60 protein-coding genes, 1 tRNA gene and 1 pseudogene (2 of these 62 cut by a window edge) are annotated in these 55,033 nt (G+C 61.5%); 36 read left to right on the top strand and 26 right to left on the bottom strand.

Annotation, left to right across the window (positions count from 1 at the left end):
- Positions 1-336, top strand: the 3' portion of a protein-coding gene (aat, locus tag ACWUKX_RS09010; protein WP_127211723.1) for a leucyl/phenylalanyl-tRNA--protein transferase. 282 nt of this gene lie to the left of the window's left edge; only the last 336 of its 618 coding nucleotides appear in the window; the start codon falls outside the window, past its left edge; it ends in the stop codon at positions 334-336.
- Positions 337-348: 12 nt separating this feature from the next.
- Here aat and ACWUKX_RS09005 read toward each other — a convergent pair whose 3' ends face one another.
- The 3 genes from ACWUKX_RS09005 to ACWUKX_RS08995 form a co-directional block, all read right to left on the bottom strand.
- Positions 349-717: a hypothetical protein gene (locus ACWUKX_RS09005; RefSeq protein ID WP_095521583.1), complete on the bottom strand. Its 369-nt coding sequence runs from the start codon at positions 715-717 to the stop codon at positions 349-351.
- A gap of 104 nt (positions 718-821) precedes the next feature.
- Positions 822-1,337 (bottom strand): DUF2155 domain-containing protein, encoded by a 516-nt coding sequence (locus tag ACWUKX_RS09000; RefSeq protein ID WP_029353810.1) that lies wholly within the window; start codon positions 1,335-1,337, stop codon positions 822-824.
- 125 nt (positions 1,338-1,462) lie between these two features.
- A complete protein-coding gene (locus tag ACWUKX_RS08995; RefSeq protein WP_456005876.1) occupies positions 1,463-1,861 on the bottom strand; it encodes an NADH:ubiquinone oxidoreductase subunit NDUFA12 in 399 nt (132 codons plus the stop codon).
- Between the two features lie 247 nt (positions 1,862-2,108).
- Between ACWUKX_RS08995 and panB the strand changes: the two genes are divergently transcribed.
- Positions 2,109-2,969, top strand: a complete 861-nt coding sequence (gene panB / locus ACWUKX_RS08990) for a 3-methyl-2-oxobutanoate hydroxymethyltransferase (RefSeq protein ID WP_456005873.1) — start codon at positions 2,109-2,111, stop codon at positions 2,967-2,969.
- A 13-nt stretch (positions 2,970-2,982) separates the two neighbouring features.
- Positions 2,983-3,834, top strand: a complete 852-nt coding sequence (gene panC, locus ACWUKX_RS08985) for a pantoate--beta-alanine ligase (RefSeq protein ID WP_456005870.1) — start codon at positions 2,983-2,985, stop codon at positions 3,832-3,834.
- Between the two features lie 108 nt (positions 3,835-3,942).
- Here panC and ACWUKX_RS08980 read toward each other — a convergent pair whose 3' ends face one another.
- The gene (locus ACWUKX_RS08980) at positions 3,943-4,395 is read right to left on the bottom strand and encodes a phasin (protein WP_456005940.1); all 453 of its coding nucleotides are present in this window, start codon (positions 4,393-4,395) and stop codon (positions 3,943-3,945) included.
- A gap of 590 nt (positions 4,396-4,985) precedes the next feature.
- Between ACWUKX_RS08980 and ACWUKX_RS08975 the strand changes: the two genes are divergently transcribed.
- Positions 4,986-6,383, top strand: a complete 1,398-nt coding sequence (locus ACWUKX_RS08975) for an ArnT family glycosyltransferase (RefSeq protein WP_456005868.1) — start codon at positions 4,986-4,988, stop codon at positions 6,381-6,383.
- Here the strand turns inward: ACWUKX_RS08975 and ACWUKX_RS08970 are convergent.
- The 6 genes and pseudogenes from ACWUKX_RS08970 to ACWUKX_RS08945 all read right to left on the bottom strand — a co-directional run bounded on the left by ACWUKX_RS08970 (position 6,367) and on the right by ACWUKX_RS08945 (position 10,807).
- Positions 6,367-6,828, bottom strand: a complete 462-nt coding sequence (locus tag ACWUKX_RS08970; protein ID WP_456005865.1) for a GNAT family N-acetyltransferase — start codon at positions 6,826-6,828, stop codon at positions 6,367-6,369. The genes ACWUKX_RS08975 and ACWUKX_RS08970 overlap by 17 nt on opposite strands.
- A gap of 78 nt (positions 6,829-6,906) precedes the next feature.
- Positions 6,907-7,029 (bottom strand): annotated as a pseudogene (locus ACWUKX_RS08965) (GNAT family N-acetyltransferase); the annotation flags it as partial.
- 23 nt (positions 7,030-7,052) lie between these two features.
- Positions 7,053-7,748, bottom strand: coding sequence for a hypothetical protein (locus ACWUKX_RS08960; protein WP_065008199.1), 696 nt, complete (start codon positions 7,746-7,748; stop codon positions 7,053-7,055).
- A 4-nt stretch (positions 7,749-7,752) separates the two neighbouring features.
- On the bottom strand, positions 7,753-9,252 hold the full coding sequence (gatB, locus tag ACWUKX_RS08955) for an Asp-tRNA(Asn)/Glu-tRNA(Gln) amidotransferase subunit GatB (RefSeq protein ID WP_456005863.1): 1,500 nt from the start codon (positions 9,250-9,252) through the stop codon (positions 7,753-7,755).
- A 163-nt stretch (positions 9,253-9,415) separates the two neighbouring features.
- Complete coding sequence (locus tag ACWUKX_RS08950; RefSeq protein WP_456005861.1) at positions 9,416-9,847, bottom strand: CBS domain-containing protein; 432 nt, start codon at positions 9,845-9,847, stop codon at positions 9,416-9,418.
- Positions 9,848-10,048: 201 nt separating this feature from the next.
- Positions 10,049-10,807 (bottom strand): rhomboid family intramembrane serine protease, encoded by a 759-nt coding sequence (locus ACWUKX_RS08945; protein WP_287339456.1) that lies wholly within the window; start codon positions 10,805-10,807, stop codon positions 10,049-10,051.
- A 422-nt stretch (positions 10,808-11,229) separates the two neighbouring features.
- Here ACWUKX_RS08945 and ACWUKX_RS08940 point away from each other — a divergent pair, with 422 nt between their 5' ends.
- From ACWUKX_RS08940 to ACWUKX_RS08895, 10 genes are all read left to right on the top strand, one after another.
- On the top strand, positions 11,230-11,865 hold the full coding sequence (locus ACWUKX_RS08940) for a PAS domain-containing protein (protein WP_456005858.1): 636 nt from the start codon (positions 11,230-11,232) through the stop codon (positions 11,863-11,865).
- A 120-nt stretch (positions 11,866-11,985) separates the two neighbouring features.
- Complete coding sequence (locus ACWUKX_RS08935) at positions 11,986-12,603, top strand: PilZ domain-containing protein (protein WP_029353792.1); 618 nt, start codon at positions 11,986-11,988, stop codon at positions 12,601-12,603.
- A gap of 240 nt (positions 12,604-12,843) precedes the next feature.
- Positions 12,844-13,452 (top strand): transglutaminase-like cysteine peptidase, encoded by a 609-nt coding sequence (locus tag ACWUKX_RS08930; protein ID WP_456005855.1) that lies wholly within the window; start codon positions 12,844-12,846, stop codon positions 13,450-13,452.
- Between the two features lie 562 nt (positions 13,453-14,014).
- Positions 14,015-14,440 (top strand): globin family protein, encoded by a 426-nt coding sequence (locus ACWUKX_RS08925; RefSeq protein WP_456005853.1) that lies wholly within the window; start codon positions 14,015-14,017, stop codon positions 14,438-14,440.
- 256 nt (positions 14,441-14,696) lie between these two features.
- Positions 14,697-14,945 carry a hypothetical protein gene (locus tag ACWUKX_RS08920; RefSeq protein ID WP_456005850.1) on the top strand — a complete coding sequence of 83 codons (249 nt, stop codon included), beginning with the start codon at positions 14,697-14,699 and terminating at the stop codon, positions 14,943-14,945.
- 306 nt (positions 14,946-15,251) lie between these two features.
- Positions 15,252-15,830: an OsmC family protein gene (locus ACWUKX_RS08915; RefSeq protein ID WP_258117479.1), complete on the top strand. Its 579-nt coding sequence runs from the start codon at positions 15,252-15,254 to the stop codon at positions 15,828-15,830.
- Between the two features lie 65 nt (positions 15,831-15,895).
- A complete protein-coding gene (locus ACWUKX_RS08910; protein WP_456005847.1) occupies positions 15,896-17,128 on the top strand; it encodes a flavin-containing monooxygenase in 1,233 nt (410 codons plus the stop codon).
- Between the two features lie 10 nt (positions 17,129-17,138).
- Positions 17,139-18,350, top strand: coding sequence for an NAD(P)/FAD-dependent oxidoreductase (locus tag ACWUKX_RS08905; protein ID WP_456005844.1), 1,212 nt, complete (start codon positions 17,139-17,141; stop codon positions 18,348-18,350).
- Between the two features lie 23 nt (positions 18,351-18,373).
- On the top strand, positions 18,374-18,820 hold the full coding sequence (locus ACWUKX_RS08900) for a MaoC family dehydratase (RefSeq protein ID WP_456005841.1): 447 nt from the start codon (positions 18,374-18,376) through the stop codon (positions 18,818-18,820).
- 397 nt (positions 18,821-19,217) lie between these two features.
- Positions 19,218-23,909: an alpha/beta fold hydrolase gene (locus ACWUKX_RS08895; protein ID WP_456005838.1), complete on the top strand. Its 4,692-nt coding sequence runs from the start codon at positions 19,218-19,220 to the stop codon at positions 23,907-23,909.
- A 137-nt stretch (positions 23,910-24,046) separates the two neighbouring features.
- Here ACWUKX_RS08895 and ACWUKX_RS08890 read toward each other — a convergent pair whose 3' ends face one another.
- Positions 24,047-26,059: a BTAD domain-containing putative transcriptional regulator gene (locus ACWUKX_RS08890; RefSeq protein ID WP_456005835.1), complete on the bottom strand. Its 2,013-nt coding sequence runs from the start codon at positions 26,057-26,059 to the stop codon at positions 24,047-24,049.
- A gap of 174 nt (positions 26,060-26,233) precedes the next feature.
- On the opposite strand from ACWUKX_RS08890, the gene ACWUKX_RS08885 reads away from it, so the two are divergent.
- Positions 26,234-26,476, top strand: a complete 243-nt coding sequence (locus tag ACWUKX_RS08885; protein WP_456005833.1) for a DUF1127 domain-containing protein — start codon at positions 26,234-26,236, stop codon at positions 26,474-26,476.
- Between the two features lie 56 nt (positions 26,477-26,532).
- Entirely contained in the window at positions 26,533-27,159 is a 627-nt protein-coding gene (locus ACWUKX_RS08880) for an ankyrin repeat domain-containing protein (protein ID WP_456005830.1), read from the top strand.
- 54 nt (positions 27,160-27,213) lie between these two features.
- On the opposite strand, the gene ACWUKX_RS08875 is transcribed toward ACWUKX_RS08880, so the two are convergent.
- Positions 27,214-27,741, bottom strand: coding sequence for a gamma carbonic anhydrase family protein (locus ACWUKX_RS08875; RefSeq protein WP_456005827.1), 528 nt, complete (start codon positions 27,739-27,741; stop codon positions 27,214-27,216).
- Positions 27,742-27,772: 31 nt separating this feature from the next.
- Positions 27,773-28,105 carry a DUF6949 family protein gene (locus tag ACWUKX_RS08870; protein ID WP_456005824.1) on the bottom strand — a complete coding sequence of 111 codons (333 nt, stop codon included), beginning with the start codon at positions 28,103-28,105 and terminating at the stop codon, positions 27,773-27,775.
- A gap of 126 nt (positions 28,106-28,231) precedes the next feature.
- Between ACWUKX_RS08870 and ACWUKX_RS08865 the strand changes: the two genes are divergently transcribed.
- Complete coding sequence (locus tag ACWUKX_RS08865; RefSeq protein ID WP_456005822.1) at positions 28,232-28,963, top strand: hypothetical protein; 732 nt, start codon at positions 28,232-28,234, stop codon at positions 28,961-28,963.
- A 119-nt stretch (positions 28,964-29,082) separates the two neighbouring features.
- Here ACWUKX_RS08865 and ACWUKX_RS08860 read toward each other — a convergent pair whose 3' ends face one another.
- Both ACWUKX_RS08860 and cysE read right to left on the bottom strand, forming a co-directional pair.
- Positions 29,083-29,286: a DUF3126 family protein gene (locus ACWUKX_RS08860; protein WP_013531334.1), complete on the bottom strand. Its 204-nt coding sequence runs from the start codon at positions 29,284-29,286 to the stop codon at positions 29,083-29,085.
- A 150-nt stretch (positions 29,287-29,436) separates the two neighbouring features.
- Positions 29,437-30,285: a serine O-acetyltransferase gene (gene cysE, locus ACWUKX_RS08855; protein ID WP_455848054.1), complete on the bottom strand. Its 849-nt coding sequence runs from the start codon at positions 30,283-30,285 to the stop codon at positions 29,437-29,439.
- Positions 30,286-30,531: 246 nt separating this feature from the next.
- Between cysE and ACWUKX_RS08850 the strand changes: the two genes are divergently transcribed.
- Complete coding sequence (locus ACWUKX_RS08850; RefSeq protein ID WP_456005818.1) at positions 30,532-31,131, top strand: HD domain-containing protein; 600 nt, start codon at positions 30,532-30,534, stop codon at positions 31,129-31,131.
- A gap of 67 nt (positions 31,132-31,198) precedes the next feature.
- On the opposite strand, the gene ACWUKX_RS08845 is transcribed toward ACWUKX_RS08850, so the two are convergent.
- The 4 genes from ACWUKX_RS08845 to ACWUKX_RS08830 form a co-directional block, all read right to left on the bottom strand.
- Entirely contained in the window at positions 31,199-31,486 is a 288-nt protein-coding gene (locus ACWUKX_RS08845) for a hypothetical protein (protein ID WP_456005816.1), read from the bottom strand.
- Positions 31,487-31,628: 142 nt separating this feature from the next.
- Entirely contained in the window at positions 31,629-32,396 is a 768-nt protein-coding gene (locus tag ACWUKX_RS08840) for an alpha/beta fold hydrolase (RefSeq protein ID WP_456005813.1), read from the bottom strand.
- Between the two features lie 20 nt (positions 32,397-32,416).
- The gene (locus tag ACWUKX_RS08835; RefSeq protein WP_456005811.1) at positions 32,417-32,929 is read right to left on the bottom strand and encodes a DUF192 domain-containing protein; all 513 of its coding nucleotides are present in this window, start codon (positions 32,927-32,929) and stop codon (positions 32,417-32,419) included.
- Between the two features lie 111 nt (positions 32,930-33,040).
- Positions 33,041-33,637 carry a cold-shock protein gene (locus ACWUKX_RS08830; RefSeq protein WP_456005809.1) on the bottom strand — a complete coding sequence of 199 codons (597 nt, stop codon included), beginning with the start codon at positions 33,635-33,637 and terminating at the stop codon, positions 33,041-33,043.
- A gap of 217 nt (positions 33,638-33,854) precedes the next feature.
- Here ACWUKX_RS08830 and gloA point away from each other — a divergent pair, with 217 nt between their 5' ends.
- Together gloA and ACWUKX_RS08820 are read left to right on the top strand one after the other, a co-directional pair.
- Complete coding sequence (gene gloA / locus ACWUKX_RS08825) at positions 33,855-34,295, top strand: lactoylglutathione lyase (protein ID WP_127317011.1); 441 nt, start codon at positions 33,855-33,857, stop codon at positions 34,293-34,295.
- A gap of 29 nt (positions 34,296-34,324) precedes the next feature.
- Positions 34,325-34,618, top strand: coding sequence for a DUF2218 domain-containing protein (locus ACWUKX_RS08820; RefSeq protein ID WP_065008185.1), 294 nt, complete (start codon positions 34,325-34,327; stop codon positions 34,616-34,618).
- A 9-nt stretch (positions 34,619-34,627) separates the two neighbouring features.
- Here ACWUKX_RS08820 and ACWUKX_RS08815 read toward each other — a convergent pair whose 3' ends face one another.
- Together ACWUKX_RS08815 and ilvA are read right to left on the bottom strand one after the other, a co-directional pair.
- Positions 34,628-35,182 carry a DUF1697 domain-containing protein gene (locus tag ACWUKX_RS08815; protein ID WP_456005807.1) on the bottom strand — a complete coding sequence of 185 codons (555 nt, stop codon included), beginning with the start codon at positions 35,180-35,182 and terminating at the stop codon, positions 34,628-34,630.
- A 10-nt stretch (positions 35,183-35,192) separates the two neighbouring features.
- Complete coding sequence (gene ilvA / locus ACWUKX_RS08810) at positions 35,193-36,449, bottom strand: threonine ammonia-lyase IlvA (RefSeq protein ID WP_456005805.1); 1,257 nt, start codon at positions 36,447-36,449, stop codon at positions 35,193-35,195.
- Between the two features lie 238 nt (positions 36,450-36,687).
- On the opposite strand from ilvA, the gene ACWUKX_RS08805 reads away from it, so the two are divergent.
- Positions 36,688-37,755: an alpha/beta hydrolase gene (locus ACWUKX_RS08805; RefSeq protein WP_095521603.1), complete on the top strand. Its 1,068-nt coding sequence runs from the start codon at positions 36,688-36,690 to the stop codon at positions 37,753-37,755.
- A 148-nt stretch (positions 37,756-37,903) separates the two neighbouring features.
- Positions 37,904-39,070: an alpha/beta hydrolase gene (locus ACWUKX_RS08800; RefSeq protein ID WP_456005802.1), complete on the top strand. Its 1,167-nt coding sequence runs from the start codon at positions 37,904-37,906 to the stop codon at positions 39,068-39,070.
- A gap of 27 nt (positions 39,071-39,097) precedes the next feature.
- Here the strand turns inward: ACWUKX_RS08800 and ade are convergent, their stop codons facing one another.
- The 4 genes from ade to ACWUKX_RS08780 all read right to left on the bottom strand — a co-directional run bounded on the left by ade (position 39,098) and on the right by ACWUKX_RS08780 (position 42,386).
- On the bottom strand, positions 39,098-40,903 hold the full coding sequence (gene ade / locus ACWUKX_RS08795) for an adenine deaminase (RefSeq protein WP_456005799.1): 1,806 nt from the start codon (positions 40,901-40,903) through the stop codon (positions 39,098-39,100).
- A 437-nt stretch (positions 40,904-41,340) separates the two neighbouring features.
- Complete coding sequence (locus tag ACWUKX_RS08790; protein WP_135937630.1) at positions 41,341-41,793, bottom strand: cupin domain-containing protein; 453 nt, start codon at positions 41,791-41,793, stop codon at positions 41,341-41,343.
- Between the two features lie 149 nt (positions 41,794-41,942).
- Entirely contained in the window at positions 41,943-42,122 is a 180-nt protein-coding gene (locus tag ACWUKX_RS08785; RefSeq protein ID WP_455838251.1) for a hypothetical protein, read from the bottom strand.
- A gap of 54 nt (positions 42,123-42,176) precedes the next feature.
- The gene (locus tag ACWUKX_RS08780) at positions 42,177-42,386 is read right to left on the bottom strand and encodes a hypothetical protein (protein ID WP_456005797.1); all 210 of its coding nucleotides are present in this window, start codon (positions 42,384-42,386) and stop codon (positions 42,177-42,179) included.
- A 1,034-nt stretch (positions 42,387-43,420) separates the two neighbouring features.
- Here ACWUKX_RS08780 and ACWUKX_RS08775 point away from each other — a divergent pair.
- The 3 genes from ACWUKX_RS08775 (at position 43,421) to ACWUKX_RS08765 (ending at position 44,524) form a co-directional block, all read left to right on the top strand.
- A complete protein-coding gene (locus ACWUKX_RS08775; protein WP_456005794.1) occupies positions 43,421-43,588 on the top strand; it encodes a hypothetical protein in 168 nt (55 codons plus the stop codon).
- A 40-nt stretch (positions 43,589-43,628) separates the two neighbouring features.
- Positions 43,629-44,060, top strand: a complete 432-nt coding sequence (locus ACWUKX_RS08770) for an ion channel (RefSeq protein ID WP_456005791.1) — start codon at positions 43,629-43,631, stop codon at positions 44,058-44,060.
- 378 nt (positions 44,061-44,438) lie between these two features.
- A tRNA-Leu gene (locus ACWUKX_RS08765) sits at positions 44,439-44,524 on the top strand.
- A gap of 44 nt (positions 44,525-44,568) precedes the next feature.
- On the opposite strand, the gene ACWUKX_RS08760 is transcribed toward ACWUKX_RS08765, so the two are convergent.
- A complete protein-coding gene (locus ACWUKX_RS08760) occupies positions 44,569-45,147 on the bottom strand; it encodes an NUDIX domain-containing protein (RefSeq protein WP_065008177.1) in 579 nt (192 codons plus the stop codon).
- Between the two features lie 376 nt (positions 45,148-45,523).
- On the opposite strand from ACWUKX_RS08760, the gene ACWUKX_RS08755 reads away from it, so the two are divergent.
- From ACWUKX_RS08755 to ACWUKX_RS08705, 11 genes are all read left to right on the top strand, one after another.
- Positions 45,524-46,627 carry an NADH:flavin oxidoreductase/NADH oxidase gene (locus tag ACWUKX_RS08755; protein ID WP_456005789.1) on the top strand — a complete coding sequence of 368 codons (1,104 nt, stop codon included), beginning with the start codon at positions 45,524-45,526 and terminating at the stop codon, positions 46,625-46,627.
- A gap of 127 nt (positions 46,628-46,754) precedes the next feature.
- The gene (locus ACWUKX_RS08750) at positions 46,755-47,078 is read left to right on the top strand and encodes a DUF982 domain-containing protein (protein ID WP_287339487.1); all 324 of its coding nucleotides are present in this window, start codon (positions 46,755-46,757) and stop codon (positions 47,076-47,078) included.
- Positions 47,079-47,109: 31 nt separating this feature from the next.
- Entirely contained in the window at positions 47,110-47,349 is a 240-nt protein-coding gene (locus ACWUKX_RS08745) for a DUF2188 domain-containing protein (RefSeq protein WP_065008174.1), read from the top strand.
- A 292-nt stretch (positions 47,350-47,641) separates the two neighbouring features.
- Positions 47,642-48,730 (top strand): ABC transporter ATP-binding protein, encoded by a 1,089-nt coding sequence (locus ACWUKX_RS08740; protein ID WP_287094065.1) that lies wholly within the window; start codon positions 47,642-47,644, stop codon positions 48,728-48,730.
- 36 nt (positions 48,731-48,766) lie between these two features.
- Positions 48,767-50,092 (top strand): ABC transporter substrate-binding protein, encoded by a 1,326-nt coding sequence (locus ACWUKX_RS08735; RefSeq protein ID WP_456005786.1) that lies wholly within the window; start codon positions 48,767-48,769, stop codon positions 50,090-50,092.
- A 206-nt stretch (positions 50,093-50,298) separates the two neighbouring features.
- A complete protein-coding gene (locus ACWUKX_RS08730) occupies positions 50,299-51,150 on the top strand; it encodes a carbohydrate ABC transporter permease (protein ID WP_370463494.1) in 852 nt (283 codons plus the stop codon).
- Between the two features lies 1 nt (position 51,151).
- Complete coding sequence (locus ACWUKX_RS08725; RefSeq protein WP_029353730.1) at positions 51,152-52,045, top strand: carbohydrate ABC transporter permease; 894 nt, start codon at positions 51,152-51,154, stop codon at positions 52,043-52,045.
- Between the two features lie 209 nt (positions 52,046-52,254).
- The gene (locus ACWUKX_RS08720) at positions 52,255-52,998 is read left to right on the top strand and encodes a competence/damage-inducible protein A (RefSeq protein ID WP_456005783.1); all 744 of its coding nucleotides are present in this window, start codon (positions 52,255-52,257) and stop codon (positions 52,996-52,998) included.
- 77 nt (positions 52,999-53,075) lie between these two features.
- Positions 53,076-53,909, top strand: coding sequence for a universal stress protein (locus tag ACWUKX_RS08715; protein ID WP_287350210.1), 834 nt, complete (start codon positions 53,076-53,078; stop codon positions 53,907-53,909).
- A gap of 146 nt (positions 53,910-54,055) precedes the next feature.
- A complete protein-coding gene (gene gpt, locus ACWUKX_RS08710) occupies positions 54,056-54,556 on the top strand; it encodes a xanthine phosphoribosyltransferase (RefSeq protein WP_029353723.1) in 501 nt (166 codons plus the stop codon).
- A gap of 217 nt (positions 54,557-54,773) precedes the next feature.
- Positions 54,774-55,033, top strand: partial view of an NUDIX hydrolase gene (locus tag ACWUKX_RS08705; RefSeq protein WP_456005780.1) — the 5' portion only. Its footprint extends 229 nt past the window's final position; 260 of the gene's 489 nt are visible here — the first part of the coding sequence; its start codon is at positions 54,774-54,776; its stop codon lies beyond the right edge, outside the window.

Genomic DNA, 55,033 nt, shown 5'->3' with positions numbered 1-55,033 from the left:
AACGCGCCGATCCGCGAGGCTTATGTCGAACTTCACCGGATGGGCCATTGCCATTCGGTCGAAGCCTGGCGCGAGGGTCGGCTGGTCGGCGGCCTCTACGGCGTGTCGCTCGGCCGGGTATTCTTCGGCGAGAGCATGTTCGCCCGGGAAACGGACGCGTCGAAGATCTGCCTGGTGCATCTGGTTGAACGCCTGAAGGAAAGGCGCTTTGCGCTGCTCGACACGCAGTTCACCACCGAGCACCTAAAACGTTTCGGCGCGATCGACGTGCCGAGGGGCAAGTATGAAAAGATGCTGGCTGACGCGCTGAAGGGCGAAGCGGTCTTCTTTCCCTGACGATCCGTCCAATCAGTCTTTCGTCGCAACTTCCAGCGGCGTCTGCGCGTGGAACATCATCTTCCAGCCATTGACGCGATGGACATAGCCGGTGCTGACCAGCGCCGCATAAGGCTCGCCATTCTCGCGAGTGGCATGGGCCTCATAGGTCAGCACAACGATGTCGCTGCCCGGCTCGATGATGCCCTTGAGATCGATATCGAGATCGCGCCAGCGGTTCGGATCCGTCGCGGTTTCGGCCAGATCGGCGTTACTCATCGTTTGCGCCATCTGTGGGAAAGCCACCAGGCATTCGGTGTCGGCATTGGCTTTGAAATAGGCAGCGTCGCCGGTCCAGAACCCTCTTTCGAGATCGAGGAGTTCGTCCTTGTTGGCCATCATGGGAACATCTCCGTACCGCCAGCCATGACCAACGCACGGAGAATAAGGCGGTTCCGGAAGCTCAGTATGTGATCCCGAACAGGAGATCCCGCGTGCTTGGCGCTCTAATTGGATTTAGCAGCGTCGGGTGCCGGCACCTCCGACTTCTGCTTGCAGCCCTTCAGCCAGACATCGTAGACAGCGTGCTCGACGGCGTTGAGGCCGGGGCTTTCGGCAAACATCCAGCCGGTGAAGATGCGGCGGATCTTGCGATCCAGCGTGATCTCGTCGACCTCGACAAAGGAATCGGTCTTCGGCTCTTCGGTTTGCGGCCGCGAATAGCAGATGCGCGGCGTCACCTGCAAGGCACCGAACTGCACCGTCTCGTCGATATAAACATCGAAGGTGATGATGCGGCCGGTGATTTTGTCGATGCCGGCGAATTCGGCGACGGGATTGGTGATGCGTTCTGGTGCCGCAGGTGCCGCCGGCGCCACTGTCGCCTCCGGTTCCACCGGCGCCTCCGGCGCCGCCGGGTCCACTGGCGCCTCAAGCGTCTGTGCGGCGACCATGCTAAAAGCCGCAAAAGCGGCGGCGGCCACCGTCAGTCCGCCCATCGAGATTCGGCTGAAAATGCTCATGCAAGGGTCCGGTGGTTTGCGCCCGGGGTGATTCTGTCGCGCCCAAGGCTAGTCGCTGCTGTCAGATCGGCAAGCAGCTAAACGCCAATTGTGGCGATAAAGGACCGATCCGCCGCGACGAGCGGTTACGAACCCGGCGTCCAGGCGTCGTAATCGCCCGTCACCTGCGGGCGGTGCTGGTTGGTGAGCACAGAGCCCTTGGGGCGATAGGCGGCGGCACTTCCGGTGAGGTTCGGCTGATGCGGCCTCTGCCAGTCGCGTGGCTTGTAATTGTCGCTCGGCGGCGCGATATCGACGCGGTGATGCATCCAGCCATGCCAGCCGGGCGGAATCATCGAGGCTTCCGCATAGTCTCGATAGATGACCCAGCGGCGGGTGCGGCCTTCCGAATCGACACCACCCTCGTAGTAGACGTTGCCAGCCTCGTCCTGCCCGACTTTCTTGCCATGCCGCCAGGTGTGGAAGCGCGTGCCCAGCGTCTGGCTGTTCCACCAGGTGAAAAACTGCAGAAGGAAAGTCTTCATCCAAATCCTCGCGGCAAGCCCTCGCGGCGGCAGCGGCGGCGCCTGTTTCCTGCTTATGGCGTCAGGCCATCGCTAAGGCAAGGGTTTTGCCGCAAGCGCCGCGCAAATGGCTGTCAGAAAACCGATGCAAACCCGGCGGGCCTTTCGCGGCGGTCGAAGCATGCCTTGCCAAGGCTGCCCCGTCTTTCTAAAGCTCTGCACGTCCCATGCAGGTATCCAGTCTGATTGACGGTTGAGGGAGGTAAAGATGGCCCCGGATTCATCCGACCCTGAGCTGCGAATCAGTGCCAGCTCCATTCGCCTGCGCAAGGGCGGCGTGCCGGTCGTCTGCCTCACCGCCTACACCTATCCCGTCGCTCGCCTGCTCGACGATCATGTCGACCTGCTTCTGGTCGGCGACAGCGTCGCCATGGTTCTCCATGGCCATAAGACCACGCTGGGCGCTTCGCTGGAGATGATGATCGCCCATGGACAAGCGGTGATGCGGGGTTCGGCCAGGGCCTGCGTGGTGGTCGACATGCCGGCCGGAAGCTATGAGGCAACGCCGCGCCAAGCCGTCGCCTCGGCTCGGCGGATCGTCAACGAAACCGGTTGTCAGGCCGTCAAGCTGGAGGGCGGCGTTACCGTTGCCCGGCAGATCGCGGCGATCGTCGCTGCCGGCATTCCGGTCATGGGACATATCGGCTTGCAGCCGCAATCGGTGGAAAGCGACGGCGGCTACAGGATCAAGGGCCGTACCGAGGAGAATGTGGCGGCGCTTTATCGCGACGCCCGCGCGGTCGAGAAGGCCGGCGCGTTTTCGGTAGTCATCGAAGGCACAGTCGAGACCGTCGCCGCCGACCTCACCCGGCACATTTCCATTCCAACCATCGGCATCGGCGCCAGTGGAGACTGCGACGGCCAGATCCTGGTCATCGACGATATGGTCGGCCTGACCGTCGACCGCGTGCCGAAATTCGTCAAGCAATATGCCGACCTGCGCAGCGTCATATCGCAGGCGGCAGCCAGCTATGCAGCGGAGGTGCAAAGCCGGACATTCCCCGGCCCGAACCACGTCTTTTCGGCCGCAGCCGAACAAGGGCAAAGAATGAGTTGGGACAAAGAATGAGCCGAGACAAAGCATGAGCCGGCCTCTCATCGTCGACAGCGTCGCCGCCCTTCGCGCGCAAATCCGCGACTGGCGTCGCGATGGCCTCAGCCTTGCCATGGTGCCGACCATGGGTGCACTGCATGACGGCCATGTCTCGCTGATCGGGATCGCACTCGAAAAGGCCGATCGCTGCGTTGTCTCGATCTTCGTCAACCCGACGCAGTTCGCGCCGAGCGAAGACCTCGACAAATATCCGCGCCAACTCGCCCGCGACCTCGACCGGCTGGCCGAGACCGGCGCCCAACTCACTTTCACCCCTGGTGTGGCGGAGATGTATCCGGCTGGCTTCGCCACAAGGATCTCGGTCGGCGGGTCAGCCGCCGGGCTGGAATCGGATTTCCGTCCGACCTTCTTCGACGGCGTCGCGACGGTCGTGGCAAAGCTCTTCCTGCAGGCGTCGCCCGACTGTGCGGTCTTCGGTGAAAAGGACTACCAGCAGCTTTGCGTCGTCAGGCAGCTCTGCCGCGACCTCGATCTTCCGGTGGAAATCATCGGCGCGCCAACGGTACGCGACGCACATGGCCTCGCCATGTCCTCACGCAATGCATATCTGAGCGAAGCCGAGCTGGAGGTGGCGCGCCAGCTCAACGCCATATTGCGCCGGACGGCGGCGGCACTAGCGGCAGGGGCGGATGAAGGCAGCGCGACCGCCGAGGCCAGCCGCGCGCTCGTCAAGGCTGGCTTCGACAAAATCGATTATGTCGCGGCGCGCGAGAGCCTGACGCTCGCCCCATGGCGGAGAAACCGTGACGGACGCCTGCTCGCAGCCGCCTGGCTGGGCAAGACCCGGCTGATCGACAATGTGGAAGTTCCCTCCGCCTAAAGCGCGTCGCGTTGGATGGATTCATGCGACGCGCTTTAAGTTCTTGTTTTTATGCATGTCGTTATCGCAAGACCGCTTCGCACTTTTGCGCGACGTGCATTAGGCCAATCAGGCGACCTTGAGATCCTTCATCGCCTTCTCGTAGACATCTTTGATCGGCTTGGATACGTCTTCGGCGGCTTTCGTCGCGGCCGCCTGAAACTCCTTGCCCTGCTCGACGGTCTTTTCCACCTGCTTGCGCAGGAAGGCAGTCTGCAGTTCGATGAACTCGGAGGGCGATTTCACGGCAACCAGGGCTTCGAGGTGAGAAAAGCTGGCCTCAACATTTGCGCGCAGCGCGGCGATCGTCTTCAGCGACAGCTCATTGCCAGCGGTCTTGGCTGTTTCGAAGGATGACTCAAGAGCCTTTTGGGTCGCCTCGGCGCCGGTCGCCAATTTCGATAAGGCTTCTTTCGACTGCTCGACGCCCTTTTCGGCGACAGCGCGGAACTGATCGGTTGCCGCGGTCGGGACTTCTGCATTCTCGATGATTTCAGCAGTTTTATTAGCGGTCTTGGTCATAGTTTCCATCCTTTGCGGTGGGCGACCTTGTAGAAAAGCCGTCTCGTTCATCTAGCAGCCTGACGTTACGGCATCTGCAGTGCATTGCAATATTTTTGTGCGTCGCACCATGGCTTTTTTGCCTCAGCGTTAGCCACTGCTGAATTCTTACCGGGCGTGTTTTGCGGACGACAGCTGAGAAAGTATTCAGGCAAGAATTGCAAAACAGTGGCCCGCTCCAATCGCGCCTGTCCGATACACGGTTCGCCCCGCGAATTGCGGTGACAGTGCACCTTTTATTTACCCGACTGCCGCGTTTTCCGGATTTCACGGTTTTTTCGGTTTGCTCGGCAATCCGATCCAGAAGTGCTTCGCTGCCCACCGGCCAGCACAGCCGAGCAAACAGGGCAAAAACTGCACTGTCACCCTAATTCACCCTAATTCCAATCTGCATATTTTTTAGACCTTTGTGGACGACATCTTCAGAATCCAAGCTACCAGGCCGGCTCGGCTACAATTCGGCCAAAATCATGGTGCGGTCCTGCGCGCTCCAGGAGCGCAGCATCGATGCTCGGCTGGAATGAGAACGTTTCCTGGCGCGGATCCCAATCTTGATACCGGCACATGTCGAGCGGCTGCTCCCGTATCTGTTCCTGCTTGCATTGACCTGCATCGCGGTCGCCTTCCGGCCGCTCCTGCCTGTCGATGAAACCCGATATCTCAGCGTCACCTGGGAGATGTATCTGAGCGGACAGATCTTCGTTCCGACGATGAATTTCGCGCCCTATCTGCAAAAGCCGCCGCTGCTGTTCTGGCTTATCGACCTGGCCTGGGACATTTTCGGCGCAAGTCGGGTTGCCGCGATGCTCGTCATCTTCGTCGCGTCGTCGCTCGTCATCTGGCTGACGACGCGTCTGACAAAAACCCTCTTTCCCAGGCGCGACGACATCGCAAGCCGTATCCCTTGGCTCGTCGCCGGAAGCACCATCTTCGTGATTTATTCGACGCTGATCCTGTTCGACATGCTGCTGACTGTCTTCGTGCTCGCCGCGCTTTTGTCGTTGCTTGCCTTTGCCAAAAACGGCAACCATTGGCACGCCGTGCTGGCGGGATTGTTCATCGGACTGGGTGTTTTGACGAAAGGTCCGGTGGTGCTCATCCATATCGGCGCCCCTATCCTGCTCTATCCGTTCTGGCGCGATCGGCAGGCCGGGCTGGCGACGCCGAAATTTTTTGCCGGGGCGGGTCTGGCAATTCTGGCCGCATTGATTCCGGTGGCGATCTGGCTGGTGCCGGCGACCATCCAGACGAAAGGCAACTTCGTCTACGACCTTGTCTGGAACCAGTCGGCAGGGCGTGTCACCGGCAACCTGCACAACTCCCATGGCCGGCCGTTCTATTTCTATGTCGTGCTGCTGCCGATCATGCTTGTACCGTGGATCTTCATACCCGAAGTGCGGCGGCTGAAGCTGAGCGCCCGGATACGTGGCCTGATCGACTTGAGATCGCCGGACCTGCGCGCACTGCGCCTGCTGTCGTTCTCGTTCGTCGCGGTTTTACTGGTTTTCAGCGCGATATCCGGCAAGCAACCTCACTATCTGGTGCCGATGCTGCCATTTGCGACCATCCTGTTCGGGTATTTCATGGCGGAGATTCCCCTCGCGAGGCTCAGAAACTCGGCCTTCGTCCTGCTCGCAATTTTCGGCATCGGCCATGCCGCAGCATCAGCGACCGCTTTCAGACGCGAAGATCTCATGCCGCTGGCCAACTTCATCGACGAGCGAAAGAACGCCGACTGGGCCGTCGCCTTCGACTACCAGGACGAGGTCGGCTTCCTGGCCCGGCTGCAGAAGCCGTTCGAAAGCACCGACAATCCCGAGGAATGGCTTCGCTCGCATCCTGGCGGCTATGTCATCGACAAATCCAAGGACATTGGGACGTCGGAGCAAATCGCTTTCCGCCTTCACGTCGAACGAGGCTATCTTGTCGTCCTCAAGGGACAACATTGAGGGCGCCGCAACCGACCGCGCAGCCCGTAAAACGCAACTGACTGCGACATATCCGGGCAGACAAATCTATCCGATCGCCTTCTCGCCGGCAGCCCTGAACCGCCGCCACAGTCGGAGGTGTTCCCGGCGGGCAAAAACCCTTTCGAGCGATAGAAGGCGACGGCCGGAGCCCTTTGCCTCTTCCACTTCGAACACGCAGTGTCCGCGCCTCCGGAAAGCTGGCGTGGACCTCTTCCAGCGCCTGGCCGATGCCTTGCCTCTGGCAGGTCGGATGCACGTAAAGCTGGTTCAGCATGACGATCTTCGCATCCGTGGTGGCTGCGGCGAAAGCCATGCCGCCGATGCGCCTGCCGTCGTCTGCGACCAGGAATTCGGAGTTCGGCCGTGTCAGCCGCGCTCTACAGCGCCGCGCGTCCTTTCGGACGCGCAAAGGACGCTGTAGCACTTTTGATTTTGCGCATGATCCTTTCCGAAATCGATTCCGATTTCGGGGTCATGCGCTGAGCGAGGCGATCGAATGCTATTCGTCAGTGATCTCGGTGACTTTGGCAGCACCATTGATGGCGTCATAGGTGGCATGCCACGTTTCGACCAGCAGCGCCCGGATGGCAACCAGGTCGCGTTCGCTAGCAGTGCGGACGAACATCGGTTTTCTCGCTGACGGCTCGGCTATGCTTCGACAGGTCTGCGTTTGAGATCGATCACGGCAAGCAGCACGACCCAGATGAGGAGCACCAGGCTGCCCGCCATGTTGGCCGCCATGGCGATATCGGAGAAACCTGTTGCCGCCGTGGCGACGCCGCCAATCAGGACGCCAACAGCCCCTGCGCTGCCGAGCAACGACATCCAGACTGGACAGTGCTTCGCCTGTTGCAACGCGATGCTGGCGAGCAGGACGGTCAAGCCGAGCAGCACCGCGCTAACCGCGGCAAAGCCGATTTCGATCTGCCGCACCGCAAAGGCAGCGTTGAACAGCGATGCCTTTGCCGCATCGTCAGCCATGGCCCATGCGTTGACCATGGCCTTCAGGGCGATGCCGTCGACTGCCTGCAAAGCCGCCGCAGCCGCAAGCGACGCCGCGCCAAATACGATGGTGAGCAGAGCAAAGCCCCGCGCCGGACCGTCGAACAGACGGCCAATGATCAAAAGCATGCCGGCGATCATCGCCACGACACCGGCAAGTTGGGCCATGTGACTAAAAAGCCAATTGTGATCGGCGGAATACTCACCGAAGGCGCGAAGCGCATCACTCGGGTCCTCATGCATCGGATGCAACAGCGTGCCGACGAAAAGCAGCACGGCACCTGCGATCAGCAGCGCCGACGAGAGACCTGCCTGATTGCGCGGCCGTGGTCTTGCGTTCATTGCGCTATTCGATCCCGAGCTTGGCCTTGACGAGGTCGTTGACCGCTTGCGGGTTGGCCTTGCCACCCGTCGCCTTCATCACCTGGCCGACGAACCAGCCGGCCATGGTCGGCTTGGCGCGCGCCTGCTCGACCTTGTCCGGATTGGCTGATATCACCTCGTCGACCGCCTTTTCAATGGCGCCGCTGTCGGTGACCTGCTTCATGCCGCGGCTTTCGACCAACTGGCGCGGATCGCCGCCTTCGTTCCAAACGATCTCGAACAGATCCTTGGCGATCTTGCCGGAGATGGTGCCCTCCTTGATCAGGTCGATGACCGCGCCGAGCTGATCGGGCGAAACCGGAGCATTTTCAATACTCTTGCCGGCTCTGTTCAACGCTCCCAGCAGATCGTTGATGACCCAGTTGGCGGCAAGCTTGCCGTCGCGACCAGCGGCCATCTTCTCGAAATAGTCGGCGACGGCCTTTTCCGACACCAGGATCGAGGCGTCGTAGGTCGACAGGCCAAGCGAGGAGATCAGCCGCGCCTTCTTGGCGTCGGGCAGTTCAGGCAGATCCTTTGCCAACGCATCGACATAGGCCCGGTCGAATTCCAGCGGCAGAAGATCGGGATCCGGGAAATAGCGGTAGTCGTGCGCTTCTTCCTTGGAACGCATCGAGCGCGTCTCGCCCTTGTTGGGGTCGAACAGCCGCGTTTCCTGGTCGATTTTGCCGCCATCCTCGAGGATGGCGATCTGGCGGCGCGCCTCGTAGTCGATGGCCTGGCCGATGAAGCGGATGGAGTTGACGTTCTTGATCTCGCAGCGCGTGCCGAATTCGCCGCCGGGCCGGCGCACCGAGACGTTGACGTCGGCGCGCAACGAGCCTTCGTCCATATTGCCGTCGCAAGTGCCGAGATAGCGCACGATGGTGCGCAGCTTGGTGACATAGGCCTTGGCCTCGTCGGCGGAGCGCATATCGGGCTTGGAGACGATCTCCATCAACGCCACGCCGGAGCGGTTGAGGTCGACATAGGACATCGTCGCATGCTGGTCGTGCATCGACTTGCCGGCATCCTGCTCCAGGTGCAGGCGCTCGATGCCGACCTCGATGTCCTCGAATTCGCCCTGCCGGTCCGGGCCGACGGAGACCATCACCTTGCCCTCGCCGACGATCGGCTGCTTGAACTGCGAGATCTGATAGCCCTGCGGCAAATCGGGATAAAAATAGTTCTTCCGGTCGAAGACCGATTTGTGGTTGATCTCGGCCTTCAGCCCGAGGCCGGTGCGGATCGCCTGCTTGACGCATTCCTCGTTGATGACCGGAAGCATGCCCGGCATGGCCGCATCGACGAGGCTGACATTGGCGTTTGGCGGCGCACCGAAAGCCGTCGAGGCGCCGGAGAACAGCTTTGCTTGCGAGGTCACCTGCGCGTGCACCTCGAGGCCGATGATGATTTCCCAGTCGCCGGTGGCACCTGATATCAGGCGCTTGGCGTCGGGTGTGCGAGTATCGATGAGGGTCATAGTGGCCTGCGAGTTATCGGTGACGGAATTCACTTCTCAACGTGAATTCCGTCACGTCCGACGTGAAAGTCACTCGCTAGTGCAAACCACAAAAAGAGACAAGCGCAAAGCCAAAGCTGGCGCTTCACATCGAATCCAGCCGGCCGGCTGAAGAAATAAGGCGTCACGCCGTCGCGATGTAGGCCCTGATCTCCGCGGCCTCGCGCTCGACATCCTCGATGCGCCGCTTGACCACATCACCTATCGACACGATGCCGTCGAGCAGGCCGTCCTTTTCCACAGGCAGATGGCGGAAACGGCCACTGGTCATGATCTCCATGACCTCGTTGACGGTGTGGTTCTCATTACAGATCTTCACCTTGGGCGTCATTGCCGAACGCACCGCGATATCCAGTGCGGCGGCTCCTTCCCTGGCGAGGACCCGCACGACGTCGCGCTCGGAAAGAATACCGACGATCTTATGATCGCCATTGGTGATGACCAGCGCACCGACCCTGTGTTCGGCCAGGATGCGAATGGCCTCGCTCAGCTTTTCGTTCGGCCCGAGCGTCAACACGTCATGGCCTTTCTGCTCGAGAATTGCCTTAACAGTCATGGCGTCCTCCTCAGTTTTACTTGCCGGTTCCTGCCCTGACCGGCTTTCCTTTTGCGCATGACCCCGAAAATCGGCCCCGATTTTCGGAAGGATCATGCGCAAATCAAAGTTCTACAGCGTCCTTTGCGCGTCCAAGAGGACGCGCGGCGCTGTAGTGAACATCGTGCGCCGCGATCGATTGCATTTCAAGTGCGGCGATGCTTAAGCCGTGAACTCATCCGGCTGCTGCCGTCGATCGAAAGCGCGCAGGCCGAAGAAGCCGGCGACGAAGCCGCCAATATGCGCCTCCCAGGCGATCTGGCTGTCGATGCCGGGCGCGAAGGCAACGAGGCCGGTGGCGAGATTGATCACCATCCAGATGGCAAGAAAAGTCACAACGCCGCGCGAGCGGAACACTGCCGCCATCGGCAGCGGCGCGCCGGCGAAGGCGGCTTTGCCGGACGAGCGGTCCGTGCGGAAGCCAAAGCGGGCGGCGGCTCCCATCATGCCGGAAATCGCCCCCGATGCGCCGACCAGCGGCGCCTGGCCGAGCGGATGCACGGCCCAGAACAGCACCACCGCCGCCAGCCCCGTCGCCGCGAAGAACAGGCTGAAACGAAGCGCGCCGAAGCGGTTCGCCAGCGGTGAGCCGAAAGCCGCCAGCCACACCATGTTGACGGCAAGATGAGCAAAGCCGCCATGCAGGAAGGCATAAGTGAAGGGGCTCGAAAACGCGTAGAAATCGAGGTCGAAGCGACCGGAATAGCGGATCGGAATGAAGGCGGTCCGGATCAGCAGGGAGAAATCCTGGTCCTCGGTGAGCCAGTAGAGCCGGATCAGATGAACGACGACGCAGATGCCGATCACCGCCAGCACAACCGGCGGCATGTTGAATACCGGCTCGCGAAGACGCTCCGGCTCGCGGCCGACAGGTCCGCCCTCGCCCTGTTCGATTTCCGATGGGCTTGCTGGTTCGCTCATATGGCTCGCACTCAGTCGCTGGATTCGACTTCGCGAGCATGTAGATCACGGCCACCCGATTCACAAAGGGGCGAATCGCCCCACGCAAATCAAAACCGGGGCGAATCAAAATTGGCGCGAATCAAAAAGAAGCCGTCCAAGGTTTCCCTTGAACGGCTGGTCGAGCCCCCATGCTCCCCCAAACTCTTGACTGAACTGCTGCCGATCGCTGCGAAACGACCGCTTCTGGAGTGGTTTTAGCGTGCCACGGGCGTGGGCGGGGCGCAACGTAAACCACTTGTTAACCTTAACGACCCCGACCCGTGAACAAGTGTTAACGATGCTGGCACGCATCCTGCTCCGCAACGCATGTAGGTCCTCGGAGGGCGCCCTTCTGTTCACCGATGGGACATCAGACGACAGATTGCGCGGAGCAGCATAACATGAACCAGAACGGATCGATCACGCTGTTCCATTATTGGAACCGGCTGCGTGACGGGCGCCCTGCCCCGAAGCGTTCGGAAGTCGAGCCAGCCGACATCAAGTCGTTGCTGGCCGACACATTCATCCTGGAAAAGGATACGCGCGGCGAAGCGGTATTCCGGCTCGCCGGCACCAGGCTTTGCGCGGTCTATGGCCGTGAACTCAAGGGGTTTTCCTTCCCCTCTCTATGGCGCGAGAAGGACCAGCGGCTTATCTCGAAACTGATCCACGGCGTCTTCGATCAGAAATCCGTATTGCTCATCACCTATGAAGGTTTCAGCCGCACCGACCGTTCCAGCAAGTTCGAGCTGCTCGCCCTGCCGCTCGACGGCGGCGTCGAAAATCCGCGCTGCCTCGGCGTGATAAGCGCTGCTGAAAAGCCCTTCTGGCTGGGCGCGGACCCGATCGCCGACGCCCTGATCGATTCGATCCGCGTCGTCGATCCGGAGAAGGAACCGATACTCGCCAAGAACCGGCCGGCCATCGACGTTCCCTCGCTTGTCCCGTCGGAACTCGATCCGCCCCAGACGATTTCGGCGCTCGGCCAGGCGCGCCGCATCCGCCATCTGGTCGTGTTCGACGGCGGGCGCGGGTAATAATCTAAAACCCTAAAGTAGCGGTGTCAGGCTTTCCCCTTTGTTAACCCGCTTCGCTGTAGCTTTCTGACGAAGTTCCTCGCATCAACGCGCGGAATGCCAGACGGGGTGTAGGCAGTCATGAGGTCAGCGGCGGTCGACACCGCGCCGTCCCGAGCTGAAAGGCGTAACTTTCAGCGCGTTCGCGTGAAAATCTACGGACGCTTCATGCTGGAGGATCGTACCGAACATCCGTGCCAGGTGGTCGATATGTCGCCGGGCAATGTAGCGCTTCGCACCGAGCGCATCGGCATGCCGGGCGAGAAAGTCATCGCCTACATCGATCACATCGGCCGCATCGAAGGCGTCGTCACCCGCATCCTGCAGGATGGTTTCGCGATGACGGTCATCGCCTCGGAACGCAAGAAGGACAAGCTTGCCGCACAGTTGACCTGGCTCGCCAACAAGCACGAGCTTGATCTGCCGGAAGATCGTCGTCACGAACGCGTGGCGCCGCGCAATCCGACCACCGTGCTTCAGCTCAGTGATGGGCGCCAGTACCAGTGCCGCATCATCGACCTGTCGCTTTCGGGCGCCGCGGTCGAGATCGACGTCAAACCGGCAATCGGCATCCAGGTCATGCTCGGCACGATGCGCGGCCAGGTGGTGCGCCATTTCGAGGACGGCGTCGCCATCGAGTTCGCGGTCATCCAGCGGCCCGAAACACTCGATTCCGAATTCAACGCACCCGGCACCTGACAAACAACACGGTTTCCGCAATCGAACCGGCCCATTTCGGCCGGTTTTTTGTTGCCCCGATGCCGCGCCAAGGCGCCGCGCCGGCCGATACGGCTCCGCGAGAACGCCTCAACAATTTTGTACTGGAATGATTCAAATTTTATGTGTATTCTATAGGCGTTTTACTTAATGTCTACTTCGAGCCTTTGCGTCGAATAAATCCAATCGTGTCATTGTCTCCTCAAACGGGGAGACTGGACGATGAAGAAGACGAGGGGCAAGCTGTTGCTCTTGGCAATGGCGATGCAGCTTACCGCCTGGGGAACGGCGTATGCAGCGGGACCTGCCTTCATGCACACCGGCAGCCGTACCACACAGCCGGTCGGCCATTACGAGTTCTGTCAGAAGATTCCGCAGGAATGTAATCAGCGGACGCCGAAGCAGGCGCCGATCGAGCTGACCCGCAAGCTGTGGGCGAAGATCGTCAGCATCAACAATTCGGTCAACAGCAAGATCGCGCCACGCACCGATATGGAACTGTGGGGCAAAGAAGAAGTCTGGTCCTATCCCAACAGCGGCTTCGGCGACTGCGAGGACTATGCGCTGGAAAAGCGCCGCGCGTTGATGAACATCGGCGTTCCGGCCGGCGACCTGCTGATGACGGTTGCGCGCCAGCCGAACGGAGACGGCCACGCGGTGCTGACCGTGCGCACCAGCCTCGGAGAGTTCATCCTCGACAATCTGGAAACCAGGGTGCTGTCCTGGACTGCTACCGACTACACCTACCTGAAGCGCCAATCGAGCCAGAATTCGGGCGCTTGGGTAACGATCAACGACGGCCGCTCCGACGCGGTCGCCAGCGTCCGCTAAGGACGCCAATGCATGTCGCCCAAAAGTGCGCAGCGGTTTTGGGATAGCGACATGCATAAAACAGAGATTAGGCGCGTCGCATCATTTGAACGCGCCGCGCCTTAGGAGAAAACCCGGTCGAGCCCCACCCCCCGTCCCCAACGACCGGGTTTTAGGAGCCGGCCCCGTCCCCGGGCCGGCTCCACCATTTCAAGCGGCACCGGGCTTCTGGTGATGACAAATCCTACTTGCGCGTTGGGAATGGCGGGAGACGACCGGTGCGGACATTGGTCCGATTGCGACAAATTCAGCGGCGCAATAAGCTTCGGCCGTGAGCTACCAGGCGATGAAAATTCGAGTGATCTGTGATCAGACTGTTCGGGAATGTTTCCTAGACGCTTGGTCACATTGAGAGGTTTCCGGGCACCGTCAGGACACAGAAGGAATCTGAATACAACTGAGCGCAAAGAACCCCAATTGAGACACAACTGAAACACATCGACGCGCTTGGGCGACATGCATGCGAAACGTTTTGGGCGGATGGTCGAGCCGCACGCAGGCCAGGAGCGCAGGAGCGTCGCCAATGACACCCGACCAGATTCGACTTGTCCAGGATAGTTTCCACGAGGTCCTCCCGATACGCGTGGCAGCCGCGGCTCTGTTCTATGAACGCCTGTTCGCGATCGACTCGGATCTTCGCGCACTGTTTCTGGCGAGCGACATGCCCAAGCAAGGCGCAGAGCTGATGGCGAGCCTGGGCTCCGTCGTGCGCGGACTGGATCGTGCCAACACCGTCCTTCCGACCGTACGCGAGCTCGCCAAGCGTCATGTGGCCTGCGGTTTCAAGGAGCATCATTACCCGATTGTCGGGCAAGCGCTCATCGACACGATGGCGGCCGGCCTCGGCACGGCCTTCACGCCGGCGGTCCGCGAGGCTTGGGAGACAGCCTATGCGTTGCTTGCAAGTGTGATGATCGCGGCTGCCCGCGAGGATCAGCTCGCAGCGTGAGGCATCCGATGCCGGAACAATCGGCACTTAAGTTAGCGATGTTCGCGCTTTGAAACCAAACGCGCCCGTGGCCCAGACCGGCGGCCGGGATTGACAGTGGCTGTCGATTCCCGTGGTTGCATACGCAGTTTAACGGATCCGTTCCCTCGAATTCGACCATAATTCGACGGAGGCTCAAACGCTCACTCCCCTGGTCTTATCGCAACCTCCTCTAATCGACGGCGCGAATGGTCGCGTCGCGAGGATGGAGACAAAAATGACCACTATCGATCACGCAAACTATTCCGCCTCGAGAGACAGGCTCGACGCTATCGGCTTCGCCAAATCCGCGATCCGCCTGGCCTTCCGTGCATTGAAGATGCGCAGCGAGCGAGTCACGCTACATTCAATGCCCGACTATCTGCTCAACGACATGGGCATCGGCCGCTCGGAGATCGATCACGTCACGTCCATGCGGTTTACAATTGCCAACAGCGCTCAACGCGGTCGATTGATCGCGAAATGATGCTGATCCACATTGACCTGGCCTGCTGAACAGGCTCGGCCCGACGGGCGCGAGAGGTTGCCCCGAAGTCGGGCCAGGCCTTTAACACAAGAATTACTCAACCGCGCAATCCCTGGCGATCACCTCGCCGGGGTTTTGGCGCTTTGAACAAGGCCTACGTCTCGCAGATCGTTTCGTAGCGTGGAAGCATGTGGATCAAGCAATTCCATGGCAAATTCCACGAACGCAACCACCCTCGTTCAAACGCAGCGCCGTCACAAGGAAGCGGTCCGGCAAATTCGCCGCACTATTCACTTGGAGAAGACGATGCAACACACCACCAAGGCCTCAAGGCCACCGTTGAACGGCGTCGACACGCCAAACCTTCTGGCAACGATCAACTTTGTCGCCGGCCAGCCTGAATTGGCCAAGTTCCAGTTCCGCGCCCACAACGAGTGGGTCGAAGGCACCCACAGCAAGAGCGTCATGCTCGGCTTCCACGGCGCCGGCCAGGAACAGAAGCATGCCAAAGCCTATTACGCCGACAGCGACCACCCGGCCGTGCTGTGCGGCGCCGATCACGGCCCCACCCCGGTCGAATGGCTGCTGCATGCGCTCGCCAGCTGCCTGATGGCGGGCGTCGCCAACATCGCCGCGGCGCGCGGCATCAAGCTGACCAAGGTGCAGTGCTCGGTCGATGGCGACATCGATCTGCGCGGCATCCTCGGGATTTCCGACGAGGTCCGAAACGGCTTTCAGAACATCACGGTGGCGTTCGAAATCGAGGGCGATGCGCCGTCCGAGAAGCTCCAGCAACTGGTCGAGCAGGCACGGGCACGGTCCGCGGTCTTCGACGTGCTGACGAACGGTGTTTCCGTTTCGGTCGGTGTCAAAACCATCCAGTGATCCACCCGGAAAGGCGGTTCGGACGGGTGTCTGAACCGTCGCCCTCCAAAACTGATGGAAACAATATGGAACAGGCTGACGTTGTCATCGTCGGCGCTGGCCAGGCGGGCATCGCCTTGAGCCATTGCCTTGGAAAACGCGGGATCTCGCATGTCGTTCTGGAACGCGGGCGCATTGGCGAACGGTGGCGGTCCTCGACATGGCGTTCGCTCCGCCTTTTGACGCCCAATTGGCTGAACGCGCTGCCAGGCTCCCCATATTGTGGCTCCGAACCCGACGGCTACATGAGCCGCGACGCGTTTGTGGAAACCCTGGTTGGCTATGCCCATCGATCGCAAGCGCCGGTGCGCTCGTACGTCGATGTCTTGTCGTGCGAACAGGATGGGCAAGGCTTCAGGCTGCGGACGACCGCCGGCGACTGGTCAGCGAAAGTCGTCGTTGTGGCCACCGGTCATTGCGACGTGCCGAGCATGCCCTTCCCGCTGCATACAAGCGCGGACCAACCGGTCAGCATCCACGCTTCGCAGTACCGAAGTCCCGACCAGCTTGCGTCAGGCGGCGTGCTGGTTGTCGGCGCATCGTCGTCGGGCGTCCAGATTGCCGACGAGCTGCGACGCAGTGGCAGACGCGTAATCCTGTCCGTCGGCAAGCACACGCGTTTGCCGCGCATCTGGCGAGACAAGGATATCTTCTGGTGGCTCCACCATATGGGATTCATGTCCCAGCGGCTGGACGATTTGACAGATCCCGACAGCGCCAGACGACAGCCTTCACTTCAACTTGCCGGTCGGGCGGATCGCTCCAATGTCGATCTGGCGACCCTTCAGGGCATCGGAGTCGAACTCACCGGGCGGTTGAAAGGCATCTCGAACGGGACAATTGGCTTTGCCGATGATCTCAAAGATAGCATCACGGCGGCGGACGCCAAGCAGGACCGGCTCCTTCGCCAGGTCGACCAGTTCGCGGGTCACAAATCCATGGCCGGCGCCCCCGCCCCGATCGAGGTGCCGACGAATTGCCTCAAGCGCCTGTCGTTCGCGAGCGACGACATCGGCACCATCATATGGGCGACCGGCTACAGCCGCTCGTTTTCATGGCTGAAATTGCCCGTCATCACCGCCGATGGCGAACTGGCCCACAAGGGCGGGATAACGACCTTCGCCGGCCTCTATGCGCTTGGCTTTCGCTTTCTGCGCAAGCGCGATTCCAATTTCATTGGAGGCGTTGGGCCGGACGCGCAAGCGATCGCCGACCATGTCTCACACTATCTCGGTCAGAGCGGCCTCAAGGCAGCATAAGGACATTCCGATGCTTTCCAATGTCGTCCCCGCACACTCTCACTACGACGCCATCATCGTCGGCGCGCGCTGCGCCGGAGCCTCGACGGCAATGCTGCTCTCCCGGGCAGGATTGCGGGTGCTGGCAGTCGACCGCCAGTCCTATGGATCTGACACGCTGTCTACACACGCGCTGATGCGACCAGCCGTCATGCAGCTTTCGCGTTGGGGCCTGCTCCAACCGTTGATCCAAAGCGGTGCGCCGGTGATCAGGTTTGCCACTTTTCACTATGGCGAGCAGGAGGTCACGGTGCCCATTCGGCCCGAGCCAGATATTCCGGGCCTGATCGCTCCACGCCGCACGGTGCTTGATCGCATGTTGGTCGATGCCGCACGAGCCGCTGGAGCCACGATTATGCACGACACTCCGGTCCATGATCTCATGTTCGACGCACATCGCCGTGTTCGCGGCGTCACATTGAGAGATGCCGTCGGCCAAACTCGCGAGATAAGCGCCGATATCGTGGTTGGAGCAGACGGGCTCGGCTCATTTATCGCTCGCAAGGTCGAGGCACGGACGCTGGTGCAGGGGCGGTGCTCGGTGGCACATGTCTTCGGCTACGCCCCCGCGCCGGCGTTCTCGGGATACCACTGGTATTTCGGCCGGAACTTATCCGGCGCCGTGATACCGACGAATGACGGGCTTGCCTGTATCGTCGCATCCGTTCCGACTGAGCGGTTTGACGCGGAGTTCCGTTTCGATCTTTCCGCCGCACAGCTTGCCCTGGCAGCACTGGCACCCGGATTGGGATCGCGGGTCTTCGGCAATGGTGGCGAACGTCTGAAGGCCTTCCGCGGCACGCCCGGCCGATTGCGGCAGGCATACGGCCCTGGCTGGATGCTGGTCGGCGATGCCGGCTTCTTCCGCGATCCGCTGACCTCGCATGGTATTTCCGACGCCCTGCGTGATGCCGAAGGGGCCGCGACGGCAATACTTTCCTGTCGCGAGTCCGCATTGCGGGAGTTCCAGGAAGTACGCGACAGCCTCGCGCTGCCCATCCTTGAGACCACGGACGCCATCAGTGCCTTCGACTGGTCCCTCGAAGAGCTACCTGAACGCCACAAGCGCTTCAGCGAGGCGATGAAATCCGAAGTCGCTGTGCTCTTGGCCCGGGCGGCGCGCGATCGCGAGGTTCCGCCTCTCCCGCAAGGGCTAGTGACGTCGCAGCTAGAGGCAATCTGAAACACAAAACAAGGAGCAAGGCTATGCAAACGACCATACGAGCCGGATGGTCCGGAGTCCGGTTCGGACAACCGGAAGTCAGGGCCAGTGCAGAGCGAAGGCGCATCACTCGGGCTAGCGACATCATTGCGTTCAGCGACATGACCGGCGACAGAAACCCACTCCACTACGATGATGTCCTATCCGCCCGAACCGTCTTCGGCCGTCTCATAGTTCAGGGCGGTGTCACTTCCGGCCTTCTCAATGCTCTGGTGGCCGAGGACTTACCGGGACCCGGCAGCGTCTTTCTTGGCGTCGAGTGGAAGTTCCTCAAGGCCGTCGGTATCGGCGAGGAGATCGTCGCACGCGCGGAGGTGCTTAGCGTGCGGGAAGACAAGCCGATCAGCACGCTGTCAACCAGCGTCGCAAACTCGGCAGGCGAGATTTGCCTGTCCGGCACGGCAACAACCTACACTGTGCCGCTCGATTAGCCGCCATAGGCTGCCGGGCGGCTCCGCATTTCCATGCTCTCCCACACGCTGTCTCCAACGGGCAGAACGCATGTTCGAGGAACTTAGCGGAATGGTCCGCTGCAAACCAAGGAGCCAACTTTATGAACATCTCATTCGGTATCTATGCAACCCCGACATCCACTCTGTGGAAAGACATCCGCAAAGGTCCGCCGCTCGAGGCAGTCCGGGAGCACCTCGACCGGGTGGTTAACTTCAGACGCCTTTGCGAGATCGCTCGCAGGGCTGAGGTCCGTTGACGGAGTACGGGTCAAATGCGATGGCGGGCGTGGAGACATGTCCGGCATCGGTTTGGGTGTTGCGAACCGAAATGCTTCGTCGCTAATGTAAGGCCGACCATACGGTTAGGACAACCGGATTGAGCTCGGCCTTCGAAGTAAGGGTCTTTGGCGACCTCACGGTTCGCCGTGACGGCGAGCCTGTGGCCCTAACGCAATCGCGCAAGACGCGGGCGTTACTCGCCTATCTGGCCGTGCAGCAAAAGCAGCAGCGCCGCGAGTGGCTTTGTGAGATGTTCTGGGACGTCCCTGATGATCCTCGGGGCGCGCTGCGTTGGAGCCTTTCGAAGCTGCGCCAGATCTTAAACGCCGACGGCGAGACCCGGCTTGCGGCCGATCGCAACGTGGTCCAACTGAAGCCGGGATCGATCTGGCTCGACTACGATCTGATCAGGGGCCTGTCGGCCGATGCGGTTGGTTTGCTGCCTACAGAGCGTCTGGAAGCGATCGCTGCGGCTTTCGCCGGCCCGTTCTTGTCGGACCTCTATCTGCCGCGCTGCCAGGCGTTCGAGGCTTGGCGCGTCTATTGTTCGAACGAGACCGAGATTCTGCACCTGAAGGCGCTACGCGCCCTGATCGATCGCCTGGGCGACGAGCCTGAGCGGGCGCTTCCCCACCTGCACACGCTGCAGTCACTTCTTCCGGACAATGATCTGGCAGACGAGATCGCCCGCATTAACGATCAGGCTCGACTGACTGTCGCCGCTGCCCCGATCCGAAGTGGCACGACGGCTGGACCTGTTAGCCGGCCGGCCCCCGAACCTCCGCTGACGGGGCCTGTGCCCGAACCCGTCCCGTCGCCTTCGACGAAGGTTTCGTCAGGTAAGCAGCAGATACGCTACGTCAATGCCCGCGATGGCACCCGGATCGCCTATGTCATCAGCGGATCCGGGCCAGCGATCGTGCGTGCCTCGCACTGGATGTCCCATCTCGACTTCGATTGGGAAAGCCCGGTTTGGGGACATTGGATCGACGGCCTGTCCAGCGGCTTCACGCTTGTACGCTACGACGGGCGCCTGAACGGCCTTTCCGACACAGTCTGTGAGGATGTGTCTTTCGATGCATTCGTCGACGATCTCGAATGCGTCGTAGGGGCCGTGGGCCTCGACCGTTTCGTCCTCCTTGGAATATCGCAAGGCTGTGCTCTCTCCGTCGAATACGCCATTCGCCATCCCGAGAAGGTCGCGGGTCTCTTGATTTGGGGGGGATATGTTCGTGGATGGCGAGCGCGCGGAAATGCGGCGGAGATCGTCAGACGCGAAGCAATCTCGGCGTTGATGCGCCAGGGCTGGGGTCAGGACGACCCATTGTTCCGCCAAATGTTCACCAACCTGTTTATACCGGGCGCCAATCGCGTGCAGATGGATTGGTTCAATGAGCTGCAGCGCCGGACACTCACGCCGGAAAACGCGATGCGGTTGAGCTATGTCTTTGCCGACATTGACATATCGCGATCGCTTGAACGGCTGCATGTGCCAGCGCTCGTCCTGCATGCCAACGGCGACCGGGTCGCGCCTTTCTCGGAAGGTTTGGAGCTCGCCAGATCGATAACTGGTGTCCGCTTCGTCGAACTGGAAAGCGCCAATCACATCCTTCTTGCCGAGGAACCCGCGTTCCGCAACTTCATTCTCGAGGCGTCGGCATTTGCCAACAAGGCGCTTCAGGCGCAAACGGTCGTTGCGGTCGACCCGAGGACCCGGCGACAGGCAACGATCCTGTGCGCCGATTTCCAATACGCCGAACCGGTGATGGAGAACCTGCCTCCCGATGTCGCGCTGGAGCGGGTCGATCCCTTCCTTATGCAGGCCACCGCACTCGTGCGCGACAACGGAGGAACGGTTCTGACGATTTCCGAGAACGAGCTCGTCGCGTCGTTTGGCGCGCCTGAGCCGCTCGAAGGACATGCTGCACTTGCCTGCCGGACCGCACTCGCGCTGCGCGAGCTCGCGCTGCGCCATGGCGATTGGATGACCGGCGTTCGTGCTGCCCTGGACACAGGCGTCGTGATCGTCAGCCCGGCACGTGACGGGGCTTTGGAGGTGCGCGGCGGGCCGGTGTCCGTGGCCCATACGCTGAGCCAGGCGTTGGGGCGCGATCTCGTGGTGGCAACCGCCAGGACCCGGGCATCGGCTGGCGGCTTCGTCAGTATGGAAGCGCTGGCAGCGCCACTTCTGTCGGAATACCCGAAGAACCAGCGGCTCTTTGAAGTGATCGAGATCAGGCGGGGCCGCTCGCGCTGGCAGTTGCGCGCCGAAACGCAGCTGTCGCCGTTCGTCGGCCGCGAGATGCAGCTGCAGATTCTGAACAAGGCCTGGCATGACGTATTCGACGGCGAAGGTCAGACGGTTTTCGTGGTCGGCGATCCCGGTCACGGCAAGTCGCGTGTCACGCATGAATTCGTTGGGGCCATCCCTCACGATGATGCTGAGAATCTGGAGGTCGGCGCGCTCGAAACGGACCTGCGCAGCGGCTTCGTCGTAATTCGGAAGCTGCTGCAAACCCTGTTCGGCGTGGGCGACACCGAAGCGCCGCCAATCGCAATCGAAAAGATACTGGCCGCGCAAAGCGCGCAAGGCTTCGATGAGCGGCTCCTCGATCCGATCATGGCAGTCATGGAACTGTCCGTTCAGGATCCGAACTGGGCTATCATTTCTGGCCAGGAGAGATCCCGGCGCATGCAGGAAGCAGCGGTTGGGCTTCTGCTCTTCCTTGGCCGCAGGAAGCCCGTCGTTCTCCTGGTCGAGGACCTTCATTGGATAGACGCCGAGAGTGAGGGGGTCCTGGTGCGGCTGGCGCAGGCACTGCCCACTGTCCGCTGCCTGCTTATCCTGACCTGTCGACCCGAATACGATCGCGGTGCCTTCGCCGCTGCAGGACCTTCCGAAATCCGCCTGCCGGCGTTCAATACGGCCGAAGCAGCAGCATTTCTTGACTACTTGGTCGGCAGGGACCCTGAGCTGGCGCAGCTCCGCGGTGCAGTCGGGGATGCGTGCAAAGGCAATGCATTGTTCCTGGAAGAGACCGTCCGCGCTCTCGCCGAGACCGGCAAGCTGGAAGGGCAGCCGGGCCGCTACCGGCCTTCTGGCGAGGTCGACGAGATCGTCGTTTCGGCGAGTATCCAGACGATCGTCGACGCTCGCTTCGAACGTCTCGACAAGGATTCGAAGCGGGTAGCCGAGGTCGCCTCGATCTTCGGCGGAGAGATTCCGGTGCCCTTGCTACGAAGGATGGCGACGCTGTCGAGCCTGCGCTTCGATGCCGCCCTCCAGAATTTGAAGAAGGCCGATCTCCTAGTGGAGCTTCAGGTTTTTCCCGAGGCTTTCGTCCGCTTCAAGCACGTCCTCATCCGAACTGCTGTGTCAGGACGTATCGTATCGTCGGCGCTCATTGAGCTCCACAGGACTGCGCTTGCCGAATTGAAGGCCCATTACGCGGACCGGCTTGAGGAGCACAGCGAACGCCTGGCCAGACACGCGCAACAGGCTCACCTCTGGGTCGAAGCCGTCGGCTATCTTCTGATCTCGGCTCGCAAGGCGATCAAGCGGTCGGCGCACGTCAGTGCACTTGAGCAGCTGGACCTTGGGGTCAGGCTGCTGAGGAGCAACGATGTCGCCGACGCCGATGAGCAAGAGATCGAGTTCCAGCTCGCGAGGGGCGTGGCCCTCATGGCGGCTCGTGGCTGGGGTGCGACCGAAGTGCTCGCCGCGTTCGAGCGCGCCGAGGAACTTTGCGGTAAGATCGGCGACCAGGCGCGTCTGTTCACGGCGCTGCGCGGGAGAGCCCAATACTACATGCTTAGCGGTAAGCCGGCAGCGGCGCAGGAACTGGCCTGCCGATGGGCTGGCATGGCTAAGGACGACAGCGATCCCGGTCTCGCGATCGAGACCGAGCACATGTTCTGGACAAACAATTTCTTCCTTGGGGAGACCGCGGCGGCCCAGAACCATGCGGAACGCGCCATCGGCCTCTACGACCCCGACCGCGATCATTATCTGACGTACAAGTACTCCGGTCATGACCCGGGCGTCTGCTGCCGCTGCTTCTCAGGATTGTCAGCCTGGCTGGCCGGCGAGCCGGATAAGGCAAGGCTACGGTGCGAAGACGCAACCGGGCTCGCCGGACGTTTCGAGCATCCGCTGAGCATGGCGCTTGCGTATTGGGGGACCAGCTACCTCCATATGTTCGCGGGGGAGCCTGAGGCCGCGCTTCGGGCGGCGGAAAGCGAGTTGCAGATAGCAGAGAAGTTCCAGTTGCCGCTCCTTGTCGGCCAAGCCGCGTTCCAGGTTGGATGGGGGCAATTCCGGCTTGGGGAACGGGGGGCCGGCCTGCGCGGCATGGAGGAAGCTATATCTGCCATTCGCCGGACCGGCGCTGAAATGGGGCTGCCCTATCTGATAGGCCTTTACGCCGAAGCGCTGGGCGACAGCGGCAGGCTGGACAGCGCTCGCAAGTCGGTTGAAGCTGCCCTCGAGCTCGGCCGCTACAACGGAACCTATTTCCAGCTCGCCGAAGTACTTAGGATCGAAGCCTGTATCCGCGAAAAGAGCGGTGGCGGACCTGACGAGATCGAGAAGATGCTCCACAAGGCTGCGAACGTCGCTACCTTGCAGCGTTCCGCGATTGGCCAACTGCGTATCGCTGTGGAACTCGCTCGCTGTCTTCGAAGCCTTGGAGATGTCGAGAAAGCGCGTGAATTTATCGCGCCTCACGGCGAGCTTGTCGGTAAGCTCGACGACAGCCAGGATGCGCGGGCGGCGCGTGAGTTCTTCTAGCCAACGTGGCTACGTGACGCGTGCCCAGAAACCGCGCCGCCGCCACTGCGGCTGAATAAGCATCCGGCTACGCTAGGTTTTCGAAATCCAGTATGCGTCGGTGAAGCCGACATGCCTCGCTTCACGGTGATACCGCGTTAGTCCGGCAGGCCCGCCTTGCGAAGGCCTTCGATATATCTGCTGCGATCGTCCGGTCGATAAAACGGCGGCAGCACCTCGGCGAGATTCGAAAGCCGCAGCAGCGGATCGAACTCGCAGATCCGGGCCATCATTTGCTGCGCTTCCGATAGGCGCCCCGCAAGGGCATGACCCGCCGCCACTACACGCATCGCGCTCACGTAGTTCGGCTGGTGCCGCAGCGACTTTCCCGCCCACGCGACAGCGTCATCGTAGTGGCCGGCACAAAAATGAGCGAGCCCGGTGTTGAACTGCCAAGCGAACAGGCGTGGATCCAATGGGCTTAGGCGCATCGCAAGCGCGGCGTGCTCGACGGCCTTGCCTGGCTCGCCCAAGCAAGCCCTCACCCAGCTGCTGACGCCCAAAGCAGCCGCCAAGTTCGGGTTGAGAGCGAGCGCGCGATCGATGCAAGCCGCACTGTCATCAAGGTCGCCGCTTACGTAGCCGAGGACGTATCCGCCGTAGGAAAGCGCAATTGCATCATCCCATCCGAGTTCGACCGCTCTCCTGGCCAGTCGAGTAGCCTCGGCAATCTCTTCCGCGCGGTCGACCATCCAGCCATTGCTCTTTCGAGTGGCGTAGCACCGCGCCGCCCGCGCATGGGCTATCGCGAACTCCGGGTCACGGTCGATCGCTTTCATGAAGAGGCGCAAGGCATCGTCAATGGCCGATCTACTAGTGATCGTCCGGTCGAAGGCCGCCAGCCCGCGGAGATAGTAGTCGTAAGCGTCGAGGCTTTCTGTCGGCTTGCGCTTGGCACGCTCGATCTCAGCCTCCTCCACCTTCGGGGTGATTGCGCCGACTATGCTCAAGGCGACCTGGTCCTGCAGATCGAACACCTCGGCGAGCGTTCCGTCAAAACGATCGGCCCAGAGGTAGGCTCCCGTCGAGGTGTCGATGAGCTGCCCGGCGATGCGCAGGCGGTCACCCGCCCGGCGCACACTTCCCTCGACCACATAGCGCACGCCCAGCTCACGCCCGACCTGCTTTATGTCTATGGACCGTCCCTTGTAGGTAAAACTCGAATTCCGAGCGACTACGAACAGATGGCGGAAGTGAGCCAGGGCGGTGACGATGTCTTCCACCATACCGTCGGCAAAATATTCCTGCTCGACATCACCGCTTAGATTCTGGAATGGCAGCACTGCAATTGATGGCTGGTCGTCGTGTCTCGCTGGGACTGCCCGCATTTGCGCCGGCGCCGCGACGCCAGAGCTTGGCCCCGGCCGCTGATGTCCAGTTCGTTCGCGGGACTGCAGAGAAGCCGCCAGTGAGCTTGTCTGCGCCTCCGGCTCCGCATCCAGCTGCTTTTTCAGGGCAGTTCGACAAAGCTCGAACTGGCGCAAGGCCGCGTTTTCGTGACCGCGATGCGCGTGGATCCGGATCAGCGCCCGATGGGCGGCCTCCGCGGTAGGATCTGAAGCGAGCAACCTCTCTGCCAGCCCTTCGCAGGCTGTCTCTTCCGCAGAGCCGGGTATGGGCAGCGCGAGGCTCAGCCGATCCACCAACTGCAGCGCCTTGCGCTGATACCTGTTCAGATAGGGTCCAAACCACTCATCCAGTTCCTCAGGAATGGCTTCCCCTGCGAGCACCCCACCGCGGTAGAGGTCGGCGGCGAAGGCGAGATCGGTCGCCCGGCCCTCCTCCAGTTTCCGGTCGAAGATCGAAATGTCCGCTTCATCCGGGCCGGTAATCAGCGCGACGGCTTCGTGATCCCCGTCGATGTAGACGGCGGCATCTTTGCTGGTCGGGAATGAGCGCCGGATGTCGACCAGTGCTTGCCGCAAACTGTTGCGCGCCTGGCCATTGCTTCGTCCCGGCCAAAAGGCTTCGGAAAGCTGCTCGCGACGATGGCCGCGGCGGCCGGCAAGGACCAGGGCAGCAAAAAGCAGCGAAGTCTTGCGCGTGGCGAAGCGGACGGGCCGGCGCTCCAGGGAAGTAACCTCGAGGCCGCCAAGCAACCTGATGCGCACAGATGGTCTCCAGACTTTGACCGCCGCGGCAGAATAGCATTTCGGTAGTTGGATTTAACACCGATTTAACGGCAGCTCATCGGACATTTCCGTTTTTTTCACGCTCAGCCGAACAGCCCGAAAACACCCGCGTGGCACGCTCCCAGCCGCAAATCTCGAATTGGGAGACTAGAAATGGCTCATACGGAAACTCGCGCCGACCGCAGCGCGTCGAAAAAACGCCTGTTTGGATCTAGCAGGAAAAGCATAGCACTAATAATCGCCGCCTTCAGGGGATGGCGACGGACCGTCGCAAGACGCAGGGCACTAGCCGACTTGACGCCCGATCAGCTGGACGACATCGGTCATCCGGAGGCCCATCGCCCCGCACTCGACATCAAGGCAGGTCTGATCACGAAATTGATGTCGATGCGATAAAGTTCGGCGTACGGCTGCGCAAAGCTATCGACCTGCTCTCCAATCGCAATCCGCCCATGAGGCTTTCAGGCAGCGGGAGATGGGAGCAATATGGCTGCCAATTCAACCTCCGGATCGCTGCGATGTTGGAAATCCCGGAAGATCGATGCGAGCACCACCGCCTGTTCAAGGCCATCGACGACGCGTTCAAGGCGGGCGACTTCGAGGCCCTCGGTGTGGCTCTCGGCGGCTCACCCGGCTGGTTCGACGAGCAGATGCCCTTTGAACTCGGCCTTGGGCATCCACTGGAGTATGCGATCTATTGGAGCCCCGCCGCTTTCATCTCGACCTTACTGGATGCGGGCTCGGACCCGAACTATCACCACCACGGCGGTTTTCCGGCAATCATTGCGGCACTCTCCGCCGACCGGGCTGACAGACTGGAAATCGTCCGAATCCTGATCGATGGTGGCGCAGACCTGAACATGCGGGGCGTAAACGACTGGACGCCGCTTCACTATGCGGTCGCCAGCCGTAGCGTCGATGCCATCCGCCTGCTGTTGGCGGCGGGCGCCGACCCATCGCTCGAAACCCGCATCGACGACTATATGACAGCCCTCGAGGACGCCGACAATGCCGGCTTTGAAGCCGGCGCTTCGTTGCTGCGCGATGCAATGACCAGGCGCGGCTCCAATGGACGGTGAGTTGGGCGACGATGCCGGTGAACCATATAGCCGAAGATTTGACCAAGGCTGGCCTCAGGTCTTCGTCAGTCCCGCTTTGAAGCGTTTGCCGTTGGCGACGTAGTGCGCGGCCGAATCGCGCAACATTGCGACCGCGGCATCGTCCAGCACTCGCACCAAACGCGCGGGCGAGCCGATGATCAGCGAATTGTCGGGGAATTCCTTGCCTTCGGTGACCAGCGCGCCGGCGCCGACCAGCGAGTTCTTGCCTATTTTTGCGCCGTTCAGCACGATGGCACCCATGCCGATCAGACTGTTGTCGCCGATCGCGCAGCCATGCAGCAAGGCCCGGTGGCCGATCGTGCAGCCTTGCCCGATGGTCAGGGGAAAACCGACGTCGGTATGCATGACCGTGTGCTCCTGCACATTGGTATCAGCGCCGATAACGATCGGCTCGTTGTCGCCGCGGATGACGACGCCGAACCAGAAGCCTGCATTGCGGCCGACCCTGACATCGCCGATCAATGTCGCGTCGGGCGCGATCCAATTGCTGTCCGCGTCCTCGAAATCGGGCGCCTTTCCGTCGATCGCATAGAGCGGCATTTTTCGCCTCCGAATCGTCTCACGGGAAAAATCAGCCAAACCCTAGGAGAATGCCCGCTCGGGATGCAATGTCGATCAGCACGACGCCCAACGCCAACGCCCAGACCGTCGCGGTGCAACCGCAAGAGATCAGCGCCGGGGCGGAAATGCGGCCTTGCCGCCAGGCGTGGAGGGCCTCGTTGGCGAACATCAGGGGCCCGGCGCAGGCCGTCGCGGCGAGCGAGCGCAGCACATGCGCCGGCGACACATAGGGCTCGACGAAGGCAAGCCGGCGGCCTGATATCAGCTCCATAGCCGATCCGGCCAGGCCGCACGCCGTCAGCCCAACCATAAAAGCAAAGAGTGTGTGTTCGACCGGACCCATCTTTACCTTCCATTTACCATGAAATCGCACAGTCGTGTTCGACAGGCGCCGCTGCAAGACCCGTGCCGCGCCACGTGTGTCGCCTAAGGACATCTTGGGACAGGCGGCCGAAAATTGGGGATCGCGATGAAGCAGGCAGCCACCGCCAACGGTCCGCAACTTACCGTCGTCGATTCCAAGCTGATGAAGCGGGTGTTCTACGTGTTCGCGGCGCTGGCAATGCTTTCGGTGACGATCAGCCTTGGCGGCAAATGGTTCGGCCGCTCGATCGCAATGGCCGGATACACCGACGACACGACAATCCACGAAGTGGTGATCGGCAACAACGTGATCGCGGTGCCGGCCAATGTCATCCGCTTCGACCAGGCCCGGCGCGACGGCATCGCCTCGCGGCTCGACCTCTATCTGCGCTATCCCGAGATGGACGGCTACAGCGAAGCCGCCCGCAACGATTTCAACCATACCGGATCAAGCAAGGACATCATTTTCCTATCGTTCGAACGGCAGATAATGTCGCGTGAGATGAGCGGCCGCTTCGCGCCGATCTACAGCGCACTGATCGTCCAGCCCGGCACGCCCGGCCCGGGCGGCACCACGCTCTACGGCTTCACCGAAAAATCAGGCTATTTCAACGAGGTGCTGGCGGTCGCCAATCGCCGGGGCAAGGACCCGTTCGTGGCCCGCTGCCTGAGCGGCCCGAATGCTGCGCAGTCGCTGGCGCCCTGCGAACGCGACATTCTGGTCGGCGACAGTCTCAGCCTCAGCTACCGCTTTCCCATTGAATTTCTGGGGAACTGGCAGGCGCTCGATGCAGCCATCGCCGCCGAGGCTGCGCGTATGCTGAAGGCAGGGCGCTAATTGCATTGTGTCTGAAGGGATTATGCGACGCGCTTTGGGGGCAAATCGCAAACGGCGGAGATTGGCGCCCCTTCTCCGCCAGGGATAACGGCGCCTACCGGTAACCGAGAACCCCCGACTCAGGCCAGATCGATGTCGAGGATCGCCATCGAGAAATTATAGTCGCCGTCGTCCTCGTCCTTGAAGACGATGCCGAGGAATTCGTCGCCGACATAGACCTCGGCCGAATCGTCCTTGCGCGGCCGCGCCTTCACTTCAAGCTTGGGGTTCTGGAAGACGCGCTTGAAATAGGCGTCCAGCTTTCTGATTTCGTCCGGCTTCAAAAGTCTTCTCCGATCGTCGGTCTGCTCGTTTGAGCGCGCTTCTGGCACGTCGACAATGGCGATGTAAAGGCGAGCCGACCGGATATGCGAGAACCGACAGGCGGCGGAGCCGGCAAACGGAGTTCGATTGCCCGCCCCGCGGACTTAAAATCAGATATCGAAGCTGACGACGTGGTCCATCGACTGCGACGGCAAAAGCTGGTCCATCTGCCGCGAAGGCTGGTCGCAGCCGGTCTCACCGACGACGCGGGCCGGCACGCCAGCAACCGTCTTGTTGTGCGGCACCGGCGACAGCACTACCGAGCCTGCCGCGATCTTCGAGCAATGGCCGACTTCGATGTTGCCGAGGATCTTGGCGCCGGCGCCGATCAGCACGCCGTAGCGGATTTTTGGATGGCGGTCGCCGCCGGCCTTGCCGGTGCCGCCCAGCGTCACCCCGTGCAGGATCGACACGTCGTCCTCGATCACCGCCGTCTGGCCGACGACGAGGCCGGTGGCGTGGTCGAGGAAGATGCCCTTGCCGATGCGGGCGGCCGGATTGATGTCGGTCTGGAACACCGAGGACGACCGGCTCTGCAGGTAGAGAGCGAAATCCTGGCGGCCCTGGTTCCACAGCCAATGTGCCAGCCGGTGGGTCTGGATGGCATGAAAGCCCTTGAAATAGAGCACCGGCATGATGAAGCGGTCGCAGGCCGGATCGCGATCGTAATAGGCCTGGATGTCGACACGCACCGTCGACGACCAGTCCATGTCGTCGGCTGCCATCGCCTTGAATGTCTGGCGGATGAGATCGGAACCGATATCCTGATGGGCGAGCCGCTCGGCCAGCCGATGAATGACCGCTTCCTCGAGGCTTTCCTGGTTGAGGATGGTCGAATAGAGGAACGCCGCCAGCAGCGGATCGCGGTTGACCGCCTCCATCGCTTCATCGCGGATCGAGCGCCAGATCGGGTCGATCGGCTTCACCATGGTCGGGCGGGCAATCGTAACACTATTCATCAATGATCTCCGGCCATCTAATGTCTTCGGCTTGGCGACTTGCCTATTCTCCGGCCGCATAATGCGAATCGCGATCGAAGTGATTCAGGCGATGCGCATTAAGTGCCTATTTTGAGCATGTCGTTGTCCCAAAACCGCTGCGCACTTTTGGGCGACATGCTCTATAAGCCAGATCATAGCACGGTTGAACTCAATTTTCCTTAGTGCTTTGTCAAATGGATTTGGTTCACGGAAATTCAAGCGGCCATGGAAGACGAACCCTTGATCGACGAGCCGCTGAAGCACGAGCTTTCCGCGCTCTATCAGGCCGACGACCGCCACTATCACAGCCTTGCCCATATCGAGGCGATGCTGGCGCTCGCCGGCCACTATCAGGCATCCCTGTACGATCCCGAGGCGGTCGAGGCGGCGATCTGGTTCCACGATGCCATCTATGATAGCCGAGCCAGGGACAATGAGGCGAGGAGTGCCGCCCTTGCCGAGAAAAAGCTCGCCGGCCGCACGGATACGGAGCGCCTGGACCGCATCACCGCGATGATCATCGCTACCGGGACGCATGAATTGCCGCACTTTAGCGACGAGAATGCCGTCCGCGACGCAGCGCTGTTCCTCGATATGGACCTGGCAATCCTGGGTGCGACGCCGGATGCGTTCGACGCCTATGAACAGGCAGTTCGCCGCGAATATGGCTGGGTGGAAGAGCCAATGTGGCGTGCCGGCCGCAGTGCTGTTCTGAAGAGTTTCCTCGCCCGCCCGCATATCTTTCACACCGAGGAGTTCCGGCAGCGGTTCGAACCGCAAGCCAGGCAGAACATGGCGCGGTCGATCGAAGTGCTTGAGGCATGACTCAGACGGGTTCTAGTGGCAGGGTTCGACCCTTTGCGGACCTCAAGGCTTGCGTGTTGCGCGCCCGCTATGTTTTCGCATGTTTCCGGGCCGCACTGACCATTAGTATTACAACGGCCATGAACCAGAATGCGGAAATGACATAGGCGGTAGCTGTTGCGCCAACACACTCGCTCTCATCGATGAGGCAGCTTTGATTAACACCTCCTCGAAGTGCATATCCGCCCAGAGCCAGAACAATCCCGGTAATGGAGAGGGCGATCCAGAGGGGAAGCCCAAATCGTAAACCAATAGCGGAGCCGATGATTAGGACCGCTGGCGCAATGAGTGTGATCAGTAGGGGGTCGAACGTCATGCCTTAACCCTAACGAAGCGAATATCAGCTTTCCAACTTGTGTTTCTGATCATGCGTCAGGTTTTCACAACTAGCAGCCTGCAACGATCCCGCCGGCCACGGCGCTACTTACTGGTGGCAATGCACCTACATCTGCCGCCAGTCACAGCGGATTTTCGGCATAGAATTCCAGCACCCGCTGCTTGAAGGTTTTGTCGCCGACGGCCAACATGTGGTCGCGGCCCTCGATGTGAAAGGCCCTGGCGTTCGGCATAAAGGCGGCCAGTTCGTCGGGCGAACCGCCGATATCGTCCTTGGTGCCGACGGCAATCAACGTCGGCTGGGCAATGCGCGCAATGTCGGCCTCGGCCAGCAATTCCCGCGAGGTGGCAATGCAGGCAGCCAGAGCCCGGCGGTCGCTGCGTGTCTGGTCGGCGAAGGCCCGAAACGAGCGGCCGCGCGGATGGCTGGTGGCATCAGGATCTTCGGCCAGAAGGGCGGCGGCGATCGGATCCCAGTCGCCGACGCCGTCGACCATCCCGACGCCGAGACCGCCGAAGACCAGCGTCGCCACCTTGTCCGGATCGGAAAGCGCCAGGAAGGCCGATATCCGCGCGCCCATCGAATAGCCCATGACATGGGCGCGTTCGATACCGAGATGGGTCAGCAACGCTGCCCCGTCGGAAGCCATTTTTGCGGGGGTATAATCGGCCTCTTCATAACTCTTCGACGAGGCGCCATGGCCGCGATTGTCGAAGGCGATGGCGCGGTAGCCGGCATCGTTAAGCGCCTTGAACCAGCCGGGCGACACCCAGTTGACGTAATGGGTCGAGGCAAAGCCATGGATCATGAGCACCGGATCGCCCTGCCCCGATGCCGGCTGGCGGTCGAGGAACGCAAGATCAAAACCGTCATGGGAGAAAAACTGCATTTGCGACGGATCCTGCGCGTTCAGTTGTGCGCAGTGCCGATTGCCGGGTGGCGCAACAAATCGCCATCCGCGATGCCGCTCCTGGCGGCGGTGCCCGCCTTGAGCTCGAGTACGAAGCGAACCGGCTCGCCGGGCGAGATCATCGCCTCGGATTGCGGCTCGCCTTGCTTGATCGCCCGGATCCTGCCGTCCTGACCGACAAAGATCAGGTCGAGCGGCATCGGCGTGTTCTTCATCCAGAAGCTCACATCCCGAGGCTCCTCGAACACGAACAGCATGCCATGATCGTCGGGCATCTCCTGGCGAAACATCAGGCCGGCCTCGCGCTCGGCGGAGGTGTCGGCGATTTCGACGGAGAACGAGCGTTCGCCGCCGTTCGTCACAGCGACCAGCGGCTGCGGGTCGACGGCAAGGATCATCGCCCGGCTGTCTGCCGAAGCCGGTTGCTGCGAATGGAAGAAAGCGCCTGTGGCGATGACAAAAGCGATCGCGGCGCAGACTACGCCCGTTGTCAGCCAGTTCCTGTAAGTCATTCAGAATCCTCGGCTATCGCCCTAGACCATGATCCCGAACCTACGGTTCGAAAAAGATCATGGTCAAGCAGAAAGCACTAGGTCGCATCCCGATTCGATCGGGATGGGACCTTAGTGCGAGACGGGCAAGGTACCCATATCAGGGTGAATTTCGGCAGCCATAAGGCCTTTGTCGCCGCGCCCGAAGCGGACCAGCACAACCTGCCCGGGCCTGAGCTCGGTAATGCCGTAACGGCGCAGGGTCTCCATGTGGACGAAAATGTCCTCGGTGCCCTCGCCTCGGGTCAGGAAACCGAACCCCTTTGTGCGGTTGAACCATTTCACCAGCGCCCGTTCGAGGCCGCTTTCCGGCGTCACCGAGACGTGGGTGCGCTGCTCCTGCATCTCCGCCGGATGGGTCGCCGTGGTGAGATCCATGGAGAGCACGCGGAACGCCTGCAATCCGCGCTCACCTTGCTTGACCAGGCAGACGACGCGCGCACCTTCCAAGGCCATCTGGAAACCGTCCTTTCGAAGACATGTCACATGTAGGAGAATATCGCCGGAAGAGCCGTCATCGGGAAGAATGAAACCGTAGCCCTTGGCCACGTCGAACCATTTGATGGCGCCCGCAACCTCGACAAGATCGGCAGCGTCGCCGCTCTCGTCTCTTTGCAAGGCGTCGTGACCGGTTCCGTCCCGCCCCATGAAAGAGGCTTTTTCCCCCATAAGAACGCCCCCCTTTTTCCAAGAATACCGCAACTGATTCTTGAGTTAGATTAACACTGCCGCTTCCGGTGTGTGCAAGACCTGAGCTGCCTTTTTTCACGGTTCATTGCAGGAATACCGGATTTGTTGTTTGCCAGCACGACCGGTTGTCGGGAATTGCCCTTTGGCCGGGTGGCCCCTATGTTCCGCTGCAACGCAAACGTTTCGAGGAAATCACATGCGCTATCTTCACACCATGGTCCGTGTCGCAGACATCGATGCCTCGCTCGATTTCTACTGCAACAAGCTTGGCCTCAAGGAAGTGCGCCGCCACGAAAACGAGCAGGGGCGCTACACGCTGATCTTCCTCGCCGCGCCCGAAGACGAGCAAAGCGGCATCGCCGACAAGGCGCCGCTGATCGAGCTCACCTACAATTGGGATCCGGAAGACTACAAGGGCGGCCGCAATTTCGGCCACCTCGCCTATGAGGTCGACGACATCTACGCCACCTGCCAGCAGCTGATGGACAAGGGTGTCACCATCAATCGGCCGCCGCGCGACGGCAACATGGCCTTCGTCAAGTCGCCGGACGGCATTTCGATCGAGCTTTTGCAGAAAGGCCCGGCCAAGGCCAAGGCCGAGCCCTGGGCCTCGATGCCGAATACCGGAAGCTGGTAACCAGTCACATTATCGGAAAGAGTCCATTCATGCCGACCAGCCATGTCGATGTCGCCACCGAACATGCGAGCCGCTATCTGCAGCAGCTTTGCAAGCATTGGGCGCACAAGTTTCCCGTCGAGTTCGATCCGAACCACGGGACAATCGATCTCTCACTGGGTCGTGCGGTTCTGGATGCCGATGCGGCAGCGCTGCATATCGCGGTAACCGCTGACGAAGCCGGCTCGCTGGAGCGCCTGGAAACGGTCGTTGCCGACCACATCAAACGCTTCGCTTTCCGCGAAGAGCTGATCTTCGATTGGAAACGGGCCTCGGCAGCGTAGGCGACCACGTCAGCCGTCTCGGCCGGCTAACTCCAGCAGCGCCTGCACCGTGCGCCAGTTGCGCGCGGTGCAGGGCACTTTCAGCGTGCGCGGGATGAGGTTGGCAAACACCGATTTGCCGAGGCCATCCGGTGCGTGCAGATAAAGTACGTCGTCCCTGATCTCGAAGCTTTCAGGGCCGGTGCACTTCTGCGAAAGACGAGCCGTCTCCTCAGGCGTTGGCGCACGCTCCAGCGCATAGACGTGGAGTTTCGTCGGCTCCCCGGCGACTTCCGGATAGGGATTGTCCGCCACCAGCCGCTCGAACCAGCCGAGATCGCGCACCATGATGCGCGAGTGAAATCCCCATTTCTTCTCGAAAGCCGCTTCCAGCTGCTTGTTCAGCGTGGCCGCATCGCCCGTTGCCGACCGGAACACGACGTTGCCGCTCTGCACGTAGGTGGCGACGTCGCCAAAGCCGAGTTTCTCGAAGAACGACCGGAGTTCGGCCATCTTGACGATGCGGTTGCCGCCGACATTGATGCCGGAAAACAATGCAACGAATATCTTCTCCTCTTCACTCATATTCGGGCGCTCATATGATGAACCCGGCGAGCGTCTCGTTGTCGGTGATGTCCTGATACTGAACCCCCTCGGCCTCGAAATTCGCGTTGAGCAGCTCGAAATTGCGGCGATCCTTGGTTTCGATGCCGATCAGCACCGAACCGAAATTGCGCGCCGACTTCTTCAAATATTCGAAGCGGGCAATGTCGTCGTCAGGCCCAAGCAATTCGAGAAAGTCGCGCAGCGCGCCCGGCCGCTGCGGAAAGCGGATGATGAAGTACTTCTTCAGCCCCTCGAAACGCAGCGCCCTTTCCTTCACATCCGGCAGCCGCTCGAAATCGAAATTGCCGCCCGACACCACCGCGACGATGGTCTTGCCCCTGATTTCCTTCTTCGAAAAATCCTTGAGCGCGTCGATCGCCAATGCGCCGGCCGGCTCCAGCACTACGCCTTCGACATTCAGCATCTCGATCATGGTCGCGCAGAGCCGGTTTTCCGGGATCAGCCGCACGGCCTCAGCGGCAAACTCCCTGAGGTGCCGCAACGGTTCGCGGCCGATCTCGGCCACCGCCGCGCCGTCGACGAAATTGTCGACCCTGGCGAGCTTGATGCGCTTGCCGGTGGCGAGGCTCTCGCTGAGGCTTGGCGCGCCGGCCGGCTCGCAGAAGACAAAGCGCGTGTCGCGGCGCTGGTCGGCGAAATAATGCGTCACACCCGCAGCCAGACCGCCGCCGCCGACCGGAAGCATGATGATGTCGGGCATCCGCGCGCCCGGCATCTGGCCTGATATCTCGTAGGCGACGGTCGCCTGCCCCTCGATGATGTCCTTGTGGTCGAACGGCGGCACCATGTGCGCGCCGGCGCTTTCGGTGAATTCGAAGGCGGCGCGGTAGCAGTCGTCGAAAAAGTCGCCGATCAGCCTGATCTCGACGAATTCGCCGCCGAACAGCCGCGTCTTATCGATTTTCTGCTGTGGCGTCGTCACCGGCATGAACACCACACCTTGTCTGCCGAAATGACGGCAGACGAAGGCAAAGCCCTGCGCATGGTTGCCGGCGGAAGCGCAGACGAACAGTTCGGCGTCGTTGCCGGCGTCGAGCGCCTTGCGGAAGAAATTGAACGCGCCCCTGATCTTGTAGGAGCGCACCGGCGACAGGTCCTCGCGCTTCAGCAGCACGCGCGCCGCGGTCTTCTTCGACAGGTAATCGTTTTCCTGCAGCGGCGTTTCCGGAAAAATCTCGCGGATCGCGGCGGCAGCGGCAGCGACGCGGGAGGAGAAACTGGTCATCGGAAAAATCACCCCGAATCGTCTGTGGTCTTCGCGTGCGATTGTCGGTCACGAAGCTAGCACACGCCGTACGTGTTTGATCAGGGCAATCGTTCTGGCTTTCGTGCAACAGTGCTTTGACTGTCGCTAGGCGCTGAGCGCAATTCGGCTGGATATGACTTACTTCTGCCGCACTTCGACTGTCCGGGAGGGGTTCGCGGAGGTTGGATAGCCTTTCGGCCGGAGTGGAATTCCAGAGTTGAAGAAGATTTGTATCCTTGTCCTTACCTTGCTCGTTGCCGGCTGTGGCGGCCGGCAAACCGAGGAACTGCTCGGCAGCGCCATGGTGTCCGCGCCGGTGACGGAAATCGCCGGCAACCACTCCATCTTCATCGCCACGACGCGCAAGCGCTCCGACGATCCCAGCAAGGTTTTCGACCGTGAGCGCTCGGCCACGCTGAACTATGCCCGCGCCAACGTCACCGTGCCGGGGACCCACGAAACCGGTCGGATCGAGCGGCGTTCGCGCGGCAAGTCGAACGACCCGGCCAAATACTTCATGGCCTCCGACGTCGTCGGCTACGACACCGCGCCGAAATTCTCCAGCGCGCTCAGCACCGACATCGCCGCGCGCGGCGGCCGCGTCATGGTCTTCGTCCACGGCTACAACACCGGTTTCGACGCCGCCGTCTACCGCGTCACCCAGATCGCCCATGATTCCGGCTACCCGGGCACGCCGGTGCTGTTTTCCTGGGCGTCGGGCGCCAAGACCAGGGACTATGTCTACGACAGGGAAAGCGCCAGTGCTGCCCGCGACCAGCTGGAAGTGACGCTGAGGATGCTCGCGCAGACCGGCGCGCGCCGCATCGACATCGTCGCGCATTCGCTGGGAACCTGGGTTACCATGGAAGCGCTGCGCCAGCTCGCCATCAACGGCGACCGCGATCTCGGCGGCAAACTCGGCGACGTCGTGCTGGCCTCGCCCGACATCGATGTCGACGTGTTCAAGAGCCAGATGCGGCGTTACGGCAAGCCGAACAAGCCATTCATCCTGCTCCTGTCCGACGACGACCGGGCGCTGCGGCTCTCCGGCCTGATCGCCGGCTCGCGGCCGCGCGTCGGCGACTACAAGGACGCCGCCGACCTCGCCGACTATGGCGTGAGCGTTGTCGATCTCTCCAGCGTCAAGGGATCGGACCGTTTCAACCACACCAAATTTGCCGACAACCCCGAGCTGGTGAAGATGATCGGCCAGCGGCTGCGCGAGGATGACGGATTTGCCAGCGACCGCGAGGTAACCGACCGCATCAGCCTGCTCGGACAGTGAGGTGCGTTCCACGCCCTGTTACTTTCGTCGTGCGTGTTCACGGCTGCGGCACCATCGAATCACTTTCAACTGGACCGGGCCGGACCTTGGCTTTATCGAAATAGCGAGCGACGTCACCAGCTTGACGTCCCCTCTTGCGGGAGCCTGCGTGACCGTGCGTTCGAAGATTTTTCTCGTCGTAGCGTTTGCGCTCGCCGTTACCGGCTGCGCCGGTGGGAAAACACACGACCTTCTCAACACGACGGCTGTCACAGTGCCTGCCTCCGACATCGCAGCCACGCATGAGATATTCGTTGCCACCACCCGGAAAAGGGCAACGAAAGATCCGCGGCAGGTGTTCGACGGTGACCGTTCACCGACCACCAGTTTTGCCAGTGTCGAGGTCACCGTTCCGAAGGTCCATCAGGTCGGCGCCATCGAGCGGGTCAGGAGCTCCGCCAACAGCAATCCGGCGAAGGATTTCACGGCAACGGAGGTCGAATTCTACGAAGGCGCCCCGCAATTCGCCAACGCGGTCGGCGCCGACATCGCCATGCGCGGCGACCGCGCGCTGGTCTTCGTGCACGGCTTCAACAACGGTTTCGACGACGGCATCTATCGGCTGACGCAGATTGCCCACGACACGAAATATCCCGGCACGCCGGTGCTGTTCTCATGGGCGTCGAGCGGCAAAACCACGGGCTATATCTACGACAAGGAAAGCGCCAACGCTGCGCGCGACGATCTCGAAGAGACGCTGCGTATGCTGGCCAAGACGAAGGCCAAGAGCATCGACATTATCGCCCATTCGATGGGCACCTGGGTGACAATGGAGGCGTTGCGCCAGCTTGCCATCACCGGCGACCGCGATCTCAGCGACAAGCTCGGCTACGTCATTCTGGCCTCGCCCGACATCGATGTCGATGTGTTCAAGAAGCAGATGATCCGCTACGGCAAGCCCGACAAGCCTTTCGCCATCCTGCTTTCGGGCGACGATCGCGCCCTCAGACTCTCCTCCCTGATCTCCGGCGACAAGCCGCGCGTCGGCGACTATGGCGACGCGGCCGACCTCGCCAGCTACGGCGTGTCGGTGATCGACCTGACCAAGACCAAGGGCGGCGACCGTCTGAACCACGCCAAATTCGCCGACAACCCGTTCCTGGTGCAGTTGCTCGGCGACCGGCTGCGCGCCCCGGCCGGCCTGGCATCGGAGGAAGACAATCCGGCGCAGCCGATCGACGATCTCGGCCAGGGCATCGGCAAGGCCGTCGGCTCGGTCGCCGAGATCGTCATCACCACGCCGTTCAGGGTGCTGACCATCGCCACCGGCGGATGAGCAATTTGGGCTCGCCCTTGGTCGTTGTCAGACGAACAGGTCGACCTTTTGGAACGTCGTCACGTCGATCAGGCCGACATCGGAAATCCTCAGTTCCGGAATGACGACCAGCGCCAGCAGCGAGTGCTGCATGTAGGCGTTGTTCAGCGAACAGCCCATCTGGCGCATCGCCTCGGTCAGCTTGTCGGCCTTGGCCGCGACGATTTCGGCGCGCTCGTCCGACATCAGCCCGGCAATCGGCATTTCGACCAGCGCCAGTTCCTTGCCCTTGGAGAACAGCACGACGCCGCCACCGACCTCGCCCAGCCGGTTGACCGCCAGTGCCATGTCCTGCTTGCTGGTGCCGACGACGATGATGTGGTGCGCATCATGCGCCACGCTGGAGGCTATGGCGCAGTCGCTCATGTAGCCGAAGCCGGAGACGAAGGCATTGGTGACGCCGCCCGTGCCCTTGTGGCGTTCGACCAGCGCGATCTGGCAGACGTCGTTGCGACGGTCCATGGCGACCAGACCGTCCTCCACCGGAAGATCGGCCTCGAGCGCGCGCGTCGGCGCCTGGTTCTCGATCACGCCGATGACCCGCACCCGCACCTCGTTGGCGCCCATGGGTGCCACGATGTCGAAATCCCCTGACTTGAGCTTCCTGCCGAGCTTGACGGTGTTCTTCGACGTCTTCGGATAGTTATAGGCCGGAATGTCGATTTCGAGCTTGCCGCCCTTGGCCAGCCTGACGCCGCGGCCATAGACCTCATCGATGGTCATTGCGGCCAGATCGGAGACGATCAGCAGATCGGCAAGCCGCCCCGGCGCGATCGAACCCAACTCGCGCTCCAGCCCGAAATGCTGGGCGGTGTTGAGCGTCGCCATCTGGATCGCCGTCACCGGCTTCAACCCCTGGCTGATGGCGTGCCGGACCACCCGGTCCATATGGCCTTCATGGACAAGCGTGCCGGAATGGCTGTCGTCGGTGCACAGGATGAAATTGCGCGGATCGAGCCCGCTCTCCGTCACCGCTTTGATCTGCGAGGCGACGTCGTACCAGGCCGAACCCAGCCTCAGCATCGCCTTCATGCCCTGGCGGACGCGGGCGATGGCGTCCTCGGCGCGCGTGCCTTCGTGGTCGTCCTCCGGGCCGCCGGCGACATAGCCATGGAACGGCAGGCCGAGATCGCGCGAGGCGTAATGGCCGCCAACCGTCTTGCCCGCCCTCACCGTCGCGGCGATCTCGCCCGACATCACCGGATCGTTGGCCGCGACACCGGGAAAATTCATCACCTCGCCAAGCCCGATGATGTTTTCCCACGCCATCGCCTCGGCGACATCGGCGACCGTCAGCTCGGCGCCGGCATGCTCCAGCCCAGGTGCGGAGGGCACGCAGGACGGCATCTGCACTAACACGTTGATCGGCATGGCGACGGCCTCGTCATGCATCAGCCGCACACCCGGCAGGCCGAGCACATTGGCGATCTCGTGCGGATCGATGAACATCGAGGTGGTGCCATGCGGGATGACCGCGCGGCAGAACTCCGTCACCGTCACCATGCCGCTCTCGACATGCATATGCGCGTCGCAGAGACCCGGCACCAGATAGCGTCCGCCGGCGTCGACCACCTTGCTGCCCTGCCCGATGGCGTGGCCGGCATTCGGTCCGCAATAGGCGAAGCGGCCGCCGGCAATGGCAATGTCGGTGCCGGCGATGATCTCGCCGGAGTGAACGTTGACCCAGCGCCCGTTGCGGATGACGAGATCGGCGGGCCTCCTGCCCATCGCGACATCGACCAGATGCGTGGCCGCCTCGGCCCAGGGTTTTGGTTTCGTTGCGGTCTTCGCCATGAAGAGACTCCTGTTTTCCCGACTGTGCCAAGCCGATAGCGTTTTGACCAGCGAGATCGGCGGATTGCCTGAGGGCTCCTCGGCCTTAACATCGACCGTGATTTTCGCGTCTGTTGCGAGCTCGCGATTCGTTACTTTGTGACGGCATTTATGTTATGGATTTCGCCATGGCGCTGATTTGCGCCAACGACCCGCCGCCGAGGCGGGTTTTTGTTTCGGCGCCGTCCACGGCAAGTGCCCAACCGGAATACGATTCCGTTTGCGGCAAATCAGATTGCCTCCCGTTAGCGAATCTTTCTGAATCGACGTTCGGGAAACCGCAGACACCACTCGAAGACTCAGATCAGAACTGGAAGTGCCTGATCCGGCCGCTCAGAGGGTCTCGACCTCCACCATTCGAGCCTGCAGGCGGTTCAATCAATTTGATCCCCGAACTGTCATTTTTTGCTCGGATCGTCGGCCGGATTGACGTAGTTGATCGTGAACGGTCCGTTGCCATGAACCTGAATAATCGTTTCGCTTGTCATCCAGGCGAAGTGATTCATTCCGGCCGGTGCAACTCCGAAGCCGCCAGCAGTCAGTTCGATGCCTTTCGCCTCGTCGAACTTATCGCCCATTCCGATATGAAAGTTGCCGGAAAGCACCGTTATATATTCCGCGGTGGGATGACTATGTGCGGCAATTTTGTAGCCGGCGGGCGTCTTCAGTCGCAGCACATAAGGCCCATCCTTTGAGGGATCTCCAGCGATAACAGCTATGTCCGCGCCAGCGGGAATGACAGCAGGAGCAGGGCCCCATTTGATACTGTCCGCGTTCACTGGCATATCATCGGCAAACAGAGGCGCTGTCCCAACAAGCAGCAGCGCCAGAGCAGAGGCGAGCTTGAGCATGACAATCTCTCCATTGGTTCGTAGAGGACAGCGTCAAATATCAACGCTGAATCACTCACCAATTGGAGCCTACCATTGCAGAACGCCCGAACGCATCCTCCGAACGGGGGACGCGCTTTCGCGGCGGACCTCGGCCTGGAAAGCCGCCGTTAAGTGTTCTCCCGCTGTTCCCTGTCGCGGCAGTTAAGAAGTTCGACCAGATCGTCGGCCTCTTCGATCGGCATGTCGATCAACGGAACACCCACCTCGACAACCGGCAGCCCTGTGAACACATCGATGATGTCCCACGTGCCTTCAGGTGTCTTCTCAATGTCGTAGCGTTGAGTCATGGGGGAGTAGTGAGCCATGAGGGTAGAGGGGAAGACCTGGCGCGTTTTACTCGATCATCGCTCGTCCGGGCTTCGGGAACGCGGAAATGGATCCCGCCCGGCCTGATCAAGCGCCTCAAGCAATGACGCAAGGGGGCTGGGCAGTCGCAGGTCGACGGCAAGATCCAGCGCGTCGTGTAAATACCGGCGATTATCTTCGGAACGGATCAGTTGCCGAACGGCTTCGGCAACAGACTTCCCTCGTTCTGTGTCAAACTCTGCCATGTTCGGATTCCAGTAGCTTTAGTGCGAAACTCAGCCACTACGAAATTGTTCCAGGTGGAAACGATCTTGTTTGAACCTCAGTGTTTGACTACCTCGCTGGGAAGGGTTGCCGCCGGCCCGGTAACGGCAGCTATGCTGTTGACTTGGGCACGAATTTCGCGCCGACGATCCGCATCCAAGGCGGGTCGCGCGTGCCATGATGCGGGCCGGAAAAAACGCTCTAGGCTTGAGGGACCGGTAACGAGCCCGCCCCGGCGAGGGGGGAATCCGGGACAGGCTCGGCTCCTCAGAACATGCCGGATTTCTCCGACTGGCCTCCAAACCGCTGTGCCCGCGCAAAGTTCCATTGCGGGGTGATCATTTTCCTCGCGAAAGTCCTGCAGCGAGGCATGCCGAAGGTCTTCCTGCCACGCAGGTGTTTGGCGATCCGCGCAAGAACGATGGCGACGATTTTTACATCTGCCCGATCTATGCGCAGCCGGTCGATATGCCGGATCTCAGGCAAGTGATCTGGTGCGACAAGGCGGTGCACGATCTGCTAGAATGGACGCCTAGCGGGCGCCTTTCTCGCTGCCGCCGTCATGACCGAACCGTAACCTCGACCGGCAAGGGGGAGCGCTGGTTCTGCAGCGAGGCAGAAGCCCGATCAGCGGGCTGGCGAAAAGCGCGACGGTGACGTCCGCCTTGCTCTTGTGCCGCAGCTATTGCGCGATTTTGGTTCCGTTGACGCCCGGCAATCATGGACGGCCCAGGGGCGAGTGATCGAGTTCCGGTTCCCATAGCACACTAGCCCAGCACTAAACCTGCAATCAAAACGGTAAACCCGATAGAAAGCGGGACCGCCAAAAGCCAGCCAGCCTCCAGAACGCTATTTTCTTGCCGATCCATAACAGTCTCCTCTTTGACGCTGCCCCTGATTACGAAAGCTCTGGGGAGCGGATCGGTTCCGACGGATTTGCCGACGACCCGGCGGCGATGGCACCACGGGGCCTCGCGTTCGCCCTCACCATTCGCGTCGGCGGCGATCGCATCGCGTGGGCGACGAACTCATGGATGGCACCGTTGATCTCGCCGCGCTCCAGACGCCCCACAACGCGCCGCAGGACGATGTTGGAGCGGATGTCGTCGAACCCTCGATGAAGGCGGCGGGCAGCATCGGGCTCGTACATCGCGACAAGCTGTTCGAACCGCTCGCGCGGTGATAGGCGTTGAGCATCTGAAGCCTACTTGAAGGTACCGCAATTGGTCATCGCGTTCGCCATATCTGCAGGTCTCGCACTGGTAACGGTTCTGATGCACTATGAGGTGCTGAATATCGCCGGAGCGATGAGGCGTCGTTTTTCACTTCCGATGCGGGTTGATCTGCTGCTCTTGGTCATCGCAGCGATCTTTGCTCACGTGGTGGGGATCTGTCTTTTCGCGGTCGCCTATGCCTGGATGCACCAGCATCCAGACCTTGGAGCTCTCGCAGGCTTGTTTTCCGGGAGCGCAGCGGATTTCTTGTATTTCTCGATCACCTGTTACACCACCATCGGCTTTGGCGAAGTCTATGCCACTGGGCCGATGCGGATCGTTGCTGCCTTGGAAGGTCTCAACGGACTCGTCCTGATCACTTGGTCAGCATCGTTCGCATACGCATCGACTTCGGATTTGTGGAAGCGGAAGCAAGACTGACGCGTGTGCGTAGTGCTTGAGCGCCTAAGCTTCCACAAACGCAATGAGGGCTCGCACGCGGCCTGGCCGCGGATGGAACCATTAACAATGCCGAGGTCGAGTTCCTTCAAAAATGGCTGGCAGCGAATGCGGAGATCAGCAATCAACCGATCATCCGAACATGCAGCCCTCCCTCATTGGGGGGCGCTCTACGCGCTTGGGCGAGCACTATACCAGGCATGCCGAGAAAAGAGGTTGGACGGCTGCGAGCATGGACCAGAAAAAATGGCAAAAACGGGCTCCGGCGAATGAAAAGGGAACGCAGTTTTGCACAACACAATTTTCGGACTGCACAACGCCGATTGACGAAATCGCCTAAGTAGTTGAAACGAAAAGGGCGCGGACGTGGCGGAATTGGTAGACGCAAGGGACTTAAAATCCCTCGATCTCTGATCGTACGGGTTCGATTCCCGTCGTCCGCACCAGGAACACCGGCGCCACCCAGCGGGCGCGTCCAGGTTCCGGTAGATCAAGCCCGGATCGGGTTCAGCTTCAGATGCTGGATCAGGATGATCGTCTTGGCGTCGATGATGCGGCCGTCGGCGATGCCGGCCAGAGCTTCATCGAGCGGCATCTCCAGAACCTCGATGTCTTCGCCTTCTTCCGGCGCGCCGCCGCCATCCGAGATGCGGTCGGTCGGCGAATAGCGCGCGACGAAGAACCAGAGCCGCTCGGTCACGCTGCCAGGGCTCATAAAGGGCGAAAACAGCCGATCAACGTCCTTCAGGTGGTAGCCGAGCTCCTCTTCCGCCTCCTTGCGGATGCAGGTTTCGGGGTCGTGTTCATCGAGCAGGCCGGCGCAGGCCTCGATCAGCGGCTCGCGGTGGCCGGTGACGTAGGCCGCGTAGCGGAACTGCCGAACGAGCAAAACCGTCGAGCGCTCGGGGTCGTAAGGCAGGATCACCGCCCCGTCGCCGCGATCGTAGGTCTGGCGGATCTGCGTCTCCCATTTCCCGTCGCGCCGGCGATAATCGAGGACGGTCTTTTTCAGGACTGCCCAATCATCGGAAAGGACTTCTTCCGAACGGATACGAATGCGGTCTTCCATGATGAACTCCGTGCTGCCGGCGAGGCGTAGCCGCGAACCGGCCTCTGCGCAATCCCGACAGCAATTCAGGGCAATCGCTACAGCGAAGGATCGCGGCTTCATCCAGCTTGGGTTCCTCGCCCCACGAGAGTGGGAGAGGTGGCTCGGCGGAGCCGAGACGGAGAGGGGCCGCGCCCTACGAAAGCCCCTCTCCGGCCGCTTCGCGGCCACCTCTCCCCCGCTTCGCGGTGGGCGAGGAACCCAAGTCTTGACAGGTCGGATGGAAAGCGCCCCCGCCGTGCCCGGCAAGCAGACGGGCAGCGCTTCACCGCCTCGTGTATGGCGCAGGCGCAATCCACTGCCTAAATAGCGACAGCCCCTCCCCGGAGTTTTTTTGATGACCACATCCCTTTTCCAACCGATTACGCTTGACGGCCTCGCCTTTCCCAACCGCATCGCGGTCGCGCCCATGTGCCAGTATTCCGCCGATGACGGTTCGGCCAGCGACTGGCACCTGTACCACTGGATGAACCTGGCGATGTCCGGCGCCGGCATGGTCACCGTCGAGATGACCGACGTGGAGCGGCGCGGCCGCATCTCGCATGGCTGCCTCGGCCTTTACTCCGACGACAACGAGGCAGCCGCCCGGCGCGCGCTGGATGCCGCCAAGCGCGTCGCCGCCCCCGGCACCAAATTCGGCACGCAGCTTGCCCATGCCGGCCGCAAAGCATCTAACCGGAAGCCTTGGGAAGGCGGCGGGCCGCTCGGTGCCGATCAGGATCCCTGGCCGATCGTGTCCGCCTCGGCAATCGCCTACGACACGGGCTGGCAGGTGCCGCGGGCGCTGGAGGATGAGGAGATACTGCACATCATCGAACGCTTCGCCGAGGCGGCAAGGCGGGCCGAGCGGGCCGGCTTCGATTTCATCGAATTGCATGCGGCACACGGCTATCTGATCTTCCAGTTCCTGTCGCCGCTTTCCAACCAGCGCACCGACCGCTGGGGCGGCTCGCTGGAAAACCGCATACGTTTTGTCGTCGAGATCGCCAAGGCGGTGAGGAAGGCAGTGCCCAAGCTGATGCTCGGGGCGCGTCTGTCGGTCAAGGAATGGGTCGATGGCGGCTTCGATGTCGGGGACGCGATCGAAGTGGCCAAGGCGCTGAAGGCAGCGGGCGTCGCCTATCTCTGCTGCTCGAGCGGCGGCAATTCGCCCCTGCAGAAGCTGCCGACAGGTCGGGGCTACCAGGTGCATCTGGCGGAAGCCGTGCGCAACGGCGCCGGCATCCCGACGCGGGCCGTCGGCCTGATCGACGACCCGAAGCAGGCCGAGGCGATCGTTGCCGAGGGCCGTGCAGACATGGTGGCTTTGGCCCGCGCCTTCCTCGCCGATCCGCGCTGGGCGTGGCGCGCCGCGGCCACCTTCGGCGAGACGATCCACCCGGCGCCGCAGCTTGCCCGCTCGGTGACGACGATGCAGCACTGGATGAAGGCGGCGGGCTGAGCGGCCATTTCCAATGGCTGCGGCCCCAATGACCGCGACCCCAATGATGCGACCCCAATGATTGAGACCCTTGAGACCTTTACGCGGAGGGACGTGCAACCAAATCGGCCGCTCCGCGTTGGCGGCGATGATGGACAACAAGCCTTTTGAAAAGCCGGTGGTGGTCGAACTTGGCCATGTCGGCAAATACCGTGAGATCCGCAGCACCCAGGAGGCGGCGGAGTGCCTGATGACGGTCTGGCCGCTCAATCGTGGTCCCCGGCATCGCGATGCTCTCGACACTTGCCTAAAAGTGCTGGAGGGTTATCGTTCGACGGCGGATGCGCGCCGCGCATTGGTCGAAGCCGCGAAGGAATCGGACGTGCTGGTTCCCGAGGAGAGATTGTCCGACGGCAGGCTGCCCGAAGACAAACTACCCGAAGGCAAACTGCCCCAAGGCAAACTGCATTGAGCAGACGGAGCTTTTCCCACTGGAGGATTTCATGGCGAAGCTGACCTACAAGATCGTCGAGCATGACGGGGGCTGGGCCTACAAGGTCGGCTCGACATTCTCGGAAACGTTCCCTACCCACGAGGACGCGCTCCGCGCGGCGGAGATCGCTTCGGCCGAACAGCAGGTCGCCGGCACCACGGACGGCATCCAATACGAGGACGCCGACGGCAAATGGCACGACGAGCTCGCCGACGGCCGGGACCGGCCGCAAACCGAAGTCTCCGATTAGGCTGGTGTCGTATACTGATGACTTCTCGCACCTCCGTTTGCAAGGGCTGGGGCTGGGCGAGTCATTTTCCTGCTAGGATCCCGGACATGGCGAATTTCAATCCCACCGGGAACAAACACGATCAGGAGCAACGAAGTAGAGTGCTTGCCACGCAGCCGCTTTACAGGGCAGTCTGGTAGCGCTACCGTTTCATCATCGCGCGTGACCAGGGAGGAACTTTGGGAGCTGCCGCGGCCAGTTAGGAAAGCGGTTTCCTTCGAAGACGTCGCAGGAAGCATTCGGGAGGAAATCGATGGCGTCTGTCGCGATTGGCGATGTCTACAAATCATTCGGAACCGTCGAGATTCTCCACGGTGTCAGCGTCGATATAGACGATGGCGAGTTCGTCACGCTGGTCGGGCCGTCGGGCTGCGGAAAATCGACCCTTCTCAGGATGATCGCTGGCCTGGAAAAGATTTCGCGCGGCCAGATCGCGATTGGCGACCGTGTCGTCAACAACGTTGCGCCAAAAGAACGCGACGTCGCCATGGTCTTCCAGAACTACGCGCTCTACCCGCACATGACCGTCGCCGAGAACATGGCGTTCTCGCTCATGCTCAAGGGTGTTTCGAAAGCCGAAAGCGCTGCCAGCGTTAAGCGCGCCGCCGAAATCCTGGGGCTGGTGCCATTGCTGGAGCGCTATCCCCGGCAGCTTTCCGGCGGCCAGCGCCAGCGCGTCGCCATGGGCCGGGCGATCGTGCGCGATCCGGCGGTCTTCCTGTTCGACGAGCCGCTGTCCAACCTTGACGCCAAACTCAGGGTGCAGATGCGCGCCGAGATCAAGGAACTGCATCAACGCCTGAAGACCACGACGGTCTATGTCACCCATGACCAGATCGAGGCCATGACCATGGCCGACAAGATCGTGGTCATGCATGACGGCCTCGTCGAGCAGATCGGGCCGCCATTGGAACTCTACGACCGGCCGAACAATCTCTTCGTCGCCAGCTTCATCGGCTCGCCCGCCATGAACATGCTGAGGGGCGAAATCGCAACTGATGGCGGCTCATCGTCTTTTCGCGGCTCCGGGGGGATTTCCCTGCCGCTGGCCGCAGTACCTTCGATCGGCAGCGGCGAACAGGTGGTGCTGGGGATACGACCCGAGCATCTGCGGCTGTCCGACGAAGATGGCATTCCGGTCACCGTCGTGGTGGTCGAGCCGACCGGGTCGGAAGTGCAGCTCATCGGCCGGACGGCCGGCGGCGAAGAGATCGTCGCCAATTTCCGGGAGCGCCATTCCTTCACGCCGGGCGAGACCGTACGGCTGACGGCCGAGCCCGGCCTCATCCATCTCTTTCATGGCGAAACCGGGCAGCGCTTCGAAATGCGCACCCGGCAGTAAGAACCACCGCGAGGAAATAATCAGGAGGAGACGAGCATGAAATTCACCAGACGTGACGTGATCCGCACCACCGCCGGCGTGGCGGCGGGAGCCTTGGGAAGCCGGTTCGTCGGCTCTTCCGCCTTTGCCCAGGAGGGGTTGACATACAAGCCCGAGGACGGCGCGAAGCTGCGGATGCTGCGTTGGTCGCCCTTCGTGCAGGGCGATGAGGATCAATGGCTGGCCAACACCAAGCGGTTCACCGAGGCGACAGGCGTCGAGGTCCGCGTCGACAAGGAAAGCTGGGAGGACATTCGCCCCAAGGCGGCGGTTGCCGCCAATGTCGGCTCCGGTCCAGATCTGATGTTGGTCTGGTTCGACGACCCGCACCAGTACCCCGACAAGTTGCACGACGTGACGGAACTGGGTGAGTATCTCGGCACGAAATACGGCGGCTGGTACGACGGGCCAAAGCAATATGCGACGCGGGAGGGGAAATTCCTCGGCCTGCCTCTGGCCACCATCGGCAATGCCATCGTCTATCGGGAAAGCTGGGTAAAGGAGGCTGGCTTCTCGGAATTTCCGAAGGACACGGCGGGCTTCCTCGATCTTTGTAAGGCCTTGCAGGCGAAGGGGCATCCGGCCGGCTTCACGCACGGCCATGGCGTCGGCGACGGCAACAACTATGCTCACTGGCTGCTTTGGAGCCATGGCGGCCAGATGGTCGACGAGAGCGGAAAGGTGACCATCAACAGCCCGGAGACGCTCAAGGCGATCGAATACGCGCAGGAACTCTACAAGACCTTCATCCCCGGCACCGAAAGCTGGCTCGACGTGAACAACAACCGCGCCTTCCTGGCCGGCGAACTGGGCGTCATCGCCAACGGCATTTCCGTGTATAACACGGCAAAAACCAACAAGGACAATGATCCGAAACTGGCTGAAATCGCCAAGGACATGCGCACGACCAGCCTGCCGATCGGTCCCGTCGGGAAATCGGTCGAGCTGTTCCAGGTGACCACGGCCGTGATCTTCGACTACACGCCCTACCCCAACGCAGCCAAGGCCTATCTGCAGTTCATGTTCGAGGAACAGCAAATGGCGGAGTGGATTACCTCGTCGGCCGCCTACTGCTGCCAGACACTCAAAGCCTTCGACAACAATCCGGTATGGACGGCCGACCCGAACAATGCCGCTTACGCCAAGGCCTCGGCGACGCTGCGTCCCAACGGCTATGCCGGGCCGCTCGGCTACGCCTCGGCGGCGACCATGGCCGATTATGTCCTGGTCGACATGTTCGCCAAGGCCGTGACGGGCCAGGCCACGCCCCAGGAAGCGATGGAAGAGGCGGAGAAACGCGCCAACCGGTACTATCGCGTTTGATCACAGCCGAGCCGGGCAGCCGCGACCGCGCTGCCCGGTCTGGTTCCTGAAATCGTGTGGCGGCCACTCAGGCCACCATGCCAGCAGACCTTATGAGGAGCCGTCCCATGGCCGTGTCGTCCGCCGCCGTTCAGCCGCGTCCGTCGATCCTGTCGCGGAGCCTGTCGCTCCTGGCCGACAGCCGGAACGCGCTTGGCTTCGGCTTCATGCTGCCGGCGGCAGCGCTGCTGCTGGTCTTCCTCACTTATCCGTTGGGGCTCGGCATCTGGCTCGGCTTCACGGATGCCCGCATCGGCCGCCCCGGTATCTTCATAGGCATCGAAAACTACCAATATCTGTCGGATGATGCCGTCTTCTGGCTCTCCGTATTCAACACCTTGCTCTACACAATAAGCGCCTCGATCCTGAAGTTCGCGCTCGGCCTCTGGCTGGCGCTTATCCTCAATCAGAACCTTCCCTTCAAATCGTTCTTCCGCGCGATCGTCCTGCTGCCGTGGGTGGTGCCGACGGTGCTGTCGGCCATCGCCTTCTGGTGGATATACGATTCGCAGTTCTCCATCCTGTCCTGGGCGCTTATGGAAATGGGCCTAATCGACCATCGCATCAATTTCCTCGGCGACCCGGAGAACGCGCGCGCTTCGGTGATCGCGGCCAATGTCTGGCGCGGCATTCCGTTCGTCGCCATCACGCTGCTGGCCGGCTTGCAGACGATTCCCCAGTCGCTTTACGAGGCCGCCACGCTCGACGGCGCCAGCCGCTGGCAATTGTTCCGTTTTGTGACGCTGCCGCTGCTGACGCCGATCATCGCCATCACCATGACGTTCTCTGTGCTGTTCACCTTCACCGATTTCCAGCTGATCTATGTGCTGACCCGCGGCGGACCGGTCAATGCCACCCATCTGATGGCGACATTGTCGTTTCAGCGCGGCATTTCGGGAGGCCAGCTTGGCGAGGGCGCTGCCATCGCTGTCGCCATGATCCCGTTCCTGCTCGCGGCGATCCTGTTCAGCTATTTCGGCTTGCAACGCCGCAAATGGCAGCAGGGCGGCGGAGACTGACATGGCCACGATCAAAAAAACGAAACGTCCGGAACTCGACGAAGGCGGCATGGGCTACCTTCAGAGCCTGCCGCGGCGCGTGGTGACGGTCTATCTGCCGTTGCTGGTGTTCGTCATCGTGCTGTTGTTCCCGTTCTACTGGATGACGATCACGGCGATTAAGCCCAATCACGAGATGACCGACTACGCCAATTTCAATCCGTTCTGGGTCGTGCATCCGACATTCGAGCACATCCGCTATCTCTTGTTCGACACGTCCTATCCGGGCTGGCTGCTCAACACGATCATCATCTCGACCGCCGCGACGTTCCTGTCGCTGCTGGCTGCGGTGTTCGCGGCCTATGCGATCGAACGGCTGAGGTTTTCGGGGGCGCGGCAGGTCGGGCTCGCGATCTTCCTCGCCTATCTCGTGCCGCCGTCGATCCTGTTCATCCCGCTGTCGGTGATGGTGTTCAACCTTGGGCTTTACGACACGCCCTTCGCGCTCATTCTTACTTACCCGACCTTCCTAGTACCCTTCTGCACCTGGCTGTTGATGGGTTACTTCCGCTCCATCCCGTTCGAACTGGAAGAATGCGCGCTCATCGACGGGGCGAGTCGGTGGCAGATCCTCACCAAGATCGTGCTGCCGCTGTCGGTGCCCGGCCTGATTTCCGCCGGCATATTCGCATTCACCCTGTCATGGAACGAATTCATCTATGCCCTGACATTCATCCAGTCGTCCGAAAACAAGACTGTGCCGGTCGGGGTGCTCACGGAGCTTGTCCGTTCCGACGTCTATGAGTGGGGAGCGCTGATGGCCGGAGCCCTGATCGGCTCCCTGCCGGTGGTCGTGCTTTATTCATTCTTTGTCGAGCACTACGTGTCCTCGATGACCGGTGCGGTGAAGGAGTAGCGCCCTGCCGCAGTCGAGGTTTGCAGCCTCGCGGGCCGAAGCTTGGAACAGCGTGTGGCGGAAATGGTGGAGCTGCGCGCCAATACCGTTCGGACGCCATTGCCGCCGGTCATCCGCCGCGCTATCTCAGGCGACCCTTGCCTGCCTAAGGCGACCTGTCTGCCCGAGGCGACTCTGTCTGCCTAAGGCGACCTCTTGCCGGAGCTCCCATGTCTGAAATCGTCACCGCCGCCATGCTCGTCATCGGTGATGAGATTCTGTCCGGGCGCACCAAGGACAAGAATATCGGCCATCTCGCCGACATCATGACGGCGATCGGCATCGACCTGAAGGAGGTGCGCATCGTTCCCGACGAGGACGACGAGATCGTCGCCGCGGTGAACGCCCTACGTGCCCGCTACACCTATGTCTTCACGACCGGCGGCATCGGCCCCACGCATGACGACATCACCGCGGACGCGATCGCCAAGGCCTTCGGCGTGCCCTGCGAATACGACGCCAAGGCCTATGCGATGCTGGAAGCGAGCTACGCCGCGCGCGGCATCGAATACACCGAGGCGCGCAAGCGCATGGCGCGGATGCCGCGTGGTGCCGACCATATCGACAATCCAGTGTCCATCGCGCCCGGCTTTCGCATCGGCAACGTCCATGTCATGGCCGGCGTGCCGTCGATTTTCCAGGCGATGCTGGACAATGTGGTGCCGACGCTAAAGGCCGGCACCAGAATGCTGTCGGCCACGGTGCACTGTCCGTTCGGCGAAGGCCTGGTCGGCGGACCGCTCGGCGACATCCAGAAGGCGCATCCGGACACGATCATCGGGTCCTACCCGAAATATGGCGACGGCAAGTTCTGGACCGAGCTGGTCGTCCGTGCCCGCAGCCAGGAAGCGCTGGACGCCGCCCACGCCGATGTCGAGGCGATGGTCGCAAGCCTCGCCAGCGCGGCCAGCTGATCCAGGCCGGAACCAAGCATGGTGCTGTAACGTTTCTCGCGGGCGAGTTTCGATCGCCGTAAATTGAGGGGGTTATCATGCGATTCAAAACCATCGTCGCCATACTGCAGAACGAACAGGACGCCGAGCGCGTGCTCGAATGCGCCATTCCGCTTGCCGACAGGTTCCAGAGCCATCTCATCGGCATTCATGCCGAAGCGCTTCCCGTCCCCTACACCTCGGCCACCGGCTTTCCCGACACCGAGTTCCTGCAGGTTTCGGCCGACATGAACAAGGAGCGTGCTGAAAAATTGCGGGCGGTTTTCCTCCGGCATGTCGAGGATTCCGACCTGTCGTTCGAGTGGCGTAGCCTCGAGAGCTTTTCCGGAGACAGCGCGCTGACCGGTATCCCAACCGTTCGCACCGCAGACCTCATCATCGCCGCGCAGCGCGAGTCGGGCGGCGATCCGAGCGCCGATGTCGACACGCTGGTCTACGACGCCGGCCGGCCGGTACTGGTCGTGCCGCATTCGGGCCCGCTCGTGACCAGCTTCAAGCATGTGCTGCTCGCCTGGAACGGCAGCAAGGAAGCCGCGCGCGCCGCCTTCGACGCCCTGCCCTTCATCATCGAGGCCGAGAAGACCGATATCGTCGTCATCGACCCGCCGGATACGCTCGACGAGGCTCCGGAGGCGGCCGGCGCCGAAATCGCCGCCGCCCTGTCCAGGCATGGCGCCACCGTCAGCGTCTCGGTGCTGCAATCGGGCGGCCACTCGGTCGACGACGTGATCCAGACCAGGGTTGCCGAAACCGGCGCCGACCTGCTCGTGCTCGGCGCCTACAGCCATTCCTGGCTGCGCCAGCTTCTGTTCGGCGGGGTCACGCGCACGGTGCTGCGCACGTTGCCGGTGGCAGCTTTCCTGTCACGGTAAATCCACAAGGGTAACTCCACAGGGGCGAGTCCACAGGGATCGCCTGCCGCCGCCCTTGCCAAGGCCAAGGCTTTCCAGTTAATTCCGCGCGCATTCCTTCAAGTGTTTGCGGGCGGTTTTTCGCGCGCCGCGGAGTGCATGCAAAAATGTCCCTTCCCGAAAAGGCCTTTCCCGTCTCCTGGGATCAGTTCCACCGCGACGCGCGTGCGCTTGCCTGGCGGCTTGCCGGCGCCAACAAAGGCCAGTGGAAGGCGATCGTCTGCATCACGCGCGGCGGCTTGGTTCCGGCCGCCATCATCTCGCGTGAACTCGGCATCCGGGTCATCGAGACGGTTTGCGTCGCCTCCTATCACGACTACGCCAGCCAGGGGCAGCTGCAGGTGCTGAAGGAGGTCACGCCGGCACTGCTCGCCGATGACGGCGCCGGCGTGCTGATCATCGACGACCTCACCGATACCGGCAAGACCGCGGGCATCGTGCGCGCCATGATGCCCAAGGCGCATTTCGCCACCGTCTACGCCAAGCCGAAAGGGAGGCCGCTGGTCGACACCTTCGTCACCGAGGTCAGCCAGGACACCTGGATCTATTTTCCGTGGGACATGGGCTTCACCTACCAGAAGCCGATCGCCGACGATCACGTCGGCTGATTCGCGGCAACTGCTTTTTCTCCCGGAACATGCCGGCGAGGATTGCTTGCCGGCGAGCACTTCTTGAAAGAGTGCCGCGGCGCACGATATTTCCTGAATGGACCCCTGTTGGCGTGGTTAACCAGTCCGTATGAGGTTTTTTACTTTTATTGCTCATGATTAGCCGTAAGATTCGCTAGACGGCAGATGATTCTGGAGGCTGAGGCAAGCTTCTCCGATGTTGACGAGGCCAGCAACAAACAACCATTTGGCCGAAAGGGTTCAGCGGCTCTTCGGCACAGCGCCGTGCCGCCTGCAGGTTGCAGCATTGCCCTGGCGCGATACCGGGCATGGCGTCGAGATCATGCTGATCACCAGCCGCGATACCGGTCGTTGGGTGCTTCCCAAGGGCTGGCCTGAGGCCAAGGAACTGCTTTGCGAAGCGGCGGCGCGCGAGGCCGGCGAGGAAGCCGGACTGCGCGGCACGATCTCCCACCA

Source organism: Mesorhizobium sp. f-mel (genome assembly GCF_053850215.1).
This window is presented reverse-complemented; position numbering and strand designations above follow the sequence as displayed.

Coding starts and splice junctions, on each gene's coding strand:
- ACWUKX_RS08815 (WP_456005807.1), bottom strand. CDS start 35,182: ATGAGTGAAGAGGAGAAGATATTCGTTGCATTGTTTTCCGGCATCAAT.
- ACWUKX_RS08930 (WP_456005855.1), top strand. CDS start 12,844: ATGAAGAAGACGAGGGGCAAGCTGTTGCTCTTGGCAATGGCGATGCAG.
- ACWUKX_RS08875 (WP_456005827.1), bottom strand. CDS start 27,741: ATGCCGCTCTATGCGATCGACGGAAAGGCGCCCGATTTCGAGGACGCG.
- ACWUKX_RS08880 (WP_456005830.1), top strand. CDS start 26,533: ATGAGGCTTTCAGGCAGCGGGAGATGGGAGCAATATGGCTGCCAATTC.
- ACWUKX_RS08945 (WP_287339456.1), bottom strand. CDS start 10,807: ATGAGCGAACCAGCAAGCCCATCGGAAATCGAACAGGGCGAGGGCGGA.
- ACWUKX_RS08785 (WP_455838251.1), bottom strand. CDS start 42,122: ATGACTCAACGCTACGACATTGAGAAGACACCTGAAGGCACGTGGGAC.
- ACWUKX_RS08915 (WP_258117479.1), top strand. CDS start 15,252: ATGCAACACACCACCAAGGCCTCAAGGCCACCGTTGAACGGCGTCGAC.
- ACWUKX_RS08840 (WP_456005813.1), bottom strand. CDS start 32,396: ATGCAGTTTTTCTCCCATGACGGTTTTGATCTTGCGTTCCTCGACCGC.
- ACWUKX_RS09005 (WP_095521583.1), bottom strand. CDS start 717: ATGATGGCCAACAAGGACGAACTCCTCGATCTCGAAAGAGGGTTCTGG.
- ilvA (WP_456005805.1), bottom strand. CDS start 36,449: ATGACCAGTTTCTCCTCCCGCGTCGCTGCCGCTGCCGCCGCGATCCGC.
- ACWUKX_RS08790 (WP_135937630.1), bottom strand. CDS start 41,793: ATGCTCAAGCTCGCCTCTGCTCTGGCGCTGCTGCTTGTTGGGACAGCG.
- ACWUKX_RS08950 (WP_456005861.1), bottom strand. CDS start 9,847: ATGACTGTTAAGGCAATTCTCGAGCAGAAAGGCCATGACGTGTTGACG.
- ACWUKX_RS08850 (WP_456005818.1), top strand. CDS start 30,532: ATGGAAGACGAACCCTTGATCGACGAGCCGCTGAAGCACGAGCTTTCC.
- ACWUKX_RS08745 (WP_065008174.1), top strand. CDS start 47,110: ATGGCGAAGCTGACCTACAAGATCGTCGAGCATGACGGGGGCTGGGCC.
- ACWUKX_RS08885 (WP_456005833.1), top strand. CDS start 26,234: ATGGCTCATACGGAAACTCGCGCCGACCGCAGCGCGTCGAAAAAACGC.
- panB (WP_456005873.1), top strand. CDS start 2,109: ATGGCCCCGGATTCATCCGACCCTGAGCTGCGAATCAGTGCCAGCTCC.
- ACWUKX_RS08820 (WP_065008185.1), top strand. CDS start 34,325: ATGCCGACCAGCCATGTCGATGTCGCCACCGAACATGCGAGCCGCTAT.
- ACWUKX_RS08925 (WP_456005853.1), top strand. CDS start 14,015: ATGACACCCGACCAGATTCGACTTGTCCAGGATAGTTTCCACGAGGTC.
- ACWUKX_RS08835 (WP_456005811.1), bottom strand. CDS start 32,929: ATGACTTACAGGAACTGGCTGACAACGGGCGTAGTCTGCGCCGCGATC.
- ACWUKX_RS08960 (WP_065008199.1), bottom strand. CDS start 7,748: ATGAACGCAAGACCACGGCCGCGCAATCAGGCAGGTCTCTCGTCGGCG.
- ACWUKX_RS08725 (WP_029353730.1), top strand. CDS start 51,152: ATGGCCACGATCAAAAAAACGAAACGTCCGGAACTCGACGAAGGCGGC.
- ACWUKX_RS08740 (WP_287094065.1), top strand. CDS start 47,642: ATGGCGTCTGTCGCGATTGGCGATGTCTACAAATCATTCGGAACCGTC.
- cysE (WP_455848054.1), bottom strand. CDS start 30,285: ATGAATAGTGTTACGATTGCCCGCCCGACCATGGTGAAGCCGATCGAC.
- ACWUKX_RS08830 (WP_456005809.1), bottom strand. CDS start 33,637: ATGGGGGAAAAAGCCTCTTTCATGGGGCGGGACGGAACCGGTCACGAC.
- gloA (WP_127317011.1), top strand. CDS start 33,855: ATGCGCTATCTTCACACCATGGTCCGTGTCGCAGACATCGATGCCTCG.
- ACWUKX_RS08720 (WP_456005783.1), top strand. CDS start 52,255: ATGTCTGAAATCGTCACCGCCGCCATGCTCGTCATCGGTGATGAGATT.
- ACWUKX_RS08760 (WP_065008177.1), bottom strand. CDS start 45,147: ATGGAAGACCGCATTCGTATCCGTTCGGAAGAAGTCCTTTCCGATGAT.
- ACWUKX_RS08920 (WP_456005850.1), top strand. CDS start 14,697: ATGACCACTATCGATCACGCAAACTATTCCGCCTCGAGAGACAGGCTC.
- ade (WP_456005799.1), bottom strand. CDS start 40,903: ATGGCGAAGACCGCAACGAAACCAAAACCCTGGGCCGAGGCGGCCACG.
- ACWUKX_RS08940 (WP_456005858.1), top strand. CDS start 11,230: ATGAACCAGAACGGATCGATCACGCTGTTCCATTATTGGAACCGGCTG.
- ACWUKX_RS09000 (WP_029353810.1), bottom strand. CDS start 1,337: ATGAGCATTTTCAGCCGAATCTCGATGGGCGGACTGACGGTGGCCGCC.
- ACWUKX_RS08910 (WP_456005847.1), top strand. CDS start 15,896: ATGGAACAGGCTGACGTTGTCATCGTCGGCGCTGGCCAGGCGGGCATC.
- ACWUKX_RS08870 (WP_456005824.1), bottom strand. CDS start 28,105: ATGGGTCCGGTCGAACACACACTCTTTGCTTTTATGGTTGGGCTGACG.
- ACWUKX_RS08980 (WP_456005940.1), bottom strand. CDS start 4,395: ATGACCAAGACCGCTAATAAAACTGCTGAAATCATCGAGAATGCAGAA.
- panC (WP_456005870.1), top strand. CDS start 2,983: ATGAGCCGGCCTCTCATCGTCGACAGCGTCGCCGCCCTTCGCGCGCAA.
- ACWUKX_RS08750 (WP_287339487.1), top strand. CDS start 46,755: ATGATGGACAACAAGCCTTTTGAAAAGCCGGTGGTGGTCGAACTTGGC.
- ACWUKX_RS08845 (WP_456005816.1), bottom strand. CDS start 31,486: ATGACGTTCGACCCCCTACTGATCACACTCATTGCGCCAGCGGTCCTA.
- gpt (WP_029353723.1), top strand. CDS start 54,056: ATGTCCCTTCCCGAAAAGGCCTTTCCCGTCTCCTGGGATCAGTTCCAC.
- ACWUKX_RS08755 (WP_456005789.1), top strand. CDS start 45,524: ATGACCACATCCCTTTTCCAACCGATTACGCTTGACGGCCTCGCCTTT.
- ACWUKX_RS08735 (WP_456005786.1), top strand. CDS start 48,767: ATGAAATTCACCAGACGTGACGTGATCCGCACCACCGCCGGCGTGGCG.
- ACWUKX_RS08715 (WP_287350210.1), top strand. CDS start 53,076: ATGCGATTCAAAACCATCGTCGCCATACTGCAGAACGAACAGGACGCC.
- ACWUKX_RS08780 (WP_456005797.1), bottom strand. CDS start 42,386: ATGGCAGAGTTTGACACAGAACGAGGGAAGTCTGTTGCCGAAGCCGTT.
- ACWUKX_RS08900 (WP_456005841.1), top strand. CDS start 18,374: ATGCAAACGACCATACGAGCCGGATGGTCCGGAGTCCGGTTCGGACAA.
- ACWUKX_RS08865 (WP_456005822.1), top strand. CDS start 28,232: ATGAAGCAGGCAGCCACCGCCAACGGTCCGCAACTTACCGTCGTCGAT.
- ACWUKX_RS08995 (WP_456005876.1), bottom strand. CDS start 1,861: ATGAAGACTTTCCTTCTGCAGTTTTTCACCTGGTGGAACAGCCAGACG.
- ACWUKX_RS08905 (WP_456005844.1), top strand. CDS start 17,139: ATGCTTTCCAATGTCGTCCCCGCACACTCTCACTACGACGCCATCATC.
- ACWUKX_RS08730 (WP_370463494.1), top strand. CDS start 50,299: ATGCTGCCGGCGGCAGCGCTGCTGCTGGTCTTCCTCACTTATCCGTTG.
- gatB (WP_456005863.1), bottom strand. CDS start 9,252: ATGACCCTCATCGATACTCGCACACCCGACGCCAAGCGCCTGATATCA.
- ACWUKX_RS08935 (WP_029353792.1), top strand. CDS start 11,986: ATGAGGTCAGCGGCGGTCGACACCGCGCCGTCCCGAGCTGAAAGGCGT.